Source organism: Kitasatospora sp. NPDC051853 (assembly GCF_044452665.1).
GTDB lineage: Bacteria > Actinomycetota > Actinomycetes > Streptomycetales > Streptomycetaceae > Kitasatospora.
Genome location: NZ_JBITBY010000007.1, coordinates 228,569 through 272,607 on the forward strand (window position 1 = coordinate 228,569; position 44,039 = coordinate 272,607).

General features: G+C 73.5%; 39 protein-coding genes, 10 tRNA genes and 2 pseudogenes (1 of these 51 cut by a window edge). 32 read left to right on the forward strand and 19 right to left on the reverse strand.

What is annotated here, in order from left to right:
* The 11 genes from argH to ACIA8O_RS21510 form a co-directional block, all read left to right on the forward strand.
* On the forward strand, positions 1-143 hold the end of the coding sequence (gene argH, locus ACIA8O_RS21460; protein WP_396295523.1) for an argininosuccinate lyase. 1,282 nt of this gene lie to the left of the window's left edge; 143 of the gene's 1,425 nt are visible here — the last part of the coding sequence; the start codon falls outside the window, past its left edge; the stop codon is at positions 141-143.
* A gap of 30 nt (positions 144-173) precedes the next feature.
* On the forward strand, positions 174-485 hold the full coding sequence (locus ACIA8O_RS21465) for a hypothetical protein (protein WP_396295524.1): 312 nt from the start codon (positions 174-176) through the stop codon (positions 483-485).
* A 257-nt stretch (positions 486-742) separates the two neighbouring features.
* Positions 743-1,237 carry a GNAT family N-acetyltransferase gene (locus ACIA8O_RS21470; protein ID WP_396295525.1) on the forward strand — a complete coding sequence of 165 codons (495 nt, stop codon included), beginning with the start codon at positions 743-745 and terminating at the stop codon, positions 1,235-1,237.
* 403 nt (positions 1,238-1,640) lie between these two features.
* Positions 1,641-2,666, forward strand: coding sequence for a methionine ABC transporter ATP-binding protein (locus ACIA8O_RS21475; RefSeq protein WP_396295526.1), 1,026 nt, complete (start codon positions 1,641-1,643; stop codon positions 2,664-2,666).
* Positions 2,663-3,400: a methionine ABC transporter permease gene (locus tag ACIA8O_RS21480; RefSeq protein ID WP_396295527.1), complete on the forward strand. Its 738-nt coding sequence runs from the start codon at positions 2,663-2,665 to the stop codon at positions 3,398-3,400. Before ACIA8O_RS21475 ends, ACIA8O_RS21480 begins: the two co-directional genes overlap by 4 nt.
* 44 nt (positions 3,401-3,444) lie before the next feature.
* On the forward strand, positions 3,445-4,272 hold the full coding sequence (locus ACIA8O_RS21485; RefSeq protein WP_396295528.1) for a MetQ/NlpA family ABC transporter substrate-binding protein: 828 nt from the start codon (positions 3,445-3,447) through the stop codon (positions 4,270-4,272).
* A 149-nt stretch (positions 4,273-4,421) separates the two neighbouring features.
* A complete protein-coding gene (locus tag ACIA8O_RS21490; RefSeq protein ID WP_396295529.1) occupies positions 4,422-5,042 on the forward strand; it encodes a GNAT family N-acetyltransferase in 621 nt (206 codons plus the stop codon).
* A 157-nt stretch (positions 5,043-5,199) separates the two neighbouring features.
* On the forward strand, positions 5,200-6,459 hold the full coding sequence (cbiE, locus tag ACIA8O_RS21495; RefSeq protein ID WP_396295530.1) for a precorrin-6y C5,15-methyltransferase (decarboxylating) subunit CbiE: 1,260 nt from the start codon (positions 5,200-5,202) through the stop codon (positions 6,457-6,459).
* Positions 6,460-6,947: 488 nt separating this feature from the next.
* Positions 6,948-10,733 (forward strand): nicotinate-nucleotide--dimethylbenzimidazole phosphoribosyltransferase, encoded by a 3,786-nt coding sequence (cobT, locus tag ACIA8O_RS21500; RefSeq protein ID WP_396295531.1) that lies wholly within the window; start codon positions 6,948-6,950, stop codon positions 10,731-10,733.
* A 108-nt stretch (positions 10,734-10,841) separates the two neighbouring features.
* A complete protein-coding gene (cobA, locus tag ACIA8O_RS21505; protein ID WP_396295532.1) occupies positions 10,842-12,089 on the forward strand; it encodes a uroporphyrinogen-III C-methyltransferase in 1,248 nt (415 codons plus the stop codon).
* A gap of 99 nt (positions 12,090-12,188) precedes the next feature.
* A complete protein-coding gene (locus tag ACIA8O_RS21510; protein ID WP_396295533.1) occupies positions 12,189-12,545 on the forward strand; it encodes a hypothetical protein in 357 nt (118 codons plus the stop codon).
* 75 nt (positions 12,546-12,620) lie between these two features.
* Here ACIA8O_RS21510 and ACIA8O_RS21515 read toward each other — a convergent pair whose 3' ends face one another.
* Positions 12,621-14,087, reverse strand: coding sequence for a S1 RNA-binding domain-containing protein (locus ACIA8O_RS21515; protein WP_396295534.1), 1,467 nt, complete (start codon positions 14,085-14,087; stop codon positions 12,621-12,623).
* Positions 14,088-14,290: 203 nt separating this feature from the next.
* Here ACIA8O_RS21515 and ACIA8O_RS21520 point away from each other — a divergent pair, with 203 nt between their 5' ends.
* From ACIA8O_RS21520 to ACIA8O_RS21535, 4 genes and pseudogenes are all read left to right on the forward strand, one after another.
* Positions 14,291-15,271 (forward strand): oxidoreductase, encoded by a 981-nt coding sequence (locus tag ACIA8O_RS21520; protein ID WP_396295535.1) that lies wholly within the window; start codon positions 14,291-14,293, stop codon positions 15,269-15,271.
* A gap of 446 nt (positions 15,272-15,717) precedes the next feature.
* A pseudogene (locus ACIA8O_RS21525) lies at positions 15,718-15,834 on the forward strand (hypothetical protein); the annotation flags it as partial.
* A gap of 38 nt (positions 15,835-15,872) precedes the next feature.
* Positions 15,873-16,031, forward strand: a complete 159-nt coding sequence (locus tag ACIA8O_RS21530; protein WP_396295738.1) for a DUF6193 family natural product biosynthesis protein — start codon at positions 15,873-15,875, stop codon at positions 16,029-16,031.
* A gap of 46 nt (positions 16,032-16,077) precedes the next feature.
* A complete protein-coding gene (locus ACIA8O_RS21535; protein WP_396295739.1) occupies positions 16,078-16,884 on the forward strand; it encodes a TrmH family RNA methyltransferase in 807 nt (268 codons plus the stop codon).
* Positions 16,885-16,905: 21 nt separating this feature from the next.
* Here the strand turns inward: ACIA8O_RS21535 and ACIA8O_RS21540 are convergent, their stop codons facing one another.
* The 4 genes from ACIA8O_RS21540 to ACIA8O_RS21555 all read right to left on the reverse strand — a co-directional run bounded on the left by ACIA8O_RS21540 (position 16,906) and on the right by ACIA8O_RS21555 (position 18,444).
* A complete protein-coding gene (locus ACIA8O_RS21540) occupies positions 16,906-17,232 on the reverse strand; it encodes a hypothetical protein (protein ID WP_396295536.1) in 327 nt (108 codons plus the stop codon).
* Between the two features lie 166 nt (positions 17,233-17,398).
* Positions 17,399-17,472: transfer RNA gene (locus ACIA8O_RS21545), tRNA-Trp, on the reverse strand.
* Positions 17,473-17,546, reverse strand: a tRNA-Ile gene (locus ACIA8O_RS21550). It abuts the tRNA gene before it with no gap.
* Between the two features lie 403 nt (positions 17,547-17,949).
* Positions 17,950-18,444, reverse strand: coding sequence for an HAD domain-containing protein (locus ACIA8O_RS21555; protein WP_396295537.1), 495 nt, complete (start codon positions 18,442-18,444; stop codon positions 17,950-17,952).
* A 291-nt stretch (positions 18,445-18,735) separates the two neighbouring features.
* Here ACIA8O_RS21555 and ACIA8O_RS21560 point away from each other — a divergent pair, with 291 nt between their 5' ends.
* The 5 genes from ACIA8O_RS21560 to ACIA8O_RS21580 all read left to right on the forward strand — a co-directional run bounded on the left by ACIA8O_RS21560 (position 18,736) and on the right by ACIA8O_RS21580 (position 26,016).
* Positions 18,736-19,677: an ABC transporter permease gene (locus ACIA8O_RS21560; protein ID WP_396295538.1), complete on the forward strand. Its 942-nt coding sequence runs from the start codon at positions 18,736-18,738 to the stop codon at positions 19,675-19,677.
* 98 nt (positions 19,678-19,775) lie between these two features.
* A complete protein-coding gene (locus ACIA8O_RS21565; protein WP_396295539.1) occupies positions 19,776-21,524 on the forward strand; it encodes an ABC transporter substrate-binding protein in 1,749 nt (582 codons plus the stop codon).
* Between the two features lie 37 nt (positions 21,525-21,561).
* Complete coding sequence (locus ACIA8O_RS21570; RefSeq protein WP_396295540.1) at positions 21,562-22,587, forward strand: ABC transporter permease; 1,026 nt, start codon at positions 21,562-21,564, stop codon at positions 22,585-22,587.
* Positions 22,588-22,610: 23 nt separating this feature from the next.
* Positions 22,611-24,287 (forward strand): dipeptide ABC transporter ATP-binding protein, encoded by a 1,677-nt coding sequence (locus ACIA8O_RS21575; RefSeq protein WP_396295541.1) that lies wholly within the window; start codon positions 22,611-22,613, stop codon positions 24,285-24,287.
* A gap of 97 nt (positions 24,288-24,384) precedes the next feature.
* Positions 24,385-26,016 carry an ABC-F family ATP-binding cassette domain-containing protein gene (locus ACIA8O_RS21580; protein ID WP_396295542.1) on the forward strand — a complete coding sequence of 544 codons (1,632 nt, stop codon included), beginning with the start codon at positions 24,385-24,387 and terminating at the stop codon, positions 26,014-26,016.
* 833 nt (positions 26,017-26,849) lie between these two features.
* On the opposite strand, the pseudogene ACIA8O_RS21585 reads toward ACIA8O_RS21580, so the two are convergent.
* A pseudogene (locus ACIA8O_RS21585) lies at positions 26,850-28,166 on the reverse strand (serine/threonine-protein kinase); the annotation flags it as partial.
* 411 nt (positions 28,167-28,577) lie between these two features.
* Here ACIA8O_RS21585 and ACIA8O_RS21590 point away from each other — a divergent pair.
* Positions 28,578-28,781 (forward strand): hypothetical protein, encoded by a 204-nt coding sequence (locus ACIA8O_RS21590; protein ID WP_345278959.1) that lies wholly within the window; start codon positions 28,578-28,580, stop codon positions 28,779-28,781.
* A 228-nt stretch (positions 28,782-29,009) separates the two neighbouring features.
* Here the strand turns inward: ACIA8O_RS21590 and ACIA8O_RS21595 are convergent.
* From ACIA8O_RS21595 to ACIA8O_RS21620, 6 genes are all read right to left on the reverse strand, one after another.
* Positions 29,010-29,084 (reverse strand) — tRNA-Val (locus tag ACIA8O_RS21595).
* A 30-nt stretch (positions 29,085-29,114) separates the two neighbouring features.
* A tRNA-Val gene (locus ACIA8O_RS21600) sits at positions 29,115-29,186 on the reverse strand.
* 40 nt (positions 29,187-29,226) lie between these two features.
* A tRNA-Val gene (locus tag ACIA8O_RS21605) sits at positions 29,227-29,298 on the reverse strand.
* Between the two features lie 30 nt (positions 29,299-29,328).
* A tRNA-Val gene (locus ACIA8O_RS21610) sits at positions 29,329-29,400 on the reverse strand.
* Between the two features lie 33 nt (positions 29,401-29,433).
* Positions 29,434-29,507, reverse strand: a tRNA-Cys gene (locus tag ACIA8O_RS21615).
* Positions 29,508-29,546: 39 nt separating this feature from the next.
* Positions 29,547-29,619, reverse strand: a tRNA-Gly gene (locus ACIA8O_RS21620).
* Positions 29,620-29,910: 291 nt separating this feature from the next.
* Between ACIA8O_RS21620 and ACIA8O_RS21625 the strand changes: the two genes are divergently transcribed.
* Genes ACIA8O_RS21625 through ACIA8O_RS21635 form a run of 3 tightly spaced genes read left to right on the forward strand, consistent with a single transcriptional unit; the run spans position 29,911 to position 32,652 of the window.
* A complete protein-coding gene (locus tag ACIA8O_RS21625; RefSeq protein WP_396295543.1) occupies positions 29,911-30,924 on the forward strand; it encodes a chorismate-binding protein in 1,014 nt (337 codons plus the stop codon).
* A gap of 20 nt (positions 30,925-30,944) precedes the next feature.
* Positions 30,945-31,763: an aminotransferase class IV gene (locus ACIA8O_RS21630; protein ID WP_396295740.1), complete on the forward strand. Its 819-nt coding sequence runs from the start codon at positions 30,945-30,947 to the stop codon at positions 31,761-31,763.
* A gap of 46 nt (positions 31,764-31,809) precedes the next feature.
* The gene (locus ACIA8O_RS21635; RefSeq protein ID WP_396295544.1) at positions 31,810-32,652 is read left to right on the forward strand and encodes a GNAT family N-acetyltransferase; all 843 of its coding nucleotides are present in this window, start codon (positions 31,810-31,812) and stop codon (positions 32,650-32,652) included.
* Between the two features lie 12 nt (positions 32,653-32,664).
* Here the strand turns inward: ACIA8O_RS21635 and ACIA8O_RS21640 are convergent, their stop codons facing one another.
* From ACIA8O_RS21640 to ACIA8O_RS21650, 3 genes are all read right to left on the reverse strand, one after another.
* Positions 32,665-33,171, reverse strand: coding sequence for a DsbA family protein (locus tag ACIA8O_RS21640; protein WP_396295545.1), 507 nt, complete (start codon positions 33,169-33,171; stop codon positions 32,665-32,667).
* A gap of 28 nt (positions 33,172-33,199) precedes the next feature.
* Positions 33,200-33,769 (reverse strand): CGNR zinc finger domain-containing protein, encoded by a 570-nt coding sequence (locus ACIA8O_RS21645; RefSeq protein WP_396295546.1) that lies wholly within the window; start codon positions 33,767-33,769, stop codon positions 33,200-33,202.
* A 232-nt stretch (positions 33,770-34,001) separates the two neighbouring features.
* The gene (locus ACIA8O_RS21650; RefSeq protein WP_030056266.1) at positions 34,002-34,415 is read right to left on the reverse strand and encodes an SsgA family sporulation/cell division regulator; all 414 of its coding nucleotides are present in this window, start codon (positions 34,413-34,415) and stop codon (positions 34,002-34,004) included.
* A 195-nt stretch (positions 34,416-34,610) separates the two neighbouring features.
* Between ACIA8O_RS21650 and ACIA8O_RS21655 the strand changes: the two genes are divergently transcribed.
* The 3 genes from ACIA8O_RS21655 to ACIA8O_RS21665 all read left to right on the forward strand — a co-directional run bounded on the left by ACIA8O_RS21655 (position 34,611) and on the right by ACIA8O_RS21665 (position 35,478).
* The gene (locus tag ACIA8O_RS21655) at positions 34,611-35,042 is read left to right on the forward strand and encodes a TIGR02611 family protein (RefSeq protein WP_396295547.1); all 432 of its coding nucleotides are present in this window, start codon (positions 34,611-34,613) and stop codon (positions 35,040-35,042) included.
* A gap of 87 nt (positions 35,043-35,129) precedes the next feature.
* Positions 35,130-35,201, forward strand: a tRNA-Val gene (locus ACIA8O_RS21660).
* Between the two features lie 205 nt (positions 35,202-35,406).
* A tRNA-Val gene (locus tag ACIA8O_RS21665) sits at positions 35,407-35,478 on the forward strand.
* 62 nt (positions 35,479-35,540) lie between these two features.
* On the opposite strand, the gene ACIA8O_RS21670 is transcribed toward ACIA8O_RS21665, so the two are convergent.
* The gene (locus ACIA8O_RS21670) at positions 35,541-36,314 is read right to left on the reverse strand and encodes a 3'-5' exonuclease (RefSeq protein ID WP_396295548.1); all 774 of its coding nucleotides are present in this window, start codon (positions 36,312-36,314) and stop codon (positions 35,541-35,543) included.
* A gap of 232 nt (positions 36,315-36,546) precedes the next feature.
* Here ACIA8O_RS21670 and thrS point away from each other — a divergent pair, with 232 nt between their 5' ends.
* Together thrS and ACIA8O_RS21680 are read left to right on the forward strand one after the other, a co-directional pair.
* Positions 36,547-38,526, forward strand: a complete 1,980-nt coding sequence (gene thrS / locus ACIA8O_RS21675; RefSeq protein WP_396295549.1) for a threonine--tRNA ligase — start codon at positions 36,547-36,549, stop codon at positions 38,524-38,526.
* Between the two features lie 76 nt (positions 38,527-38,602).
* The gene (locus tag ACIA8O_RS21680; RefSeq protein WP_396295550.1) at positions 38,603-39,163 is read left to right on the forward strand and encodes an HIT family protein; all 561 of its coding nucleotides are present in this window, start codon (positions 38,603-38,605) and stop codon (positions 39,161-39,163) included.
* A 56-nt stretch (positions 39,164-39,219) separates the two neighbouring features.
* On the opposite strand, the gene ACIA8O_RS21685 is transcribed toward ACIA8O_RS21680, so the two are convergent.
* Complete coding sequence (locus ACIA8O_RS21685; protein ID WP_396295551.1) at positions 39,220-40,863, reverse strand: hypothetical protein; 1,644 nt, start codon at positions 40,861-40,863, stop codon at positions 39,220-39,222.
* 174 nt (positions 40,864-41,037) lie between these two features.
* Between ACIA8O_RS21685 and ACIA8O_RS21690 the strand changes: the two genes are divergently transcribed.
* Together ACIA8O_RS21690 and ACIA8O_RS21695 are read left to right on the forward strand one after the other, a co-directional pair.
* Complete coding sequence (locus ACIA8O_RS21690; RefSeq protein ID WP_396295552.1) at positions 41,038-41,469, forward strand: thiol-disulfide oxidoreductase DCC family protein; 432 nt, start codon at positions 41,038-41,040, stop codon at positions 41,467-41,469.
* 231 nt (positions 41,470-41,700) lie between these two features.
* Positions 41,701-41,901, forward strand: a complete 201-nt coding sequence (locus tag ACIA8O_RS21695; protein WP_396295553.1) for a hypothetical protein — start codon at positions 41,701-41,703, stop codon at positions 41,899-41,901.
* On the opposite strand, the gene ACIA8O_RS21700 is transcribed toward ACIA8O_RS21695, so the two are convergent.
* Positions 41,859-42,365, reverse strand: coding sequence for a hypothetical protein (locus ACIA8O_RS21700; protein ID WP_396295554.1), 507 nt, complete (start codon positions 42,363-42,365; stop codon positions 41,859-41,861). The two genes, ACIA8O_RS21695 and ACIA8O_RS21700, sit on opposite strands and share 43 nt — an antisense overlap.
* Positions 42,366-42,495: 130 nt before the next feature.
* Positions 42,496-43,533 (reverse strand): LuxR C-terminal-related transcriptional regulator, encoded by a 1,038-nt coding sequence (locus ACIA8O_RS21705; protein ID WP_396295555.1) that lies wholly within the window; start codon positions 43,531-43,533, stop codon positions 42,496-42,498.
* Between the two features lie 258 nt (positions 43,534-43,791).
* On the opposite strand from ACIA8O_RS21705, the gene ACIA8O_RS21710 reads away from it, so the two are divergent.
* Positions 43,792-43,932: a hypothetical protein gene (locus tag ACIA8O_RS21710; protein WP_396295556.1), complete on the forward strand. Its 141-nt coding sequence runs from the start codon at positions 43,792-43,794 to the stop codon at positions 43,930-43,932.
* The last annotated feature ends 107 nt before the right edge of the window (positions 43,933-44,039 follow it).

Below are 44,039 nucleotides of genomic sequence, written 5' to 3' on the forward strand. Positions count from 1 at the left end.
CGGAGGTCCGTTCGGTGCTCAGCGTGCACGGCGCGATCGCCTCCCGCAACGGCCGGGGCGGCACCGCCCCGTCGGCCGTGGCGGTCCAGCTGGCCGAGCTCAAGGCGGACCTGGCGGCCCAGCAGGAGTGGGTCCAGGGCTGACGTTTCACTCGCGAAGGGGCACCTCCCGGGGTGCCCCTTCGTCGTTCTCCGGGGGTGATCCGCTACGCCGAACTCCACCCCGCCGTCACCCGGACGGAGTGGACCGTGCCCTCCGCCGAGGACCAGGCGCTCGCCGCCGCCAGGGCGCGCGCGGTGCGCCGCGCGCTGGCCGTCCTGCCCGGGCGCTGCCCCGAACTGATGACCGCGCTGGCCGAGTCGCCCGAACTGACGTACCGCCAACTCGCCGCGCGGCTGGGCCTCCCGCGCGGCAGCATCGGACCGACCCGTTCGCGCTGTCTGGCCTGCCTGCGCGCCCTCCTGCACAACGAGAGGCCGGAGTGACCCTCACCACGTCCCGGCCACGGGAGGGTTGCCGCAGGCGGACCGGTGGGTAGAGCGGTGGCGAACGCGTCCTTGACGCCTCCTCACCCGGCCCGATACTGGGCGTGCGCGCAGAGCCGGGTCCGGAGGACAGTCGGGACGCGTCTGCGCCACACCCCCGGCCTGGGCGGATCCCCGGCCGGGCAACCTTCGGCAGGGCGACCGGTGCGGAACCCTCACCGCGCGCACCGGAACCAACGATGGGGAGGCCCCCGCACATGGGCATGAGCGTGAACATCTCGGTGGCGAGCGTCGAGGACGCGGAGGCGATCCTGAAGCTCCAGTACCTCGGCTACCAGTCCGAGGCCGAACTGTACGGAGACTGGGCGATCGAGCCGCTGACCCAGACCCTGGAGAGTCTGCGCGCGGAACTGACGGAGCGCCACGTCCTGGTGGCCCGCCTCGGCGACGAGATCGTCGGCACCGTCCGCGGCTCGGTGGACGAGGACGGCACCGCGCACATCGGCCGTCTGGTGGTGCACCCGCGGATGCAGCGGCACGGCCTCGGCGGCCGTCTGCTGGAGGCGGTCGAGCGCCGTCTGCGCGAGCAGCACACGGTCGGCGCGTACCAGCTCTTCACCGGCCACCGCAGCCTCGGCAACCTCCGCCTGTACGCCCGCCACGGCTACCGGCAGACCACCGTCCGCGAGGTCACCGGCCGCCTGAGCGTGGTCACCCTGGAGAAGCGCCCCACGGTCGCCGCGGCGGCCTGAACCACCCTCCCGCGACACCCACGGCGCCCTGACCGAACCCTCGGTCGGGGCGCCGTCACCCTTGAGGTGACAGTGTCGTGTCCGAAGTGCGGACACCGGCTCCTGATAGTTGGGACCGTGCCCATATGTCTGATTTACTTTCACCCATGACCACGACGACGACCCGCACCGCCATCGGCACCATGCCGACGGGTGAGAGCTGCATGTGTCGCTGTCGAATGTGTCGCTTCTGAGGGCATTTCAGCTCCCTCTTCCGCCGCGCCGCGAGCCCTGACACGTAAGGGCCACGCCCACGCGCGCCCCGGCCGCCCAGCGGCCACGATCGAAGCATGGCCGGACCTGACCCACCCTCAGAGGTGTGCCCCCGCACGCCCTCGTCCGCCCCCGAACAACGGAAGCAGCCGTGATCACCACCAAGGACCTGACCAAGGTCTACCGAAGCCGAGGCCGCGAGACCACCGCGCTGGCCGGCGTCGACCTGCACGTCCGCGAGGGCGAGGTGTACGGGGTCGTCGGCACCAGCGGCGCCGGGAAGTCCACCCTGATCCGCTGCGTCAACATGCTGGAGCGCCCCAGCTCCGGCACGGTCACCGTGGACGGCGTGGAGCTGACCGCGCTGCCCGGCACCGAGCACCGGGCCGGCAAGGAGCTGCGCGCCGCCCGGCAGAAGATCGGCATGGTCTTCCAGCACTTCAACCTGCTCTCCTCGCGCACCGTGCAGGAGAACGTCGAACTCCCGCTGGAGATCATCGGCCTGGACCGCACCCGGCGCCGCCGCAAGGCGGCCGAGCTGCTGGAGCTGGTCGGCCTCGCCGACAAGGCCCGCAACTACCCGGGCCAGCTCTCCGGCGGCCAGAAGCAGCGGGTGGGCATCGCCCGCGCGCTGACCGGCGACCCCAAGGTGCTGCTCTCCGACGAGGCCACCTCGGCGCTCGACCCGGAGACCACCCGCTCGATCCTGGCGCTGCTGCGCGACCTCAACCAACAGCTGGGCCTGACCGTGCTGCTGATCACCCATGAGATGGACGTCATCAAGTCCGTCTGCGACTCCGCCGCCCTGATGCGCGGCGGCCGGGTGGTGGAGTCCGGCAAGCTCACCGACCTGCTCGCCACCGAGGGCTCGGAGGTCGCCCGGGAGCTGTTCCCGCTCGGCGAGTTCGGCCAGGGGCACCCCGGCAACACCGTGCTGGAGATCACCTTCCAGGGCGACAGCTCGGCCCGGCCGTTCGTCTCCCAGCTGGCCCGGACCTACCAGATCGACATCAACATCCTGGGCGCCGCGGTGGAGACCGTCTCCGGCCGGATGGTCGGCCGGATGCGGGTCGAACTGCCCGGCGGCCACCAGGACAACGTGGTGCCGATCGGCTTCCTGCGCGAGCAGGGCCTGCAGGTGGACGTGCTGGACCAGAAGGACGGAGCGGCGGCATGACCTGGGACCAGATGCAGGAACTCATGTGGCCCGCCACCTGGGAGACCTTCCAGATGGTCGGCGTCTCCGCGGTCGTCACCGTGCTGCTCGGGCTCCCGCTCGGCCTGCTGCTGGTGCTCACCGACAAGGGCGGCGCGCTGCAGAACGCCCCGGTGAACCGGGTGACCGGAGCCGTCGTCAACCTCGGCCGCTCGATGCCGTTCATCATCATCATGGTGGCGCTGCAGACCTTCACCCGGGCCATCGCCGGAACCACCATCGGCTGGGAGGCGGCCACCGTGCCGCTGACGGTCGGTGCCATCCCGTTCTTCGCCCGGCTGGTGGAGACCTCCGTCCGCGAGGTCGACGGCGGGCTGGTGGAGGCCGTCCACTCGATGGGCGGCGGCACCTGGACCACCGTCCGCAAGGTGCTGCTCCCCGAGTCGCTGCCCTCGCTGGTCTCCTCCGTGGTCACCACGGTCATCGCGCTGATCGGCTTCTCCGCGATGGCCGGCACGGTCGGCGGCGGCGGCCTCGGCTTCCTCGCCATCAACTACGGCTACCTGCGCTTCGAGACCGGCTTCATGTGGGTCATCGTCGCCGAGCTGGCCGTCATCGTGACCGTCATCCAGCTCATCGGCGACCTGATCGTCCGCCGCCTGACCAACCGCGGCTCCTCCGGCGGCACCACCCGCCTGCTGCGCTCCCGCACCACCACCACGGAGAAGGACGAAGAGCTCGTCCTCCCGCACTGACCACCCCGTACCACCCGCACCACCCATGGAGAAAGGCACTTTTCGTGCGTAACGTCCTGAAGTCCGTCAGCATCCTCGCCACCGCCGGCCTCGCCCTGTCCCTGACCGCCTGCGGCAGCGACTCCTCGTCCTCGGGCTCCAGCCCGGACGCGCCGCTGAAGGTCGTCGCCAGCCCCACCCCGCACGCCCAGATCCTGGAGTACGTCCAGAAGAACCTGGCCGACGCGGCCGGGCTCAAGCTCGACGTCAAGGTGGTCACCGACTACGTGACCCCGAACACCTCGGTGCAGGACGGCTCGGCCGACGCCAACTACTTCCAGCACGTGCCGTACCTGGAGGACTTCAACAAGAAGAAGGGCACCGACATCGTCTCCGTCGAGACGGTGCACCTGGAGCCCCTCGGCCTGTACTCCAAGAAGGTGAAGTCGGCCGCCGAGCTGCCCGACGGCGCCACCGTCGGCCTGCCCAACGACACCACCAACGAGGGCCGGGCGCTCAAGCTGCTCGCCGACAACAACGTCATCACCCTCAAGGAGGGCGTGGGCACCGCCGCCACCCCGGCGGACGTGACCGGCAACCCGAAGCACCTGAAGTGGAAGGAGCTGGAGGCCGCCCAGCTGCCCCGCTCGCTGCCCGACCTGGACGCCGCCGTCATCAACGGCAACTACGCGATCGAGGCCGGCCTCAAGCCCGCCTCCGACGCGATCCTGCTGGAGAAGGCCGCGGGCAACCCGTACGCCAACATCCTGGCCGTCAAGAAGGGCAAGGAGAACGACCCGCGGGTGAAGAAGCTCGCCGAGCTGCTCCACTCCGACAAGGTCAAGCAGTACATCGACGAGACCTTCAAGGGCTCGGTCGTCGCGGCCTTCTGAACCGCCGCCGGCGGCGCCTGACGGCCGCTCAGAACGGCACCCCCGTCCGCGTGGTGGGGGTGCCGTCGGCGTTCCACCCGGTACCGTGTCACGGCCCGGGCAGGGCGGGGCGTACCGTGTGTCCACGACCCGGCGAGGAGAGAGACGGCATGCCTGCGAGCTTCCCCGAGACCGCGATCAGCACCGAGCGGCTGCTGCTGCGACCCCTCGCGGGCGGGGACGTCCCCGGCCTGGTCGCGATGATGGACGACGAACTGGTGCACGCCTGGACCGACGTCGTGCAGCCCTTCACCGAGGAGCACGCGCGGGAGTGGACCAGGATGCTCGCGCCCGCCCGCCGCATCGAGGGGCGCGGAATCGTTTTCGCCGTCACCGAGCACCTCACCCAGCGGATGGTCGGCGTGGTCGAACTCCGCTCCACCGACTGGCGGCTGCTCTCCACCGAGGTGGTCTTCGTCACCGCCTCCTGGGCCCGCGGCGAGGGCTACGCGCCCGAGGCGGTCAACGGGGTGGCCCAGTGGCTCTTCGAGGACCGCGGCTTCCTCCGCCTGGAGCTGCGCACCGCGGCCGGGAACACGGCCGCCCAGCAGGTGGCCCAGAAGCTCGGCTGCATCAGCGAGGGCGTGCTGCGCAGCGCCTGGATAGTCCGCGGTGGTGAGGGGGACGGCGGCGCGGAGGAGAGCCGCAGCGACCTGATCCTGTGGAGCCTGCTCCCGGAGGACATGGAGCCCCTGGCACCCCGCGAGGCCGACCACGCCGGGCACCGCTGACCGGGCCCGGGGGCGGCCCGCTGACGGGACGTCGGGAGTTCACGCACTGCTGTGCGAGTTTCCCGCCCCGCTTTCCCGTCCCGCACCGGTCCCACCGGGTAGCCTCGGACCGCGCGGGCGGACGGACCGTCACGGCGCCTAAGGGGAGCAGCGGTAGATGGCGGACCGGATCACGGTCATCGGGTGGGACGGTACTCCGCTGACCGAGGCGGCCGCCTCGGCGCTCGCGGGCGCGACCCTGGTGGCGGGCGCCCCGTACCAGTTGTCCGCGCTGCCGGTGCCGTCCGGCGCCGAGCGGCTCACCCTCGGCAGCGTCCAGCAGGCGGCCCGCCGGATCGCCGCCCACCGGGGCGCCGCCGTGGTGGTCGCCGAGGGCGACCCCGGCTTCTTCGGGGTGGTGCGCGAACTCCGCCGCCCCGAGTACGGACTCGAACTGGAGGTGCTGCCCGCCGTCTCCTCGGTGGCCGCCGCCTTCGCCCGGGCCGGGATGCCCTGGGAGGACGCCCAGGTGGTCAGCGCCCACGGCGGGCGGTTGCGCCGGGCGGCCAACGTCTGCCGCGCGCACCCCAAGGTCGCCGTGCTCACCACCCCCGGTGCCGGGCCCAGCGAGCTCGCCCTGATGCTGCGCGGGGTGCACCGCACCTTCGTGGTCTGCGAGGCGCTCGGCACCCCCGAGGAGGACGTCACCGTCCTCACCTCCGAGCGGGTGCCCGACCACGACTGGCGCGACCCGGCCGTGGTCCTGGTGATCGGCGGCGCCGGGCCCAACCACGCGCCCGGCGAGACCTCCGGCTGGCTGGCGGGCCGGCCGCTCGGCTTCCCCGGCCCGGACCGGGGCTGGGCCCTGGACGGCCGGGCGTACGCGGGCGCGGAGCAGCAGGCCGGCACGGCGGGCGGCGCCGGCTCCGCGCTGCCGCCACACGTCCGCGCGCTGGCGCTGGCCCGGCTCGGCCCGGTGCCGGGCGAGCTGGTCTGGGCGGTCGGCGCGGGCAGCGGGGCGCTGGCGGTGGAGATCGGCCGCTTCGGCGCGGCGGTGGTCGCGGTGGAGGCCTCCCGTTCGGCCTGCGCCCAGATCACCGTGAACGCCCGCCGCTACGGCGTCGAGGTCGAGGTGGTGCACGGGGTCGGCCCCGAGGTGCTCGGCGGCCTGCCCGAGCCGGACGCGGTGATGGTCGAGGCGGGCGGCGCCGAGGTGGTCGGCGCGGTGCTGGCCCGGCGTCCCGAGCGACTGGTCGCGGTCGCCCACACGCTGGCGGAGGCTGAGGCGGTCCGGACCGCGATCACCGCCGCCGGGTACCGAGCGGACGGCGCGCTGCTGCAGGCCGCGCCGCTGGCCCCGGCACCGGGCGGTGTCCCCGGCCTGGCCGTCGGCGCCGGGCAGCAGAGCCTGGTGCTCTGGGGCGAGCTGGTCTCCTGACGGACCGTCGGGGCTCCGCCCCGCGAGGCTGTCGGGGCTCCGTCAACGGCCGTCGGCCAAACTGCCGCGGTGTGATCAGGATTCGGACAGGGATTCGGTGTCCGTTCGGGGCAGGCCGGTAGGGTGAAGCCTCCCGCCTGCGCGGCGGTCGTCGGTTCGTGCCCGGTTCGGCCTGTTCGTCACCTTTCTGACGTGGCGGAACTTACAGCCCGGAGGGGCCGCGGACATTCGACGCGGCGCGGGTCGGGCCGGAAGAATGCCGTTGGGCCCGGTGCGGTCGTGCCGGTTGTCCCCAGCTGTCGTTGTTTCTGATGGTGCGCCACCCCTCCCACGGGAGGCGCCCGGTCCGGAATCGCGGCACGGCGGACGCCGGGCAGCTGGACGGACGGATGGACGGGCGGGAGCACGGCCCGCCCCGAGCGGAGTTGGGCGCGGCGGTCGGCGACCGTCGCGCCAAGGGTGCGGCAGCGCCCGGAAGGAGCTTTGACATGACCGATGGCGGCCACGTTCCCAGCGAGGGCCTGCCCGAGCACCTGCTCGGCGGCGCCGACCCGCTCGGCCGCCCGGAGGGCGTCCCGCTGCCGGGCCAGGCCCCGGCCCAGCACCCCGCCTACACCTTCCTCGACGACGAGGAGGAGGACCTGCTGCTGATGCCCGGCCCGCAGGCCTCCTGGGGCGACGCCCCGGTGCACGGCGCGGTGGAGACCGTGATGGTCGGCGAGACCCCGCTCCCGGCTCCCGCCCCGGCCCACGCTCCGCCCGCCGCCCCGGCGGCGCCCGGCCTCGGGTCGCCGCTGGTCGACACCGTGACGCTCCGTCCGGTCGACGAGCTCGGCACCCCCGCGCACGGCGTGCCGCTGCACGGGACCCCGGCGCACGGCACCCCGCTCCAGGACGTCCCGGTCCAGGGCACCCCCGCCCACGGCACCCCGGTCGAGCCGTCCTGGCCGCCGCTGGCCCCGCCGGTACCGGGCGACCCCTCCGCCGCGGCCGTCCCGGTCGGTGACCCGCTCACCGACCCGCTCACCGCCGTGCCCTTCCCCGGCGCGGTCCCGTTCACCCCGCCCGGCGTGGTGCCGGACGCGCTGGCGAACACCGTTCCCGGCCCCGCGCCGGTGGCGGCCGCAGAACCGGTTGTGCAGACCGCCCCGGTGACGCCCCCTCAGCCGCAGCGCCGCCCGCTGCACGCCGGGCCGCCCATCCCGGACCCGTCCCTGATGACCGGTCACGTCCCGGTCCGCTCGCTGGCCGACCGCGGCCCGTCCGGCAGCACCCCCGCGTACGGCGTCCCGATCGTGCCGGCGGCCGTTCCCGGCGCTCCCGCCGCGCCGCCCGTGGCGCCCGCGCCGGCCGCCGCGGTACCGGTGCAGGCCGTCCCGCTGCCCGCGCAGCCCCAGCCGGAGACCGTCGCCCCGGTCCAGCCCGAGGCCGTTCCGGTGGAGGCCGTGACCGTGGAGCCCGTCCCGGCGGAGGCCGTGGCCGTGGCCGTGGCCGTCGAGACGGTCGTGGTGGAGTCGGTGGCCGTCGAGTCGGTGGCCGTGGAGAGCGTCGCGGTGGAGACCGTCGCGGTGGTCGAGGCCGAGCCGGTCGTCGTCGCCGAAGCGCCGGTCGTGGAGACCGTGGTCAACGAGGCCCCGGTCACCGTCCCCGCCGAGGAGGCCCAGGCGGCCGAGGCCGCCGCGCCGGTCGTCGAGGCGCAGCCACTGCCGCAGGTCCCGGCCGAGGCGGTCGTGGAGGCCCAGGCCGAGCAGGCCCAGCCGGTCGCGGTCGAGCCGTCGGCCGAGCAGCCGTCGGTGGAGCCGGTGGCCGAGGCCGTCCCGGTGCAGGCCGGACCGGTCTCGCTGGAGCCCGTCTTCGTGGAGCCGGTGGCCGTCCCGCAGCCCGAGGCCGTCCCGGCCGTCCAGCCCGAGGCGGTCCCGGAGGCCGCGGCGGAGGTCGTCGCCGAGGCGGTCGAGCAGCCCGTCGAGGTCCAGCCGGCCGAGGGCGTCCCCGCCGTCGAGCAGGCCGAGCAGGCCGGACCGACCGTCACCGAGGAGCCCGCGCCCGAGCAGGTGCCCGCCGAGGCCGTGCCCGCTGACGCCCCGTCCGCCGAGGCCGTCCCGGCCGAGGCGCCCGCCGCCCCGGTGGAGGCCGTCGCCATCCCGGCGCAGCCCGCGGCCCCCGCCCGTCAGTCCGGCCGGATCTCCGCGTTCCTGGCCGCCCCGGCCCCCGACGGTCTGCCGGCCGTCGAGGCCGAGCCGCTGCCGGGCCAGGCCACCGTTCCGGGCGACACCGCCGCCGAGCAGCCCGCCCCGGCCGTCCAGGCCGACGGGGTCCCCGCCGAGCCGGTCACGGGCGAGCTGCCGGAGCAGCCCGGGGACGGCGCGGAGCTGACGGCCGCTCAGCCCGAGCCGGTCGCCGCTGCCGCCGCCCCCGAGACGGAGGCCCCCGGTGCGGAGCCGTCCGACGGGCCCGTGGCGTCCGGGACCGACGAGGCGTCCGCCGAGGCCGCCGCGGAGGCCGTCGCCGAGGAGGAGCGCCCGCCCGCCGCCCCCGGTTTCGACGAGGCCGCCCGCGAGGCCGTCCACCAGGTGATCCGGGAGCGCCGCGACATCCGCAACGGCTTCCGCCCCGACCCGATCCCGCACGAGGTGCTGATCCGGGTCCTGGAGGCCGCGCACACCGCGCCCAGCGTCGGATACTCGCAGCCCTGGGACTTCGTGGTGATCCGCTCCGCCAAGACCCGCCGCAAGATGCACGAGCTGGCGGAGCGTCAGCGCGAGGCGTACGCCGACTCGCTGCCGAAGGCCCGGGCGAAGCAGTTCAAGGAAATCAAGATCGAGGCCATCCTCGAGACCCCGGTGAACATCGTGGTCACCGCCGACCGCACCCGCGGCGGCCGCCACACCCTGGGCCGCCACACCCAGCCGCAGATGGCTCCGTACTCGGCCGCCCTGGCCGTCGAGAACCTCTGGCTGGCCGCCCGCGCCGAGGGCCTGGGCGTCGGCTGGGTGAGCTTCTTCGACGAGGAGGAGATGGTCCGCGAGCTCGGCCTGCCGGAGCACCTCGACGTCGTCGCGTACCTCTGTGTCGGCTACGTGGACTCCTTCCCGGACGAGCCCGAGCTCCAGCAGCAGGGCTGGGCCAAGAAGCGCCCGCTCTCCTGGGTGGTGCACGAGGAGCAGTACGGCAACCGCGCCCTGCCGGGCGAGGAGCCGTCGGACCTCCTGGCCGAGACCCTGCGCGGCATCCGCCCGCTGGACGCCAAGGCGCTCGGCGACGCCTGGGACCGGCAGAAGCGGATGACCAAGCCGGCCGGTTCGCTGGGCGTGCTGGAGATCATCGGCGCCCAGCTCAGCGGTCTGTCCCGCAAGTGCCCGCCGCCGATCCCGGAGCCCGGCTGCGTCGCGGTGTTCGCCGGTGACCACGGCGTGCACGCCCAGGGCGTCACCCCCTGGCCGCAGGAGGTCACCGCCCAGATGGTGGCCAACTTCCTGGCAGGGGGAGCGGTGGTCAACGCCTTCGCCGCCCAGGTCGGCGCCGAGGTCTGCGTGGTCGACGTCGGCGTGGCCTCCGAGCTGCCCGCCCCGGTGCAGAACGGCCGCACCACCGGCCTGCTGCCCCGCAAGGTCAAGCTGGGGACGGACGACATGACCCAGGGCCCGGCGATGAGCCGGGAGGAGGCGCTCAAGGCGATCGAGGTCGGCATCGAGACCGCCCGCGACCTGGTCTCGGCCGGCAACAAGGTGCTGGTCACCGGCGACATGGGCATCGCCAACACCACCGCCTCGGCCGCCCTGATCTCGGTCTTCGCCGGTCTCGACCCGGCCGAGGTGACCGGGCGCGGCACCGGCATCGACGACGAGACCCACGCCCGCAAGATCGAGGTCATCCGGACCGCGCTGGCCCTCCACCAGCCCGACCCGGCCGACCCGATCGGCGTACTGGCCGCGGTCGGCGGCCTGGAGCACGCGGCCATCGCCGGCTTCCTGCTCGGCGCCGCCTCGCTGCGCACCCCGGTGATCCTGGACGGTGTCATCGCCGGTTCGGCCGCACTGGTCGCCAAGGCCATCGCCCCCGAGGTCATGGCGGCCTGCATCGCCGGCCACCGCTCCGCCGAGCCCGGCCACAAGGCCGCGCTGGAGAAGCTCGGACTGCGCCCGCTGATCGAGCTCGACCTGCGCCTCGGCGAGGGGACCGGCGCCCTGCTGGCCCTCCCGCTGGTGCAGAGTGCGGCCCGCGCGATGCACGATGTAGCCACCTTCGACTCCGCCGGCGTCACCGAGAAGAACTAGGCACCACCCAGCACTCCTCCGCACCGGCCCGAGGGCGCGCCGGTGCGGGGGAGTGCTGCCGTCCCACCGCAAAACCCTCTCCCACAGCCAGCCCCAGGAGCACCCCCGATGACCACCCCCGCGCCCAACCCCCACCCCAGCACCGAGGGCCGTACCCCCTACCCCGTCGGGCTGCTGCTCACCGGCCGCCGCGTCGTCGTGGTCGGCGGCGGCCAGGTCGCCCAGCGCCGCCTCCCGGCGCTGCTCGCGGCCGGGGCGGACGTGCACCTGATATCGCCCTCCACCACCCCCGCCGTGCAGGCGATGGCCGACGCGGGCGAGCTCACCTGGCACCGGCGCGGCTACGCCGAGGGTGACCTCGCCGACTCCTGGTACGCCCTGGTCGCCACCGACGACCCGGCCGTGAACACCGCCGTCTCCGCCGAGGCCGAGCGCCTGCGCGTCTTCTGCGCCCGCAGCGACGACGCCTCCGCCGCCACCGCCTGGACCCCGGCCTCCGGCCGTGACTCCGGCGCCACCGTCTCCGTCCTCACCGGCGACCCCCGGCACTCCGCCGCGCTGCGCAACGCCATCGTCGACGGCCTGCGGGACGGCTCCCTGGCGGCCCGTCAGTTCCGCACCCGGGAGCCCGGCGTGGCCCTGGTCGGCGGCGGCCCCGGCGACCCGGACCTGATCACCGTGCGCGGCCGCCGCCTGCTGGCCGACGCCGACGTGGTGGTGGCCGACCGGCTCGCCCCGCGCGAGCTGCTCGCCGAGCTGCCGCCGCACGTCGAGGTGATCGACGCCTCCAAGATCCCCTACGGCCGCTACATGGCCCAGGAGGCGATCAACCGGACCCTGATCGACCACGCCAAGGACGGCAAGTTCGTGGTCCGCCTCAAGGGCGGCGACCCGTACGTCTTCGGACGCGGCGGCGAGGAGCTGCTCGCCTGCCTGGAGGCCGGCATCCCGGTCACCGTGGTCCCCGGCATCTCCAGCTCCATCTCCGTCCCGGCGGCGGTCGGCATCCCGGTCACCCACCGCGGCATGACCCACGAGTTCACCGTCATCTCCGGCCACGTCGGCCCCGACGAGCGCTCCCTCACCAACTGGGACGCCGCCGCCCGGATGACCGGCACCCTGGTCCTCCTGATGGCCGTCGACAAGATCGGCGCCATCGCCGCCAAGCTCGTCGAGCACGGCCGCCCCGCCACCACCCCCGTCGCCGTCGTCCAGGAGGGCACCACCGCCGCCCAGCGCCGCGTCGACGCCACCCTCGCCACCGTCGCCGAGGTGGTCACCGCCGAGGGCATCAAGCCCCCGGCCGTCATCGTCATCGGCGACGTGGTCAACGTCCTCGGCCGGAACCGACCCTGACCACCCGTCGGCCGGCCAGGGGAGGAGCGGGCCTGTCCGCCACCGCGCACCCGCCGTAGGTACCTCCGGAGAGTCCGGAGGGCCCTACGGAGGCCCTCGATGTCCCGAACCGTCCGCACCACCCCGCACCGGCTCCGCAGCAGTGAGAGTGGACCGGTCTCCGTCACCCGCTACGACCTCCGCCACCCCGAGGCCGAACTGACCCGGGCCGCCCGGGAAGGCCGCCGCCCCGCCCCCGTCCGGACCCTGCGCCGGCTCCGCAGTTGGAACTGGATCCGACTCGACGGGAGGACGGGCGGCTTCGCCTGTGAGATCGCCACGGCCGAACGCCGCGGGCGCCTCCGGGCGCGCCTCGAAGCCGAGCGCCTCCGCGCCCTCCACCGGGCCAGCCACCCGCTCGACGGCGCGGACGTCCCGCCGGTGCGCCACCGCCACGACGCCCTCTGGCACGCCTGACCGGCCGGCCCGTGGACGCGGTCTCGTTCCGCGCCCACGGGCCGTTCCGCGCACCGGTCAGTCGGGGAGGGCGAGTCAGTCGGGGAGGGCGAGGACGATCCGGCGCCGCCCGAGGTCCACCTCGGCCACGGCGACCCCGATCTCCTCACCCACCGTCAGGACCTCCTCCGGGTGCCCGGGCTGACGCCCGTCCAGGCCCCTCAGACAGGAGACGTGGAGCAGGCCCTCGGCCCCCGAGGCCAGCCGGACGAAGGCGCCGAACGGCACCAGGTGGGACACCACACCCGTGACCGCCTCGCCCGGTGCGGGGAGCTGTCGGAACGGATCGGGTGTCAGGGCCTTCAGCGACAGGGACACCTGCTCCCAGTCGAGCTCCACGCGCAGCACCTCGGCCCGGATCCGCCGCCCGAGCGGGACGACCTCGTCGAGCGAGTCGAAGTGCAGCCAGGACATCTCGGGCACCTTGAGGAAGCCGAGCCCGCGCCCCAACCCCTCCTGGCCGAGGTCCAGGTCCACGTACACCCCGACGTCGTGGAGGCCGCTCGCCACCGTCCCCGTCACGACGTCCCCCTCCCGGAGGTGCCACAGCAGGTCACGGATCCGGTCGGCCCTGGTGCGGTTGGTGCGCCACCGGGCCCGCAGCACGCCGTCGGGGTCCGGCAGCTGACCGGCCATCAGCGGGCCGGGGCCCTCGGGGCCCAACGGCACCAGCGCGGCCCGCCGCCCCGGACCGGCCGGGATCTGGACTCCGACGTCGTGACCGGCCAACCACGGCTCGGCGATCCGCCCCGAGCCGAACGAACCGTCGGGCCGTTGCTGGACGAGCAGTTCGAGCCGCTCCCCGCGCCGGACGGCCGCCCGCACCGCCCCGATGTCCTCGGTCGCGTCCGGCCGGACCGACAGCCGGGCCCGCGGGGCCAGGCCGCCGCGCAGGGCGTGCACCTCCGCGGCGCTCGTCGGCCGGTGCCAGCGCCGGGCGTTGCCGATCCACCGTTCCTCCACCAGGACGGCCCCGGCCTCGGCGACCAGACTCCCGAGCCGCTCCCACCAGGCACCGTCCGCGGGAGGTTCGCCGGACGGTTCGTCGAGCCCGGGCCGGTACGGCGAGCAGGCGACCGGCACGGCGAGCACCTCCGGCGCGGACACCGCGGGCGGCCGGGCACCGCCCAGGTAGAGGTCGCCCTCCTCGCCGACGTGCACGAAGAAACCGCCGCTCCCCGACAGGCGGCACCAGAGCCCCTCCAGCGCCAGCATGCTCCGCAGCAGCGCGGCCCCGGTGGCCGTCGGCACCGCCGCGCCGTCGTGGAAGCCCGCCGCCCCCTCGGGGAAGAGCTCGGCCAGCCGCTGCTCCGCCCGTTCGAGGCGTACGTGGTGGGAGAAGAACCCGCCCAGCATCGGGTTGTCGATCACGAACTCGGTGACACCGGCCGCAGCGGCGGACTCGGCGACCACCTGCGCCGCGGCCTCGGCGAACCGCAGCCGCTCCTGGTGGGTCAGGCTGCCCGGGGACGCGTGGGTCAGCCGGTGGACGAAGGACGCCATGTCAGCGCCCCGCGCGGCTCGAAGTCGCCCAGAGGGCCGGTCGCGGGTGGACAGGAGAGGGAATCATGCGCGCAGCGTAGCGAACCCACCGGCGCCGGACGAGGTGTACGGCCGACGGGACCACACCCCTGATCCGCCGTCAGCCGATCCGCCGTCGGCGAAGCTCCTGGCGGGTCCCGGCGGGGAGTGCTTGGGTGGGTGGCATGGATCTCCTCGTACTCGGCGGCACCGCCTGGCTCGGCCGGGAAGTCTCCCGGCAGGCACTCGCCCACGGACACCGCGTGACCTGTCTCGCCCGGGGCGAGAGCGGCCGGGTGGCGGAGGGCGCCACGCTGGTCGCGGCGGACCGTTCGCAGCCCGGCGCCTACCGGGAACTGACGGGCCGTGACTGGGACGCCGTGGTGGAGGTCTCCTGGCAGCCCGGCTTCGTCGGCGACGCACTGGACGCCCTCGCGGACCGCGCCCGGCACTGGAGCTACGTCTCCTCGGTGAGCGCGTACGCCGAACACCCCTTCGGCGCCGACGAGTCCACCCCGCTCCTCCCGCCGCTGGAAGGCCGCGAGGCCGCCCGCGAGACCTACGGCGAGGCCAAGGTGGCCTGCGAGCGGGCCTCCGCGCAGGCCCTCGGCGACCGCCTGCTGACCGCCCGCGCCGGGCTGATCGGCGGCCCCGGCGACCGCAGCGGCCGCACCGCCTACTGGGTGGCCCGCGCCGCCCGCGCCCCCGAGGCCCCCCTCCTCGTCCCCGGCACCCCGGACCTCCCCACCCAGGCCGTCGACGTCCGCGACCTCGCCGCCTGGCTGCTCCACTGCGCCGGAAAGGGCACCTCCGGCACCTTCGACGCGGTCGGCCCGGTGGTCCCGTTCGCCGAGTGGGTGGAGCTCTCCCGCACCGTCGGCGGCCACACCGGCCCGGTCGTCCCCGCCCCCTCCGCCTGGCTGCTGGAGCAGGGCGTGAACCAGTGGATGGGCCCGGACTCCCTCCCCCTGTGGGTGGACGACCGCGCACTGGACGGCTTCGCCACCCGCCCGGGCACCGCCGCCCTCGCGGCCGGCCTGACCCACCGCCCCCGCACCGAGGTCCTCGCCGACCTGCTCCACTGGGTCCGCACCGACACCCCCGACCTCGCCGCCGGCCTGACTCCGGAGCGGGAGCGGGAACTCCTCCGCGCCCTGGCCGGCTGATCCCCCGTCAGCCGCCCCGCCCCTGAGTCCATCGGGCACATCGGGCCGATGGACTCAGGGGCGGGGACCGGCCAGCACGACGCGTGGGGCGACGGGGTGCTGCGGGCCGCGTTGAAGACCACGGCCGAGCAGCTGGGCGTGGCGTGGCCCGAGCCGGAGCCGGACTCGCTCCGCATCGCCGAGTACCGCGCCGCCGGAGGCGCCCGGCGGGTGACGGTGTATCCGCCGGGCGACGGACGGGAGTTGTTCCAGGTCAACCTCCTGCACGACGGCCCCCGGCTGGCCGGCGGCTGCACCGACGACCCGGCCGAGGTGGTCCGGGCGACGGTCGCGTGGACCACCGGCGCGGGGTTGGAGGAGGTCCGGGAGCGCGCCCCGTTCATCGGGTTCCGGCCCTGGGCCCTCGCCCACGAGCGCGAGCCCCTCAACCCGGTGGAACTGACCTGGTGCCTCAAACTCGACCGCGTCCACCTGCCGCCCCGTACGACCGGTTCCCCGAAGCCCACGCGCTGCTCGCGGCCGCGTACGCCCAGCCGGCGCTCCGTCAGCTGATGCCGGTCAACAGCCACTTCGCCCTCTGGTTCTCCAGCCACGTCGAGGAGTGCTGGCGGCATCCGGTGGGCCACCTCATCGCCCCGACCCCGAGAGCGGCTACGCGGTCTTCCACAACGGCGAGCCCGTCGCGCACACCGAGACCCCGGAGGAGGCCGTGGCCCTCGTGGCGGCCGCCCTCCCGCCGGACCTCGGACCGGCGTCCTGAGACATCGCCGCACGCCGCCCCTCCCCACCTGTGCCAAGATCGACGGGTGGCAGAACCGAGCACCATCACCGACCCGACCGACCCGCGCCTGGCCGACTACACCGGCCTGACCGACGTCGAGCTGCGCCGCCGCCGCGAGCCCGAGGAGGGCCTCTTCATCGCCGAGGGCGAGAAGGTGATCCGCCGGGCGGTCGCGGCCGGCTTCCGGATGCGGTCGATGCTGCTCACGCCGAAGTGGCTGGACGTGATGGCCGACGTGATCGCCGACACCCCGGCGCCGGTCCACGTGGTGGAGCCCAAGCTGGCCGAGGAGGTCACCGGCTACCACGTGCACCGCGGCGCGCTCGCCTCGATGGAACGCAAGCCGCTCCCCGAGGCCGCCGAACTCCTCACCGGCGCCCGCCGGGTCGCCGTCCTGGAGGGCCTGGTCGACCACACCAACATCGGTGCCATCTTCCGCAGCGCCGCCGCCCTCGGCATGGACGCCGTCCTGCTCTCCCCGGACTGCGCCGACCCGCTCTACCGACGGGCCGTCAAGGTCTCGATGGGCGCGGTCTTCTCCGTCCCCTACGCCCGCCTGGACCCCTGGCCGGCCGCCCTGGCCACCGTCCGCGAGGCCGGCTTCGAACTGCTCGCCCTCACCCCGTCCGGCGCCGACGACCTCGACGCCACCGCCCCGCACACCCTCCCCAAGGCCGCCGTCATGCTCGGCGCCGAGGGCGACGGCCTCACCCCGAAGGCCCTGGCCGCCGCCACCCGCCGGGTGCGCATCCCGATGTCCCACGGCATCGACTCCCTCAACGTGGGGGCCGCCGCCGCAGTCACCTTCTACGCGGTCAACACCGGGATCTGACGGGGCACCGGCCGCCGGTGGTCAGCAGGAGCCGCGTCCGAGGGTGCTCCGGGCCGAGTAGTGGACCACGGCGGTGGCGTAGCCCGGCATCTGTGCCACGAACTGCCGGGTCCGGCCGCGGCCGACAGCAGCGGCGTAGTCGTTGGCGGCCCAGAAGAGGCTGAGCCCGACGAGCCCGAAGACCACGGCCCACTCTGCGACGACGGCCCATTCGGGACGACGGTCGGGAGGACGGGGCGGCCCTTGGTGAACCGCGGACGTGCGGTGCAGCTGCACCAGGTAGGCGAGCAGCACCACCCCGAGCGCCAGGTTGAGCGGCGCCGCCACCAGGTGGCCGGACGGAAGCACACAAGAGGAGGGCCACACTCACGCGCGCGAACCCCTACATCGCCACCATGAAGCAGATACCGCCTTGAAGTGGGTCGAAGTATCACAAGAATGACACCTGACCCGGCATCAGTCGATCACGCAGAGCCCCGCGACACGACAACCTTCTCCGGCGACACACTCGTTGCACGGGTGGAGGGACTCGAACCCCCAGCCTGCCGCTTTGGAGGCGGCTGCTCTGGCCAATTGAGCTACACCCGCTCAGCCCGGCTGGAGTTGAACCAGCGACCCCCGCCTTATCAGGGCGGTGCTCTGACCGACTGAGCTACGGGCTGTCGGCCTCGCGGCCGGTGCCCTGATTCTGCTGCCCTGCCCGCCCCGGGGTCATCTGGTTTTCCGGTGGATCCACCCGGGCCGAGGGGGACCGGCACGGTGGATCGACAGCGCGGGCCGCTCCGTGTGAGCATGCGGGGCATGACGATCACTGCCCGAAAGGGCCGTGCCGCGTAGGCGGCCGGGCGCGTTGCGCGCCCCTCATCCACGACTCTTCGCCTCGCGCGGCCCGTACAGGATCGACCGCTTGACTCCGCGAACGTCCGCCGCTGTTCGCAGACTTGAGGCACGAGCCGACGTCGAAGGCGTGTGGCCGGGGTGCGTCGAGGTGGCCCTCCAGGCTCCGAGGGGATCGCCCGTTCGGTTGAGGCGAGCCGGCGGTGAGCGGGCGGCCGGGGCTGGGCCTCAGGCCGGTCGGCGCAGCCAGGAGTCGAGGGCCGCGAAGTCACCGTCCGTCAGACCGCGGTGGGGATCGACCCGGTGCAGTAGGGCGGGGCCCGGGTGGTGGGTGGCGACCCATGCCCGGTCGGCGACGGTGAGTTCGTCGTCGACCCAGGCGAAGGGCCGCCCGGCGGCTCGGGCCACCAGGGTGCGGGTCTTCCAGTGCAACCCGAGCCGCTCGTCCTCCTCCTCGTCCGCCTCGGACGGCTCCGGCCAGGTCACCACGTCGAGCCGCGGGAGGCCGAGTCGTGGCGCGATGCACTCGTTCGCCTCCTCCAACCAGGTCGTCGCCCAGACGAGTTCGCACGGGAGCGCGGCAAGCCGTGGGCCGTGCGTGGGGTCGATGCGGCCCAGGAGGGGATTCGCGTCGTCGCCGTGCCCGTGGTCCCGGTACTCCTCGGGTGTCCCGCCGAAGGGGATGAGCGGGCCGTCGACGTCGAGGAAGAGCAGGGGGGACATGGCTCCACCTTAGGTGTGGTGGAGGTCTCACCCACCCCGAACCGGACCCCCTATGTAGTCATTTGTCCGCTTCTCCGTGTCGGCAGCATTGCAGCGAAATGAAGCCGTCGCAATGCGCGAAACAAAGCGGCGAAACCGCCCGGAGAATGATTTGCGAAAGGCGCATCGCATCCGATCTGATGGCATTCGACGGGCCGCCGGGAAACCCTCGGAAGGTCGTCCGTACATACACACGCACATCAGCGCACCCTCACCCACGGGGCGGCGGAGAATTCGGGGAGTACGCCTCTCATGGCAGCAGTAGCAGCAGCGCGCACCACGCCCCTGGCCCGGCTGCTCCGCGACCGCACCGGTGCCGCCGCCCTCGCGGTGGTCGCGGTCTTCCTCCTCCTGGCCCTCGCCGCCCCGCTGATCGCCGCCGTCTACGGCAAGAACCCCACCGAGCACTACGGCCAGAACACGCCCGGCCTGCTCGGCGACTCGGGCCTGCCGATGCTCCCCAACGGCGGGATCTCCGCCGACTTCTGGTTCGGGCTGGAGCCCGGCCTGGGGCGGGACGTGTTCACCCAGCTGTTGTACGGCATCCGCACCTCCCTCCTGATCGCCTTCGCGGCCGCTGCCGTCACCACCCTGATCGGGGTGCTGGCCGGTGTCGCGGTCGGCTACCTCGGCGGGCTGACGGACCGTCTCTTCGGATTCCTGGCGAACGTCCTGCTGGCCTTCCCGACGCTGCTCCTGCTGCTCGCGCTCAGCCCGGTGGTGCAGTCCCGGCTGGTGGATCCCACTCAGGCCGAGCCGGAGTGGATGCAATTCCTGGTGTTGATCCTGGTGTTCTCCGCATTCGGCTGGATTCCGCTCGCGCTCTCGCTCCGTTCGTCGGTGCGTTCCCTCCGGGAAAGGGATTTCGTGCAGTCGGCGAAGGCCCAGGGGGCCGGCGCGTTCCACATCGTCTTCCGTGAACTGCTGCCGAACGTCCGGGCCCAGCTGCTGGTGCACGCGACGATGGCGGTGCCGGGCTTCGTGGCCTCCGAGGCGGTGCTGTCCTTCCTCGGGGTCGGCATCACCGAGCCCGTCCCGGACTGGGGCCGGATGATCTCGCGCGGTTCCGAGGTCTTCCGGGCCGACCCGACGTACATGGTCTTCCCCGGTGTGGCACTGCTGGTCTTTGTGCTCGCCTTCAACCTGCTCGGCGACGCGGTCCGCGACGCGCTGGACCCCCGCTCCGCCCACTGAGCCACCGTCGCCCACCGAGCCGCCGTCTCTCCCTGAGCCACCGTCACAGAACACCCCCTCTACCGCCCCACGTCCCCGGGGCAAGGAGTCACTCCGCCATGCGCCTGACCAGACCGACCCTCGCCGTCCTCGCCACCGCGCTGCTCGCCACCGCCTGCTCGGCGGGAGCCGGCGCGGGTTCGGGCACCGGCCCGGGCGTCAAGGACACCTCCCCGCTGACCGCCGCCCTCGGCACCGAGCAGGAGAGCGCCGGCCCGGCGCCCGCCGTCCCCGGTGCGAAGCCCGGCGGCACGGTGAACGTCTACAACACCACCGACTTCCGCCACCTCGACCCGCAGAAGGTCTACGCGGGCGCCACCTACAACACCTCGCTGCTGTGGGGCCGTCAGCTGACCCAGTACCAGGTGGTGGACGGCAAGGCGAAGCTGGTCGGCGACCTCGCCACCGACACCGGCACCGCCACCGACGGCGGCCGCACCTGGACGTACCGGCTGAAGGCCGGAGTGGCCTGGGAGGACGGGCAGCCCATCACCTCGCAGCAGGTGAAGTACGGCATCCAGCGCTCCTTCGGCAAGGGCTTCGAGGTCGGCCCGCCGTACTGGGCGCAGTGGCTGACCGGCGAGGCCAGCTACGAGGACGCCCGGAAGAAGTACGCCGGCCCGCAGGACGGCGACCTGGCCGCGATCGAGACGCCGGACGAGCGCACGATCGTCTTCCGCTTCCCGCAGCCGCAGGCCGACGTGCCGTACATGGCCGCGCAGTCCTCCTCGTCCCCGGTGCGCAAGGACAAGGACACCGGCACCGACTACGACCGTCTGCCGTTCGCCAGCGGCCCGTACCGGATCGTCGAGCACGTCCAGAACACCCGGCTGGTGCTGGAGCGCAACCCGCACTGGAAGCCGGAGACCGACCCGATCCGCAGCCAGTACCCGGAGAAGTTCGTCTTCAGCTTCGGCAAGGAGGCGCTCAACATCAACCAGGAGATCCTCTCCGGCCGGGACGGCGGCGCCAACGCCACCACGGTGGCCACCCAGCTCTCGCCCGAGCTGTACCAGACCACCGACACCGACCCCAAGGCCAAGGAGCTGGTGGTCACGGGCCGTCAGGGCGCCTTCGTCACCCAGCTGGTGGTCAACAACGAGCGGGTCCCCGACCCCGAGGTCCGCAAGGCCCTGCACCTGGCCTACCCGCGCCAGCAGGCCCGCCAGGTGCTCGGCGGCTCCCGGGTCGGCGAGCTGGCCACCACGCTGAGCTCCCCGGCGCTGCTCGACTGGCAGAAGTACGACCTCCACCCGGCCAAGCCCGAGGGTGACCCGGAGGCCGCCAAGCAGGTGCTGGCCCAGGCCAAGCAGGTGCCGGCGAGCCTCACCTACGCGTACGCCAACACCCCGAACGGCCAGCGCGTCGCCCAGGTGCTGGTGGACGGCTTCGCCAAGGCGGGGATCACCGTCGTGCCCAAGCCGGTGGACGCCAAGGCGCTGCTGGACGAGGCGCACCGGGCCGACTCCCCGTACGACCTGTTCGAGGAGACCAGCTCGGTCGACTGGCCGACCCCGTCCACCCTGGTCCCGTTCTCCTTCGACGGCCGGGCCAACAGCGACCTCAACTCCGCCCGCTACCGCAACCCGGCGGTGGACAAGGAGATCGACCGGATCAACCAGATCGGCGAGCCCCGGCAGAAGGCCAAGGAGCTGTACGCGCTGGAGCAGACCGTGATGAAGGACCTCCCGGTGCTGCCCTTCGCCTACCCCAACGCCACCCAGCTGCGCGGCGCCAACGTCGGCGGCGCCTTCATCCACCCGATCTACGGCTCCGTCAGCCTGGCCTGGGTCCACCTCAAGGCCTGACGACCCCTCACGGCCCCGCCTCCGCCGGGGCGGGGCCGTGCCCACCCGCATCCACGAAACCGGACCGGCCATGCTCTCCTTCGCCCTGCGGCGGGCCCTCCAGGCCCTCGCCGTGCTGGCCGCGGTCTCCGCCGCCGCCTTCGTGCTCTTCCACGCCGCCCCCGCCGACCCGGCCCGGGCCGCCTGCGGCCCGCGCTGCGACTCCGGCCAGGTGGCGGCGGTCCGTCAGAGCATGGGCCTGGACCAGCCGTTGCTCACCCAGTACACCGACTACCTCGCCGGGGTCGTCGTCGGCCGCGGGATCAGCGACGTGGACGGCTCGGTCATCGACTGCGCCGCCCCCTGCCTCGGCTACTCCTACCGGCTCCACCAGCCCGTCACCCAGGCGCTGACCGAGCACCTGCCGGTCACCTTCTCGCTCACCGCCGGCGCGCTGGCCGTCCTCCTCGTCCTCGGCCTCGGCACCGGCTTCGTCTCCGCGCTGCGCCACGGCACCCGCACCGACCGGCTGCTCTCCGGCTTCACCCTGCTCGGCGCCAGCGTGCAGATCTACTTCCTCGGCCACGTCGCCCAGTGGGCCCTGGTCTACACGACCGGCCTGCTGCCGCTGCCCGCCTACACCCCGCCCGCCACCGACCCCGCCGCCTGGGCGGGCGGGATGCTGCTGCCCTGGCTGGTGCTCGGCTTCGTCAACTCGGCGGTCTTCGCCCGGCTCTCCCGGGCCCAGCTGCTGGAGACCATGGACGAGGAGTACGTCCGCACCGCGCGCGGCAAGGGCCTCGGCCGGCTGCGGGCCCACCTGAAGTACACCTCGCGCGGCGCGGCCGGGCCGCTGGTCCAGCTGCTCGGGCTGGAGGCGGGCGCGCTGCTCGGCGGCGCGGTGATCACCGAGACCGTCTTCGGCCTCAACGGCGTCGGCACCTTCGCCGCCGAGGCGGTGGCCGGGCAGGACCTGCCCGCCGTGGTCGGCACGGTGCTGCTCGCCGCCTGCTTCGTGGTCCTCTTCGTGGCCCTGGCCGACCTGGTGGTGGCCTGGCTCGACCCGCGCATCCGCCTCAGCTGACCCCGCATCAGAAAGCTTCCGTCATGACCCCGAACACCTCCGCGGAGCCGGTGCTGAGCGTCCGCGACCTCTCCGTCACCTTCGCCGCCCGGCCCGGGAGCGTGCCCGTACGGGCCGTTCACGGCGTCTCCTTCGACCTCGCCCCGGGCGAAGTCCTGGGCCTGGTCGGCGAGTCCGGCTCCGGCAAGTCCGCCACCGGGCTGGCCCTGCTCGGCCTGCACGACCCGCGCACCACCACCGTCACCGGCTCCGTCCGGCTCGGCGGCCGGGAGCTGGTCGGAGCGGGGGAGCGGGAGCTGCGCCGGGTGCGGGGCGGCCGGATCGCCCTGGTCTTCCAGGACGCGCTGACCTCGCTCAGCCCGTTCCACACCGTCGGCGCCCAACTCGCCGAGATGTATGGGCTGCACCACCCCGGCGCGGGCCGCACCGAGGCCCGCCGCCGGGCGGCCGCGATGCTCGACCGGGTCGGCATCCCGGCGGCCCGGGCCACCGACCACCCGCACCGCTTCTCGGGGGGCATGCGCCAGCGCGTGATGATCGCGATGGCCCTGATGAACGAGCCGGACGTGCTGGTCGCCGACGAGCCCACCACCGCACTGGACGCCCGGGTCCAGCGCCAGGTGCTGGACCTGCTGGGGGAGTTGCAGCGCGAGCACGGCACCGCCGTGCTGCTGGTCAGCCACGACCTCGGCGTGGTGGCCGGGCACACCGACCGCACCCTGGTGCTCCGGCACGGCGAGAGCGTGGAGACCGCCCCGACCGCCGACCTGCTCGCCGCCCCGCGGCAGCCGTACACCCGCGCCCTGGTCGGCGCCGCGCTCACCCTGGACACCGTCCCGGGCTCCGTCCTCCCGACCGTCGACGATCCGTCACCCGCCCCGGCCCGTACGGCCCCCAGAGCCGTCGAGGTGCGTCCCGACACCTCCTGGCTGGTCGAGGCCGAGGACCTCGCCGTGCACTTCCCCGGCCGGCGCCGCCACCCCTTCCGCGCGCCCGAACCCCTCCGCGCCGTCGAGGGCCTGGGCCTGCGGATCGCCCCCGGCGAGACCCTCGGCCTGGTCGGCGAGTCCGGCTCCGGCAAGTCCACCACCTCCCGGGTGCTGGCCGGCCTCCAACGCCCCACCGGCGGCGTGCTCCGCTACGACGGCCAGGACGCCACCCGCCCCGACCGCGCCCTGCGCCGCCGCCTGGCCCGCGAGGTCCAACTGGTCTTCCAGGACCCGTACGCCTCCCTCAACCCCCGCCGCACGGTCGCCCAGACCCTGGACACCCCGCTGCGCCTGCACACCACCCTCACCGCCCCCGAACGCCGCGAACGCTCCGCCGAACTCCTCGAACAGGTCGGCCTCCCCGCCGCCCACCTCGACCGCCACCCGCACGAGTTCTCCGGCGGCCAGCGCCAACGCATCGGCATCGCCCGGGCCCTGGCCCCCGGCCCGCGCCTGATCATCGCCGACGAACCCGTCTCCGCCCTCGACGTCTCCGTCCAGGCCCAGGTCCTCAACCTCCTCGCCGAACTCCGCGACCGCCTCGGCGTCGCCTTCCTCTTCGTCTCCCACGACCTCGCCGTGGTCCGCCACTTCTGCGACCGCATCGCCGTCATGCACCACGGCCGCCTGGTCGAACAGTCCCCCCGCGACCACCTCTTCGCAGCCCCCCACACCGACTACACCCGCTCCCTCCTGGCGGCGGCCCACTGAGACGAGACGGAGCGTCTTGCCAAGTGCGCGGACAAGGTCTAAAGTTCTGCAAGACGAGACGAACCGTCTCGCTCGAAAGCCGAACGAAGGACCACGCTTGCGCACTGCCGCTGCCGCCGATACCCGCATCACCCTGTCCGAGGTCACCAAGCACTACGGTGACCGCCTCGTCCTCGACCGCGTCACCTGCACCGTCCGGCCCGGCGAACGGATCGGCCTGGTGGGGGAGAACGGCGCGGGCAAGTCCACCCTGCTCCGGCTGCTGGCCGGGCTGGAGCAGCCCGACAACGGCACCGTCCGGGTCGACGCCCCCGGCGGCGTCGGCCACCTCGCGCAGACCCTCGACCTGCCGCCGACCGCGACCGTCGGCCGGGCCGTCGACCTGGCCCTGGCCGGGCTGCGCGCCCTCGAAGCCGACATCCGGCTGGCCGAACTGACCCTCCCTCAGGACGGCCCCGAGGGCCTGGCCCGCTACGGCGAACTGCTCACCGCCTGGGAGGCCCGGGGCGGCCCGGACGCCGACCGGGCCGTGGCCACCGTGCTGCGCCGCCTCGGCGAGCGCACCCCGCTCGACCCGCGCCGCCCGCTCGGCACCCTCTCCGGCGGCCAGCGTTCGCGGCTGGCCCTGGCGGGAGTGCTGGCCGGCGCGCCGGAGCTGCTGCTGCTCGACGAGCCGACCAACGACCTCGACGACGAGGCCGTGGCCTGGCTGGAGGAGCGGCTGCGCGCCCACCCCGGCACGGTGGTCGCCGCCACCCACGACCGCGCCTTCCTGGAACGGATCACCGACACCGTGCTGGAGGTGGACGAGGCCCGCCACACCCTCCACCGGCACGGCCACGGCTACCGGGGCTACCTGGCGGCCAAGGCGGCGGCCCGGGCCCGCTGGGCGCACGACCACCGGGAGTGGAAGGCCGAACTGGCCCGCCACACCGCCCTGGCGGAGAGCAGCGCCCTCCGGCTGGCGGCCGTCCCGCGCAAGGCCCCCGCCGCGTTCAGCGGGGCGGGCGCCTTCCGCGCCCGGTCCCGGGCGCACGGCGCGATGAGCCGGGTCCGCAACGCCCGCGAGCAGCTCCACCGGCTCACCGAACGGCCGGTGCCGCCGCCCCCGGTCCCGCTGCGGTTCGCCGCCCGGGCGGCCGACGGCGGCACACCGGGGCCGGTCGAACTGACGGGCGTCCGGGTCGAGGGGCGGCTCGCACTGGACCTGCTCCGCCTGGAGCCCGGCGCCCGGCTGGTCGTCACGGGGCCGAACGGCGCCGGCAAGTCCACCCTGCTCCAGGTCCTGGCCGGGGAACTGACACCCGGTCAGGGCACCGTCCGCCGCCCGGCCCGGGCCGGCCTGCTCCGCCAGTACGCGGGGCCGGTCACCGACGACCGCACCGTGCTGGCCGCCTACGCGGCCGGCCGCCCCGGCGAACCCGCCGACCACGCCGAGCGGTTGCTGACCCTCGGACTGTTCCGCCCGGCGGACCTGGCCACCCCGGTCCGCCACCTCTCGGTCGGCAACCGCCGCCGCCTGGAACTGGCCCGGCTGCTCACCACCCCCACCGACCTGCTCCTGCTCGACGAGCCCACCAACCACCTGGCCCCGGCCCTGGTGGAGGACCTGGAGGAAGCCCTGACCCACTACCCCGGCACCCTGGTCGTCGTCACCCACGACCGCCGCCTGCGCCGCACCCTGCGGGGCGAGCGGCTCCACCTGCGGGCGGAGGCGGCCGAGAGCTGACAGCGGGGACGGGCCCGCCGGGGGACGACCGGACGACGAAGGGTGTCGACGCTCCGCTTCAGAGCCGACCGGGTGTCAGCCATGGCCATGGCCGGGCCCGGCGGTCCCCTGCGCGGTGCTGCCGTCCCGCCCCGGGCCGCGCAGCCGACCGGGTGCCGGCTGCCGCGGCGTCAGCTCCCGCTGGGCGTCGCGGTGGGGGAGAAGGCCGACGGCGGGGCGCCGGCCGCGGCCGGGGCGGGGCCGGTGGGGGTGCCGGTGACGCCGGAGCCGGGCCAGGACTCCTCCAACTGCCCGTCGCCGCGCACCGTGTAACGGGTGGTCGAACCGGCCCCCGTCGCGGAGACCCGTTCCTCCCGGACCAGGGCGCCCGGCTCGACCCGCCAGGTGGCGGCGGCCTGCGGGTCGGCCACCGAGGTGCGGGCGGCGAGCAGGACGGGGGTGTCCGCGCTGAAGCCGTACAGCTGGACCAGGTCGGCGGGGGCGGAGCCCTCCGCCCGGCGCAGCACCACCAGCGCGGCCGGGGCCCCGTGGTAGCGGGCCGGGACGACGGCGCTGAGCGAGACCTGCGGTCCGCCCCCGTCGGCCGAACGGCCGTCCCGCAGGCGGATCGCCGCCCCGCCGGACGGGTCGGCGTAGCTGCGGTTGGCCCAGTCCACGGCGGGCAGTGCGCCGCCCGCGGGGGTGAGCCCGGCGTCGCCGGAGGGGCCCTTGGCCACCGCCGCGAACGGCGCGGAGGGCTGCACCCCGTCGATGGAGACGGAGACCGGCGTGCCGGAGGAACCGGCCGGAGAGACCGCGGAGTGCGGCGGGCGCAGGCCCTGGTCGGAGCGGTTCTCGCAGCCCTGCGCGGCGGCGATGGCCAGCGCCACCCCGAGGGTGACGGTCACGAAGACCACCAGCCGCTGCCGCATCAGCCGCCGCCGGGCCTCCCCGGGGCCGCCGGGGCGGCCGGGCACGGGCGTGTGCTGGCGGTCGCGCCGGGGTTGGCCGGAGCGCGGACCGGGCGGGACCGGGCGGCCGCCGGGCGGCGTGGTCCGCTCCCGGGCCGCGACGGGCCTGCCACCGGTGGGACGCCCGCCCGTGTGCTCGCCCTGCCGTACGGCGGTGCGATCGCCGGGGTGCGCGCCGGGGTGAGCGCCGGCACCGGTGCCCGCGCGCTCGGCCTGACGCTCCCTCAGGGCCTCGGCCGTGACGCCCGGCGGCATCGGCACGGTGGCGGGCTGGTGCACCCCGGGCTGGTACGCGGCGGGCCGCGGCGGGGCCGCCGGCCGCTGCGGGGCGGGGGCCCGTCCGGGCGGGGGAGCGGCGGCGGCCCGGCGGCCGGTGGCGGCGCCCCGGGCGGCCAGCTCGGTGAGCCGCTCGTGCAGTGCGGCGGCACCGGGCCGCTCGGCCGGCTCCTTGGCCAGGCAGGCCCGCACCAGCGGCGCCAACTGCGGTGGCACGCCGGTGAGGTCGGGCTCCTCGTGGACCACCCGGTAGAGCATCACCTCGGAGGAGGCCCCGGAGCCGAACGGCGAGTCCCCGGTGAGCGCGTAGGCCAGCGTGGCGCCGAAGGCGAACACGTCGGTGGCCGGCGTCACGGCCACGCCGCGGACCTGCTCGGGCGCCAGGAAGCCGGGGGAGCCGACGGCGGTGCCGACGTGGGTGAGCGTGGAGGCGCCGCGCGACCATGCGATGCCGAAGTCGATGATCCGGGGGCCCTTGGGCGAGAGCAGGATGTTGGAGGGCTTGAGGTCGCGGTGCACCACCCCGGCCTCGTGCACCTTCACCAGCCCGTCGGCCAGCGCGGCCCCGATCCGGGCCACCTCCGGCCACGGCAGCGGCCCCTCCTCGCCCACCCGCTTGTAGAGCGAGGGCCCGGGCACGTACGCGGTCGCCAGCCAGGGCCGGTCCGCCTCGATGTCCGAGCCGACCACCCGGGCCGTGCAGGTGCCGCGGATCTTCGAGGCGGCCGCGATCTCCCGGGCGAACCGGGTGCGGAACTCGGCGTCCTCGGCCAGCTCGGCGCGGATCAGCTTGAGCGCGACCCGCTGCCCCTTGCGGTCCGAACCGAGGTAGACCACGCCCATCCCGCCGGCCCCCAGCCGACGGTGCAGGCGGTACGGGCCGACGATGCGGGGGTCCTCACGCCTCAGCCGCATCATCGCCATCGTCAGTTCTTCCCGTCAGTCCGGTGGTTGAGAGCCCGTCGGATGGGGCACCGTCAGAATCCTGTTCCGGCACAGCTTACGGACTCCGCGCTGCGGTGTGCTGATACGCAACACCACCGGGCCGGTCGGATTGTCCGATCTCCCCCGGACGCCCTCCTCAGGGGCGCCTCTCAGGGTTCCCCCGGGGTTCGGCTCCCCCGGTTCTCCGCCTCCAGTAGTACCTGAGGGGGAGGGGCGTCATCCTCCGGGAGGCCCATCGAACGGTACGCGGGCATGACGTCCCCGTCGGTGCCGCGCCATACCTTTGAGTCAGCGGTGGGCGGCCCGGCTCGTCCCCCGAGGTGAACCGCCCACCGCGACCGACAGACCAGCACACCGACCGATCGAACGCAGAAGGCAGGAGCACCCACCATGGCCGTCCAGCTCAACGAGGCGGGCCGTCGTCGCCTCGGGCTCCGCCCGGCTTCCGCCCGCTCCTCCGAGCAGGCCACCCGGCACCCGCTGGTGGCCGTGGCCATGGTGCTCCCCGTCGCGGTCGCCCTGCTGGTGCTCTTCGGCGGCTGGGACCAACTGGCGACCCAGACCAGGGCCGTCGCCGAACTGATCGGGCGCTGACCTTCTGGGGAGAGGGCAGCGCCACAGCCGGAGCACGCACGGCCGGGGCACGCGGACGGGCGGGCGGGCAGTGCGGACAACGACTCCGGCGCACGGAGCAGGGGCCGGGTACGAGCCGTCGGTGAGGGCGGCACGTACCCGGCCCCTGCCGCACCCGCCCTGACGGGCCGTCAACTCCCGGCAACGCGAAGGGCCGTGATCCTGTCCGGATCACGGCCCTCGGCTGTGTGGTGCGCGATACTGGGATTGAACCAGTGACCCCTACCGTGTCAAGGTAGTGCTCTCCCGCTGAGCTAATCGCGCCTGGTGAGGCGGTACTACGGGTACTGCGAGTGCGCGATACTGGGATTGAACCAGTGACCCCTACCGTGTCAAGGTAGTGCTCTCCCGCTGAGCTAATCGCGCCTGATGAGGCGGTACTACGGGTGATCCCGAGGGACCGACGTGCGCGATACTGGGATTGAACCAGTGACCCCTACCGTGTCAAGGTAGTGCTCTCCCGCTGAGCTAATCGCGCCTGGTGAGGCGGTACTGCAGGTACTGCGAGTGCGCGATACTGGGATTGAACCAGTGACCCCTACCGTGTCAAGGTAGTGCTCTCCCGCTGAGCTAATCGCGCGGGGAGGGCCCCTGGCGAACCAGGGGCACCTCATGGAGGTGGAGACGGGATTTGAACCCGTGTACACGGCTTTGCAGGCCGTTGCCTCGCCTCTCGGCCACTCCACCAGGCAACCGCGGAGAACGATCTTACCCTGTTCTCCGTCGAGCGGACGACGAGATTCGAACTCGCGACCCTCACCTTGGCAAGGTGATGCTCTACCAACTGAGCCACGTCCGCCTGTCCTCGGGGCCCTTCACCGCTTTCCTGCGGCTCCGTTTCCCGGCGACGTGTTGAACTTTAGCGGATTCCTGGGCCAGCTCAAATTCCGTTCCCGCAGCGTGCCGACGGGGTGCCCTCCGAGGCCCCTCCGAGCTGGCACCTCGTCAGGTCCCCGGGCCCGCCGCCGGGCCCTCGCGACCCGACGCCGGGCACCCCCGCCGACCTACACTTCGAAGCACCCCCGCACCACCCTCACCGCGCAGGAGCACCGTGTCCGGCCGCACCACCCCCCGCACCAGCCCGACCCCCATGGCGAGGTTCGCCGGCCGGCTGGCGACCGGCCTGCGCGACGTCACCTCCGACCCGGCCGCCCTCGAGGGCGAGGGGTACTGGGCGGTGGCGTACGACTTCGAGGGGCGCCTCACCTGCGCCCGCTTCGACTCCGTCCGCCCCGACCCGGCCCCGCCGCGCACCGAGGGGTGGCTCGGGCCCGACCCCGGGAGCTGGCACAGCTCGCTCGACCGGGACGCCTACACCGCGGGCGTGCGCCGCATCCGCGAACACATCGCGGCCGGCGAGGTCTACCAGGCCAACCTCTGCCGGGTGATGACCGCGCCGCTGCCCGATCCGGAGCGCAGCGACATCGACGCGCTCACCGGACTGCTCGCGCACGGCAACCCCGCCCCCCATGCCGGAACGATCCGCCTGCCCGCGCACGGGGTCGAGATCGCCACCGCCTCGCCCGAGCTCTACCTGCGCCGCCGGGGCCGCACCGTCTCCTCCGGGCCGATCAAGGGCACCGGCCGCACCGAGCACGACCTGCTGGAGAAGGACCACGCCGAGAACGTGATGATCGTGGACCTGGTCCGCAACGACCTCGGCCGGGTCTGCGCCACCGGCAGCGTCACCGTGCCCGACCTCTGCGTGGTGGAGAAGCACCCCGGCCTGGTGCACCTGGTCTCCACCGTGGAGGGCGAGCTGCGCGAAGGGGCCGGCTGGGCCGAGCTGTTCGGGGCCACCTTCCCGCCCGGCTCGGTCACCGGCGCTCCCAAGAGCAGCGCGCTGCGGATCATCGAGGCCCTGGAGACCGCCCCGCGCGGCCCCTACTGCGGCGCCGTCGGCTGGGTGGACGCCGACCGGGGCGAGGCCGAACTCGCCGTCGGCATCCGGACGTTCTGGATCGACCGGAGCGAGGCGGACCGCCCGGTGCTGCACTTCGGCACCGGCGCCGGCATCACCTGGGGCTCCGATCCGGAGCGGGAGTGGGACGAGACCGAGCTCAAGGCGGCCCGCCTGGTCGCGATAGCCTCGGGCACCGAGTAGCCGGCCCCTAGGAGCGACACCTGATGATCTGGGTCAACGACCGCCTGGTCGACGAGAACAGCGCCACCGTCTCCGTGCTCGACCACGGGCTGACCGTCGGCGACGGCGTCTTCGAGACCGCCAAGGCGGTGGACGGGAAGGTCTTCGCCCTCACCCGCCACCTCGACCGGCTCAGCCGCTCCGCCGAGGGCCTCGGCCTGCCCGCCCCCGACCACGCCGTGGTCCGCGAGGGCGTGCGCGAGGTGCTGGCCGCCAACCCGATGGAGCTCGGCCGGCTGCGGATCACCTACACCGGCGGCCTGGCCCCGCTGGGCTCCGAGCGCGGCGACGCCCCGCCCACCCTGGTGATCGCGATCGGCACCGCCAAGCCCCGCCCCGACACCACCGCGGTGAAGACCGTCCCGTGGCGGCGCAACGAGCACGGCGCGCTCACCGGCCTGAAGACCACCTCCTACGGCGAGAACGTGGTCGCCCTGGCCGCCGCCCACCGGGCCGGGGCCTCCGAGGCGATCTTCGCCAACACCGCCGGGCGGCTCTGCGAGGGCACCGGCTCCAACATCTTCGTGGTGCTCGGCGGCCGGCTGCTCACCCCGCCGCTCGCCTCCGGCTGCCTGGCCGGCATCACCCGGCAGCTGGTCATCGACTGGACCGGCGCCGAGGAGGCCGACCTCCCCTTCGAGGTGCTGGCCGAGGCCGAGGAGGCCTTCCTCACCTCCACCCTGCGCGACGTGCAGGCCATCGCCCGGATCGACGACCGGGAGCTGGGCGCCCCGGGCCCCGTCACCCTGAAGGCGATGCGCCAGTTCGCCGAGCGCGCCGCGGACGACCTCGACCCGTGATTCCCCGGGACGGATCAGCCGGGCCGGGACGGGGAATGGACACCCCATGACCACCACCCTGCGCCCCGAGAGCCCCGAGGAACTCCGTCCGGACGGCGGCCGCACCCGGCGCTGGCTGATCTGCGTGAACGGCCGCCCGGTCGGTTCGCTGCGTACCACGGCCACCCCCTACGGCGAGCAACGCTGGGGCACCGTCTCGGAGTTGGAGGTCACCGAGGGCCTGCGCCGGGGCCGTGCCACGGTCGGCTCGCTGGCCGCCGAGGAGGTGCTGCGGGGCTGGGGGTGCAGCCGGGTGGACGTCACCGTCCCGGCGGGGAACGAGGCCGCCCTCGGGCTGGCCCGGCTGCTCGGGTACAGCGAGCGGATGCGGAACATGGCCAAGCACCTCGGCCGCGCCCCCGGGCTCCCGGCGGGCCTGACGGTCCGTCCGATCGGCCCGGACCGCTTCGAGGACTGGCTGGCCCGGGCCAAGGAGGGCTACGTCAGCCACCTCACCGGCTCCGGCCTGGCCGAGCAGGAGGCCAGGGAGAAGGCCGACGCCGACCACCGGCAGCTGCTCCTCCAGGGCCACGCCACCCCCGGCACGGCCCTGCGCGAACTGGTGGACGCGCAGGGCACCGTGCTGGGCACGCTCTGGCTGACGCTGCGTCAGAGCGCCCTGCCGGACGGGTCCCCGCTGGCCTGGGTGATGACGGTGGAGGTCGCCGAGGAGCACCGGGGCGAGGGCCACGGCCGCACCCTGATGCGGCTCGCCGAGCGGGAGTGCCTGGCCGCCGGGGTGGCCGACCTGGGGCTCAACGTGTTCAGCTCCAACACGGTGGCCATCCGGCTCTACGAGTCGCTGGGCTACCGGCTGACCCGCCGGGTGCTCGGCAAGACGCTGCTCTGAGCGGCCGCCGGGTCAGGAGGCCTTCGCGGCGTCCAGGATCCCGACGATCCGCTCGCGCAGCCCGTCCTGGCTCTTGCCGCCGTCCAGGCGCTGACCGGCGATCAGGTAGGTCGGGACGCCGGTGATGCCGATCGCCTTGCCCTCGGCCTGGTCGGCGTCGACCACCAGGGTGTGCCGGCCGTCGATCAGCGCGACGTCCATCTCCTCGGCGTCCAGCCCGAGCTCACCGGCCAGCGCCACCAGGAACTCCTCGCCGTTCTTGGCCTTGGCGAGGTCGTCGCAGCGCTGCAGCAGCGCCTCGGTGAACTCCCACCCCCGGCCCTGGGCGAAGGCCTCCTCGGCGGCCTGGGCGGCGGCGTAGGCGTGCTTGTTCTTCTCCAGCGGGAAGTGCCGGAGCTCGACGGCGAGGGCCTCGCCGTAACTCTCGCGCAGGGAGTGGAGGTCGGTCAGGGCGGTGCGGCAGTCGGGGCACTGGAGGTCGGCCCAGAACTCGAGCCGCGGGAGGGGAGCATCGGTCATGGGGCCAAGTCTTCCACCCCTCCCCGCCTCAGCCCGCCGGGACCGCCTCGGCGGAGCGCTGGCGGGCGCGGTAGGCGGCGACGTGGAGGCGGTTGCCGCAGGTGCGGCTGTCGCAGTAGCGGCGGGAGCGGTTGCGGGAGAGGTCGACGAAGACCCGGGCGCAGTCCGGCGCCTCGCAGCGGCGCAGCCGCTCCCGCTCGCCGGCCATCACGATGAAGGCCAGCGCCATGCCGAGCTCGGCCGCCAGGTGGTCGCCGATCGCGGCGTGCGGGGCGAAGTAGTGGATGTGCCAGCCGTGGTGGTCGTGGTTGACCAGCCGGGGCGTGGTGCCGGCGGCCGCGACCACCGCGTTGACCAGCTCGGCGGCCTCGTCGGTGGAGCCGGCCGAGAACACCTCGCGCAGCCGGCCGCGGAGCCGCCGCACGGCGTCGAGGTCGTCCTGGGTGAGCGAGTCCACCTCGCTGATCTCCCGGCGGGCCACGAAGGAGTGCAGCGCCGCCAGGTCCGGGAGCTGTTCGCTGCCGCAGGCGTCGGGGGAGGTGTTGAGCAGCTCGACCAGAATGCCCAGCGCGCATTCGGTGTCATGGGTGATCAGCACGTGAGGCTCCTCGCGCGGCGGGGGCTTCGTGGGCCCCGCGTCGGTCGTTCCCGCGACTCTACCGGCACGGGCCGTCACCACGAGCCGTACCCGGAAAGGGCGAGGGCCCCGGCGCGCTCCGGTGGGAGCGCGCCGGGGCCCGGCCCTGACGGCCGCCGCTGCGCGGCGGAGAGTGCGACCGTGCCCCCGAGTAGGACGGACGCGGTGGCGGGACGTACCCGTGCCGGAGCGGTCAGCTCTCGGCGAGGATGTGGGACAGCTCCCGGTCGAGGTCGAAGTGACGGTGTTCGGTGCCGGGTGGCACGGCGGCATCGGTGCGCTTGAGGAAGGACTCGAGCGCTCGGGCCGGGGCTTCCAGCAGGGCTTCTCCTTCCGGAGAACTCAGGGCGATGCAGACCACCCCCTGACCGTGGCTCCGCGAGGGCCACACCCGGACGTCTCCGGTACCTGTGGGTCGGTGCAGCCCCTCCGCGAGGAGGTCGCGGGCGAACACCCACTCCACGGTCTCGTCGGCACCCGTGTGGAAGGTCGCGTGCACGGCATAGGGGTCGGCAGTGTCGTAGCGCAGGCCCGCGGGGACGGGCAGTGACGACTCGCTGGACACGATGAGGCGCAGGTGCAGCTCGCAGCTGACCGTGGTGTTCATAAGCGCCAGGGCCTTTCGCTCAGTGTGCGCTCGGGGAATCGCACGTCGGCGAACGGACCATCCCACCTGAAAGCCCGGTGTAAACCCGTCTGTCCCGATTCCGGTCCGACTCGTACCCCTTCCGGCGCATTGCAGAATCGCTACGGAGCCCTCCTGGCCCGGGAACCGGGCGGCCGCTCCGGTAGTTTTCGCGGCATGGCTGTACGAAACGACAATCCGGAGCCCGAGGGCTCCCAGGCCGGCCCGGCGGCCGACGAGGGCCTCGGCTCCAAGGCACCGCACTTCATCCGGCGTTCCCGGCCGCTCCACCTCAGCTGGCAGGTGGCGGTCTTCCTGGTCGGCCTCGCGGTGGTGCTGCTCGGCATCGCGATGCTGCCGCTGCCCGGTCCGGGCTGGGTGGTCATCTTCCTGGGCATGGGCATCTGGGCGACCGAGTTCGTCTGGGCCCAGCTGGTGCTGCGGTGGACCAAGCGCAAGGTCACCGAGGCGGCGCAGAAGGCGCTGGACCCCAAGGTCCGCCGCCGCAACATCATCCTGACGAGCATCGGCCTGGTGATCATCGCCGGGCTGGGCGGCTGGTACCTGTGGAAGTACGGGTTGGTCATGCCGTGGAAGATCAACGCCTGACCGGGGCGCCGTCCGCGGGGGGAGCGGGGGAGCGCGGAGGGGTGTTCGGAGCACCCCTCCGGATGCGGTAATGTTTTCCCTGCACCCGGGCGATTAGCTCAGCGGGAGAGCACTTCGTTCACACCGAAGGGGTCACTGGTTCGATCCCAGTATCGCCCACCGGAATGCGGGAAGACCCCGGCCAATTAATTGGCCGGGGTCTTCTGTCGTTTCCGGAGGAGTTCCGTCCCGTCGAGCTGATGTCGAGCTGATTCCGCGTCAGGGTCCGTGGCCGGTACGGGAACTGGGGGACCGTCGGGAGGGGCCGTGCGGAAGGGAATTGGCCAGGGGCGCCCGCGGGGTGCTACTGTTCATCTCGTTGCCCGGGCGATTAGCTCAGCGGGAGAGCACTTCGTTCACACCGAAGGGGTCACTGGTTCGATCCCAGTATCGCCCACCGAGTAACACGCAGGCCCTGACCGGTAGTTCGGTCGGGGCCTGCGGCGTTTCCCGGGACGGTCAGGCGGCGACGCCGCAGTCGTGCTCGGGGTAGGGCCGGCCGCCGCAGGCGCAGCGGGCCGGGCGCAGCGGCCAGGAGAAGTCGACCTGCTCCGGGGAGCCGGAGCGGTCGAACCAGTGCTGCAGGCCCCGGGCCTGGGCGGCGTGCCAGACCGCCTGGCGCAGGTGCAGCTCGGCCGGGGTGAGCGAGCCGAGCGGGACCCGGAAGCGCAGGCCCAGGGCGCGGGTCAGTTCCAGGGCGGCGGTGGCGTCGGCCGCCGCGTCGTGGGCGCCGGTCAGGGTGACCCCGTAGTGCGCGCACAGGTCGGTGAGGGTGCGCCGGCCCTTGCGGTAGCGGTCGGCGTACTTGTCCATCACCCGCGGGTCCAGCACCAGCAGTTCGTTCCCGCCCAGGCTGTCGGCGAGCGTGCTGGCCCGGTGCCGGCGCAGCTCGCGGTCGAGCAGGGTGAGGTCGTAGGGCGCGTTCATCACCACCAAGGGCACGTGGCGGTGGGCCTGTTCGGCCAGCGCGCGGGCGATCTCGGCGACCACCACCCGGGGCGGGCGGCCGAAGTCGCGGGCCCGCTGGTCGGTGATGCCGTGCACGGCCTGTGCGCCCTCGGGGATGGGCACCCCCGGGTCGGCCAGCCAGGAGAGCGTCCGGACGGGTGTGCCGGGCGCGGTCTGGAGCACCAGCGCCGCCGAGACGATGCGGTCGGTCTCGACGTCCACGCCGGTGGTCTCGGTGTCGAAAGAGGCGAGCGGGCCCTGGTACCAGGGCTGGGTGTGCGGCATGACGAGCCCCCGATCCCCACCTGGCGGCGCCCGGCGCGCCACCGAGGACCAGTGGCGCGCCGGGCACGGCCGCGTTCTGCCCAGGTGATACCGCAGTTGACGCCCCCTCAATCCAGCGACGGGCGCACACCTGTCCGGCAAGGAGGTGCGGGTGCGCGGCGCGGCTCGTGATCTCGGTACCATCGGACTCGCGCAGCAGGGTGCTGCGGTACCCAGAGGTCAGGAGAGACCGGTGACCGACGTCCGGATCATCATCAACCGCGAACCCGATCGGGAAGAGCGCGTGGTGACCACGGGCACCACGGCCGCCGAGCTCTTCGCCGACGACCGCGCCGTGATCGCCGCCCGGGTCGCCGGTGCGCTCAAGGACCTGGCCTACCAGGTCCAGGACGGCGACGAGGTCGAGCCCGTCGTCATCTCCAGCCCGGACGGCCTGGACATCCTGCGCCACTCCACCGCGCACGTGATGGCGCAGGCCGTGCAGCAGCTCTTCCCGGAGGCCAAGCTCGGCATCGGCCCGCCGGTCAAGGACGGCTTCTACTACGACTTCGACGTCGAGAAGCCGTTCCACCCCGATGACCTCAAGGCCATCGAGAAGAAGATGCAGGAGATCATCAAGCGCGGGCAGAAGTTCTCCCGCCGCGTGGTCACCGACGAGGCCGCCACCGAGGAGCTGGCCGCCGAGCCGTACAAGCTCGAGCTGATCGGCCTCAAGGGCTCCGCCGCCACCGCCGGCGAGGGCGCCTCGGTCGAGGTGGGCGGCGGCGAGCTGACCATCTACGACAACCTGGACGCCAAGACCGGCGACCTGTGCTGGGGCGACCTCTGCCGCGGCCCGCACCTGCCGAGCACCCGGCACATCCCGGCGTTCAAGCTGATGCGCAACGCGGCCGCCTACTGGCGCGGCAGCGAGAAGAACCCGATGCTGCAGCGCATCTACGGCACCGCCTGGCCGACCAAGGACGAGCTCAAGGCCCACCTCGACTTCCTCGAGGAGGCCGCCAAGCGCGACCACCGCAAGCTCGGCGCCGAGCTCGACCTGTTCTCCATCCCGGAGGAGATCGGCTCCGGCCTGGCCGTCTTCCACCCCAAGGGCGGCATCATGCGCCGGGTCATGGAGGACTACTCGCGCAAGCGCCACGAGGAGGCGGACTACGAGTTCGTCTACTCCCCGCACGCCACCAAGGGCACGCTCTTCGAGCTCTCCGGTCACCTCGACTGGTACGCGGACGGGATGTACCCGCCCATGAAGCTCGACGGCGACATCGACTACTACCTGAAGCCGATGAACTGCCCGATGCACAACCTGATCTACCGCTCGCGCGGCCGCTCCTACCGTGAACTGCCGCTGCGGCTCTTCGAGTTCGGCACCGTCTACCGGTACGAGAAGTCCGGCGTGGTGCACGGCCTGACCCGGGCCCGCGGCTTCACCCAGGACGACGCGCACATCTACTGCACCCGCGAGCAGATGGCGGACGAGCTGGACTCGCTGCTGACCTTCGTGCTCGACCTGCTGCGCGACTACGGGCTGAACGACTTCTACCTGGAGCTGTCCACCAAGGACCCGGAGAAGTTCATCGGTTCGGACGAGGACTGGGAGGAGGCCACCGAGACCCTGCGGGCCGCCGCCGAGAAGCAGGGCCTGGAGCTCGTCCTCGACCCGGCCGGTGCCGCCTTCTACGGCCCGAAGATCTCGGTGCAGGCCCGGGACGCGATCGGCCGCACCTGGCAGATGTCCACCATCCAGGTCGACTTCCAGCTGCCGCAGCGGTTCGAGCTGGAGTTCCAGGGCTCGGACGGCAACCGCCAGCGTCCGGTCATGATCCACCGTGCGCTGTTCGGCTCGATCGAGCGCTTCTTCGCGGTGCTGCTGGAGCACTACGCCGGCGCCATGCCGCCGTGGCTGGCCCCGGTCACCGTGGTCGGCATCCCGATCACCGACGAGCACATCCCGTACCTGCGCGAGGTGGCCGCCGAGCTGAAGAAGCAGGGCATCCGGGTCGAGGTGGACGCCTCGGACGACCGGATGCAGAAGAAGATCCGCACCGCCCAGAAGTCCAAGGTCCCGTTCATGCTGATCGCGGGCAACGACGACGTCGAGGCCGGCGCGGTCTCCTTCCGCTACCGCAACGGCGAGCAGAAGAACGGTGTCCCGGTGGCCGAGGCGGTGGCCGAGATCGTCGAGGCGGTCCGCAGCCGGGTCCAGGTCTGACGGTTCGTACGCTCCGGGGCGGTCTCTCTTCGAGAGAGTCCGCCCCGGACTGCTTTCCCCGGGCGCCCTGGCGAATATGCTGATCAGCATGACGAGTGAGCCGGAACTGCAGCGGGGTGTGGGCGAACCGGATGGATTCCGGCGCCTGTGGACGCCTCATCGGATGGCGTACATCCAGGGAGAGAACAAGCCCACCGGGCCCGCACCGGACGACGGTTGTCCGTTCTGCTCGATCCCCTCGCTCAGCGACGAGGACGGGCTGGTGATCGCCCGGGGCAGCGCGGTCTTCGCGGTGCTCAACCTGTACCCGTACAACGGCGGGCACCTGATGGTGGTGCCGTACCGGCACGTGGCGGACTACACCGACCTGGACGCGGAGGAGACGGCCGAGCTGGCCGACTACACCAAGCGCGCCATGACGGCCCTGCGCACCGCCTCGGGGGCGCACGGCTTCAACATCGGGATGAACCAGGGAGCCGCGGCCGGCGCCGGGATCGCCGCCCACCTGCACCAGCACGTGGTGCCGCGCTGGGGCGGGGACACCAACTTCATGCCGGTGGTGGGGCACACCAAGGTGCTGCCCCAACTGCTCGCCGACACCCGGAAGATGCTCGCCGAGGTGTGGCCGCAGGGCTGAGCAGATGACGGAGGGGCCGTACCCGGTGCACCGGGTACGGCCCCTCCGTCGTTCACTCAGCCCGCGTCGTAGCGGTCGGCCTTGAACGGGCGGCTGCCCTGCAGTTCGGACTTGAGGATGCCGCCGCGGTTGGCGAGACGGCTGGAGTCCACGTCGTGCTCGTCCAGGAACTCGACGGTGGCGGCCAGCACCGCGTTCACCACGGGGGCGGCGCTGAAGATCGCGTCGTCCGCCTTGAACCGGCTGGTCCAGGGCGACTCGGCCCAGGAGCCGCGGAGCGAGAACGGCTCCGGCAGGCCGATGCCGCCGCCGAGCCAGGCCAGCAGGGCGGGGATCTTCACGAACGGGGCGCGGACCGCCTGCCGGACCACCTCGTCGTTGTCGACCAGCGGGTCGATGACGGTGCGCTCCTCCCAGAACTTGCCGGTCTTGGCGACCTTGCGCTCCTTGGCCTTCGGCTTGGCGCCGAACAGCCCGTTGAGCGGGCCGAGCGTGTGGCCGGAGACCGAGACCCGCAGGGTGTTGCTCATCACCGTCACACCGATGACCACGGTGGTGACCAACTGCCCCTTGTGGAGCACCAGTTGGACGATGGTGCGGTGGCGGCTGTCGGTGCCGAGGCTCTGCCGGTTGGCGATCGTCTGGAGCGCGAAGTCACGCATCCGGTAGCCGTCCATGTCCGGCCCGGAGGGGCGGCCGATCTCGTCGGCGCCCTCGGGCACGTCCACCACCAGCCACTGCTGCACCGCCATGTGCGGCATGGCGCCGCCGCCGACCTCGCTCTGGGTCAGGCCGCCCAGCCGGGCGCTGATCTTCCGGCTGAGGTCCCAGGGGTGGAAGGCGCGGAAGTCCGGCTGGCCCTCCAGCGGGCGCAGCTCCTCGACCACCTGCCAGTCGCCCCACCGCATGCCCGCGCCCAGGATGCCCTTGCCGCCGGCGTAGTGGTGGACGTTGGTCTCCTGCTCCACCGTCAGCCGCTCCAGCGAGGCGCGCAGGTCGGTGGCCTTCTTGTCCAGGTCGTCCCGCGGCACCGCCTTGGGCACGGTGGCGGCCAGCGCACTGCCCTCCACCAGGCCGCCCCAGCGGTTGCGCAGCTCGATCGTGGAGCGCAGCACCAGGCGCTTGGCCAGGTACCAGCCGAGCACCGGGGCCAGCATCACCACCCGGAAGTACAGCGAGAACGGGCCGCCCACCGGCGGGCGCAGCGCGAGCAGCAGGGCGAGGCCTGCCGCGGCCAGCACCAGCAGGGCGTTGTAGACGCCCAGGCGGTTGGCCGGGCTGTTGCGCTTGAGCCAGTCCCGGCCGTAGAAGACCGCGAGCCAGATCAGGGTGCCCGGCAGGAAGAGCACACCGGTGAGCAGGGTGATCACCAGCAGTTGGCGGTCGCGGGCGTCGCGCAGCTCCTCGGCGGCCAGGCAGTGCTCGACCACCATCCGGGTGTCGGTGCCGAAGGACGGCACCAGCGGGTTCCGCCCGGCGCCGAGCGTACGGGCGATCACGGCCTTGGCGTACGCCTCGCCGACGCTGGGCCGGAACAGGCGGTTCTTGCCCCCCTTGACGGAGACTCCGGCCAGCTTCTCCAGCTCGGTGACGTCACCGTCCCGGTAGGCCACCGAGGAGAGCAGCTGGGTGACCGCGGTCTGTGGTCCGACGTCCGTACGGGGTATCTGCGCGCCCGGGGTCATGTCCAGCTTGGTCACGGCGGCCTCCCCTCCTCCCCTTGTCAGCGGCAGGTTACCGTGCGACCGGCACCCCGCGTGCTTGATCGTCTGAACCGCCGTCACTTCCCGTCGTGCGGACGGGGCGTGGAGTGATCGTGCCCAGTTTCGAGCGGCGCCGATCCTCCGGGGGCGGGATGGTGCAGGATCGGTGCCATGAGCGAGACGCGGACGGTCGATCCGGTGCTGGTCTACGACGGGGACTGCGGGTTCTGCACCAGCAGCGCGCAGTTCGCCGAGCGGTACCTGAGGGCGAGCCTGTCCTCGGCGAACTGGGAGGCGGTGCCGTTCCAGTTCGCCGACCTGGCGGGGCTGGACGCCCTGGCCGGCGGGCGGGGGCTGGTCACCCGGGAGCGGGCCGAGCGGGAGATCCTCTGGGTGACGCCGGTGGGGGACGTGTACGGCGGGGCACAGGCCGCGGCGCGGCTGCTGATGCGGTCCGGCGGGGCCTGGGCCTACCTGGGCGCGGTGTTGACGCTGGCTCCGGTACGGCCGCTCGCCGCCGCGCTCTACCGCTGGGTGGCGGACCACCGCCACAGCCTCCCGGGCGGCACCCCGGCCTGCGCCCTGCCGCGGCGCCCGCGCTGACCCGTGCGGTCACCGCTCCGGGTGTGCCAGGAGTGGCGTGCCGAAGGGCATCGGATGCTTAGGCCCGGATTGTCCCGGAACGTCTCCCCTTCATTTTGCGGCCACGCACGTTGGTGAGGGGCATCACTCCTGTGGATCCGGTCGGAGTGGGCCATGGTTGTCGAAAGCACAACAGACCAGGTGTGCGGGCTGCTGACACCGCAGGCCGTACCACCGCTTCGTGGGGGAACCATGCTCAAGCGTCTTGCCCTGACCGTCCTCGTCGCCGCTGCGGCCGCCCTTCCCGTCCAGCTCCTCGCGGCCGGTGCGGGCCCGGCCCCGGCCGTCGTCGCGAGCGCGTCGCCCGTCACCTGGGACCCCACCCTGTTCACGGGCGGCACGACCGGTGATCACGCCAAGCTCGACGGCGGCGACACCTCGTGGGGCGGGTGACCCGCGTCCTCGATGAGGGTGGCGACGAAGCGCGCGCGTGCCGTCAGGTCCACCCGGTACGCCCAGCCCGCCGGTGCGTAGAGGACCTCACCGGTCCTGAGCCGGTAGCGGAAGGATTCGGCGTCCGGGCCGCTGCCGCGGCTCAGGTGCCACACCCCGGCGCCCGCCGTCTGATGGACGATCAGATGAGCGGGCGCCTCGTGCTGTCCGCCCCCGGCGCCGTCGTCGCCCCGGTTCGGGCCCTGCCGGAGGGCGGTGCCGGGCCTGGCCGGCAGTCCCGTCCGGCGGGCGAGCCCGGCGGCCAGCCGGGCCGGAGCCTCCGGGCAGGGCGCCGCCGCCAGGACCGGATGGTCGTGCTCGGGCCACAGCACGCCCGGTGCCCGGTGGAGGTGGACGGACAGGAACTGCGCCAACTCCCGCAGGTGGGGCGGGTCCGGGCCGTCCCCCGATGGCTCGCCCCGCACCGTCGCCCCCTCCGCCGTCGCCCGCGGGGCGGACCCGCCCCGCCCGGCCAAGCATGCCGAGGAGCGCCGGGCCGGACCAGTCACGTGAACACGCTCGCGTGTTCACGTGATGCCGGTGACCGGCGGCGGGTCACGGCACGGCCGGGAGGTCCTGGACCTCGGGGCCGAGCAGGCCCAGGGCAGCGGCCCGGACGCCCGCCTGGAAGCGGCTGGCCGCCCCCACCTCCTCCATGATGTCGGCGATGTGGCGGCGGGCCGTGCGCAGCGACATGCCCAGGCGGCGGGCGATCGTCTCGTCCTTGTGGCCCTCGGCGAGCAGCCGCAGGATCGTCCGGTCGATCTCCCGGGAGACCTCCTCCAGCCCCTGGGTGGCGGCGTCCACGAACGGGGTGGCCCGGTCCCACGTCTGCTCGAAGACCTCGCACAGGTAACCGACGGTGGACTGCTCGCGAATCACGACGGCCCCCCAACTGCCGTCCTGGACGGGGAGGAAGGCGAGCTCGCGGTCGAAGACGATCAGCCGCCCGAACAGCTCGTGCGCGGTCCGGTAACTGCCTCCCAGGGCCGAGGCCTCGGCGACGTAGGCCTGGCTCGGCCCGTTGAAGCGCGCGGTGTGGTGGTAGAGCGTGCGCAGCCGGATGCCGCGCTCCAGCATGGCCCGGTCCCGGGCCAGCGCCTCCTCCATCGCCGCCGGGACCCGCGCCCCGCCGCCGGGCTGGCTGCTGAGCACCTCGTGACGGCAGCGGTCCGAGGCCTGGTTGAGGGTGCTGCGCACGTCCTGGACGTTCTCGAGCACCTCGATCATCCCGGCCGGCGGGTGGCTGCGGTGGTAGCGGGCGGAGAAGCGGTCCAGCTCGCGGCGGATCTCGGCGAGGCTGTCCTGCTGCCGGCGGATCTCGGCCTCCACCGGGGCGGCCAGCTGGGCCGTCGCGGTCTCGGGCGACACCGCGAAGACCAGCTGGGGGTCGTCCGGGACCGTGTGGAGCAGCCGGGCCGCCAGCAGGCGCTCCGTACTGCGCACGGCCTCCTCCGGGCTCATCCCGGTGGCGGTGGCGATCGCCGAGGCATCGGCCCGACGGTGTTCGAGCACCCAGCCGTAGACGGCCATGTCGGTGTCCGCCAACCCCCGCACCGCCTCGGCGCTCCCGCCGCTGCCCAAAACTCCCACGCTGCCCTCCACGCGGCTCCCCGGGTCACCGGGCTGCTGTTCTTGCAGGTCAGGCTACTTGACGGCCTGTCGGATCGGCGGCTGCGGACGGCCGTTCCGGCGGCGCGGCAAGGTCACGTGTTCCCGGTAACGGAAAAGCCGTCCCGAAATGACGTGGCTGTTTCCGGAGCCGGACCGCGACGAAGCTTGGGGATGTCAGAAGCGGTCGACGCAGAAAGCGGAAACCGCGACCAGGACACCACCGAGAGCAGGAAATCCATGAGCGAGATCACCACCAACGAGCTGGCCCGTGTCGACGCGATCGTCGAGGCGCTGGAGGGTCTGGACGCCACCGAGTACGGCACCGAGGCGCTGTCGGCTCCGCAGGCCGCCAACTCGGACGTCCCGAACTGGATGTGACCGGCGCTTTCGCTGCCGGTTCCGCAATTCGTCACACCCGTCATCACCACTGAGGAGAACACCATGAGCGAGATCACCACCAACGAGCTGGCCCGCGTCGACGCGAT

What these genes read in the sequence shown, in the direction of transcription:
- ACIA8O_RS21470 (WP_396295525.1), top strand. Translation starts at nt 743, where the DNA reads ATGGGCATGAGCGTGAACATCTCGGTGGCGAGCGTCGAGGACGCGGAG.
- ACIA8O_RS21695 (WP_396295553.1), top strand. Translation starts at nt 41,701, where the DNA reads ATGCTCAAGCGTCTTGCCCTGACCGTCCTCGTCGCCGCTGCGGCCGCC.
- ACIA8O_RS21520 (WP_396295535.1), top strand. Translation starts at nt 14,291, where the DNA reads ATGGATCTCCTCGTACTCGGCGGCACCGCCTGGCTCGGCCGGGAAGTC.
- cbiE (WP_396295530.1), top strand. Translation starts at nt 5,200, where the DNA reads ATGGCGGACCGGATCACGGTCATCGGGTGGGACGGTACTCCGCTGACC.
- cobT (WP_396295531.1), top strand. Translation starts at nt 6,948, where the DNA reads ATGACCGATGGCGGCCACGTTCCCAGCGAGGGCCTGCCCGAGCACCTG.
- ACIA8O_RS21655 (WP_396295547.1), top strand. Translation starts at nt 34,611, where the DNA reads ATGGCTGTACGAAACGACAATCCGGAGCCCGAGGGCTCCCAGGCCGGC.
- ACIA8O_RS21625 (WP_396295543.1), top strand. Translation starts at nt 29,911, where the DNA reads ATGGCGAGGTTCGCCGGCCGGCTGGCGACCGGCCTGCGCGACGTCACC.
- ACIA8O_RS21515 (WP_396295534.1), bottom strand. Translation starts at nt 14,087, where the DNA reads ATGGCGTCCTTCGTCCACCGGCTGACCCACGCGTCCCCGGGCAGCCTG.
- ACIA8O_RS21510 (WP_396295533.1), top strand. Translation starts at nt 12,189, where the DNA reads ATGTCCCGAACCGTCCGCACCACCCCGCACCGGCTCCGCAGCAGTGAG.
- ACIA8O_RS21690 (WP_396295552.1), top strand. Translation starts at nt 41,038, where the DNA reads ATGAGCGAGACGCGGACGGTCGATCCGGTGCTGGTCTACGACGGGGAC.
- ACIA8O_RS21555 (WP_396295537.1), bottom strand. Translation starts at nt 18,444, where the DNA reads ATGTCCCCCCTGCTCTTCCTCGACGTCGACGGCCCGCTCATCCCCTTC.
- ACIA8O_RS21590 (WP_345278959.1), top strand. Translation starts at nt 28,578, where the DNA reads ATGGCCGTCCAGCTCAACGAGGCGGGCCGTCGTCGCCTCGGGCTCCGC.
- ACIA8O_RS21635 (WP_396295544.1), top strand. Translation starts at nt 31,810, where the DNA reads ATGACCACCACCCTGCGCCCCGAGAGCCCCGAGGAACTCCGTCCGGAC.
- ACIA8O_RS21650 (WP_030056266.1), bottom strand. Translation starts at nt 34,415, where the DNA reads ATGAACACCACGGTCAGCTGCGAGCTGCACCTGCGCCTCATCGTGTCC.
- cobA (WP_396295532.1), top strand. Translation starts at nt 10,842, where the DNA reads ATGACCACCCCCGCGCCCAACCCCCACCCCAGCACCGAGGGCCGTACC.
- ACIA8O_RS21640 (WP_396295545.1), bottom strand. Translation starts at nt 33,171, where the DNA reads ATGACCGATGCTCCCCTCCCGCGGCTCGAGTTCTGGGCCGACCTCCAG.
- ACIA8O_RS21565 (WP_396295539.1), top strand. Translation starts at nt 19,776, where the DNA reads ATGCGCCTGACCAGACCGACCCTCGCCGTCCTCGCCACCGCGCTGCTC.
- ACIA8O_RS21560 (WP_396295538.1), top strand. Translation starts at nt 18,736, where the DNA reads ATGGCAGCAGTAGCAGCAGCGCGCACCACGCCCCTGGCCCGGCTGCTC.
- ACIA8O_RS21680 (WP_396295550.1), top strand. Translation starts at nt 38,603, where the DNA reads ATGCTGATCAGCATGACGAGTGAGCCGGAACTGCAGCGGGGTGTGGGC.
- ACIA8O_RS21710 (WP_396295556.1), top strand. Translation starts at nt 43,792, where the DNA reads ATGAGCGAGATCACCACCAACGAGCTGGCCCGTGTCGACGCGATCGTC.
- ACIA8O_RS21670 (WP_396295548.1), bottom strand. Translation starts at nt 36,314, where the DNA reads ATGCCGCACACCCAGCCCTGGTACCAGGGCCCGCTCGCCTCTTTCGAC.
- ACIA8O_RS21575 (WP_396295541.1), top strand. Translation starts at nt 22,611, where the DNA reads ATGACCCCGAACACCTCCGCGGAGCCGGTGCTGAGCGTCCGCGACCTC.
- ACIA8O_RS21490 (WP_396295529.1), top strand. Translation starts at nt 4,422, where the DNA reads ATGCCTGCGAGCTTCCCCGAGACCGCGATCAGCACCGAGCGGCTGCTG.
- ACIA8O_RS21480 (WP_396295527.1), top strand. Translation starts at nt 2,663, where the DNA reads ATGACCTGGGACCAGATGCAGGAACTCATGTGGCCCGCCACCTGGGAG.